Origin of the sequence: Streptococcus sp. 116-D4 (genome assembly GCF_009731465.1) — a bacterium.
Taxonomy (GTDB): domain Bacteria; phylum Bacillota; class Bacilli; order Lactobacillales; family Streptococcaceae; genus Streptococcus; species Streptococcus pseudopneumoniae_E.
Map to the genome: position 1 here is coordinate 410686 of NZ_AP021887.1, position 57671 is coordinate 468356.

Consider the following 57671-nt stretch of genomic DNA (forward strand, 5'->3'; position numbering starts at 1 on the left):
GCTGGACTAAGGAAGAAATTTCTAAGAAAACAGAAGAGCTTTTGGCAAAGGTTGGTTTACCAGTGGCTGAGTATGGACTTCGACTTCCTAGTGAATTATCTGGTGGAGAACAGCAACGGGTTGGTATTGTTCGTGCTATGATTGGTCAGCCTAAGATTCTCCTCATGGATGAACCTTTTTCAGCCTTGGATGCTATTTCTCGCAAGCAGTTGCAAATTCTGACTAAAGAGTTGCATAAAGAGTTTGGGATGACAACTATTTTTGTAACTCATGATACGGATGAAGCCTTGAAATTGGCGGACCGTATTGCTGTCTTGCAGGATGGAGAGATTCGTCAGGTAGCCAATCCCGAGACTATTTTAAAAGCTCCTGCCACAGAATTTGTAGCAGACTTGTTTGGAGGTAGTGTTCATGACTAATTTAATTGCAACTTTTCAGGATCGTTTTAGTGATTGGTTGACAGCTCTATCTCAACATTTGCAGTTGTCCCTTTTGACCTTGTTACTGGCCATCTTTATAGCGATTCCCTTGGCTGTTTATCTTCGCTATCATGAGAAGTTGGCGGATTGGGTTTTGCAGATTGCAGGGATTTTCCAGACCATCCCGTCTCTGGCCTTGCTGGGGCTCTTTATCCCCTTGATGGGGATTGGGACCTTACCAGCTTTGACAGCGCTAGTGATTTATGCGATTTTCCCGATCTTACAAAATACCATCACTGGACTCAAGGGAATTGATCCAAGTCTGCAAGAGGCTGGGATTGCCTTTGGGATGACTAGATGGGAGCGACTCAAGAAGTTTGAAATTCCACTTGCCATGCCTGTCATCATGTCTGGGATTCGGACGGCAGCGGTCTTGATTATCGGTACGGCAACCTTGGCGGCCTTGATTGGTGCAGGTGGACTAGGTTCCTTTATCCTTTTGGGAATTGACCGCAATAATGCCAGTCTGATTTTGATTGGGGCCCTTTCTTCTGCAGTGCTGGCCATTGCCTTTAACTTCCTACTAAAAGTGATGGAAAAAGCAAAATTGCGGACGATTTTCTCTGGTTTTGCCTTGGTGACCATATTGCTTGGTTTGTCTTATAGCCCAGCTCTGTTCGCTCAAAAAGAGAAAGAAAACTTGGTGATTGCTGGGAAATTGGGACCAGAACCAGAAATTTTGGCCAATATGTATAAGTTACTGATTGAAGAAAATACTAGTATGACTGCGACTGTTAAACCGAATTTTGGGAAAACAAGCTTTCTTTATGAAGCTTTGAAAAAAGGCGATATTGACATCTATCCTGAATTTACAGGAACGGTGACTGAAAGTTTACTTCAGCCATCACCGAAAGTGAGTCATGAGCCAGAGCAGGTTTATGATGTAGCGCGTGATGGCATTGCCAAACAGGATCATCTAGCCTATCTCAAACCCATGTCTTATCAAAATACCTATGCTGTAGCTGTTCCGAAAAAGATTGCTCAAGAATATGGCTTGAAGACCATTTCGGACTTGAAAAAAGTGGAAGGGCAGCTAAAGGCAGGCTTTACACTTGAGTTTAATGACCGTGAAGATGGAAATAAGGGCTTGCAGTCAATGTATGGTCTCAATCTCAATGTAGCGACCATGGAGCCAGCTCTTCGCTATCAGGCGATTCAGTCAGGTGATATTCAAATCACAGATGCCTATTCGACAGATGCGGAGTTGGCACGTTATGATTTACAGGTCTTGGAAGATGACAAACAACTCTTCCCACCTTATCAAGGGGCTCCACTAATGAAAGAAGCTCTTCTCAAGAAACATCCAGAGTTGGAAACAGTTCTCAATAAATTGGCTGGAAAAATTACTGAAAGCCAGATGAGCCAGCTTAACTATCAAGTCGGTGTCGAAGGCAAGTCAGCAGAGCAAGTAGCCAAGGAGTTTCTACAAGAAGAAGGTTTGTTGAAGAAATAGTTTGAAAATGTCAAACTCAACTTTGTTAAACGACCATATAGAAAACTGCTCAGACAATGTCGTCTGGGCTTTTTGATTATTGAAAAGATAAAAAACTCAGTAGCCTAGAAATAAGGCAACTGAGCTTTAATCTGTATTCAATTTTTAGGAATGAGAAGGTCTAGATAAAACTGGACAACTTCTTGGTCTGTCAAGTTTTGTCCTTTTTTGAGCCACCATGTCAATGTCTCGATAAAGTTGGACACGACTAAGTGTTGGAGGTAAGAAACAGGCAGACTTGGGTGTGCTTCTTTCAACTCATCAACCAGCATGGGATAGACGTGGTGCTCCAGCTCTCTCTGGAGTTGACGGAGGAAATAGTCATTCTTGGAGAATAGTAAACTGGTGATATGGTCTTGGTTTTTCTGAAAATGGAGAAAGAGGTGGGCGAGGTAGTCCTCAGTTGAAATGGGTTGCTCTCTTTCAAAGAGATGATGGAAGAGGTGGCGGCAAAGCGCGTCCAGAAGTAGTTCCTTACTCTCATAGTGACAGTAAAAGGTGGATCGTCCCACATCTGCGAGATCAATGATATCCTGAACTGTAGTGGCTTCGTAACCCTTATCGTTTAAAAGTTGTAGAAAAGCTTGATAGATGGCTTTTTTTGTTTTGCTGATACGGCGGTCAATGGTAGTCATATGGACACTTGAGGCAAATTGTTCAGAACTGAATAAAGCTGACGTTTTGCTTCTATCCTTTCTTTGAGTTTTAGTGGATAATGATAATGAACAAGGTATTCATAAATCTATTATAACAAAGGAATGAGAAAGATGAAGACAAAATATACTGTTTGGGTAGCTTTTTTCTTAAATTTAAGCTATGCTATTGTTGAGTTTATCGCAGGAGGAATATTTGGTTCGAGTGCCGTTCTCGCTGATTCTGTTCATGACTTGGGAGATGCTATAGCCATTGGCATATCGGCCTTTTTGGAAACAATCTCAAATCGAGAAGAAGATAGGCAGTACACCTTGGGTTACAAGCGATTTAGTCTTTTAGGGGCCCTGGTGACTGCTGTGATTCTTATCACAGGATCCATCCTAGTGATTTTGGAAAATATAACTAAACTTTTTAATCCACAGCCTGTTAATGATGAAGGTATCCTCTGGCTAGGAGTCATTGCAGTAAGTATCAATGTGCTAGCTAGTCTAGTAGTTCGTAAGGGAAAGACAAAAAATGAGTCAATTCTTAGCCTGCATTTTTTGGAAGATACTCTTGGTTGGTTGGCTGTCATTCTAATGGCGATTATCCTCAGATTTACAGATTGGTATATCCTTGATCCGCTCTTATCGCTTGTCATTTCTATCTTCATTCTAACAAAAGCTATTCCTCGCTTTTGGAGCGCGTTAAAGATTTTCTTGGATGCTGTACCAGAAGGAGTAGAGACGGGTGATTTGAAGAAGGATTTGGAGGCTTTGATCAATGTCAAAAGTGTCAATCAACTTAGCATTTGGTCCATGGATGGTCTGGAAAATAATGCCATTATTCATCTCTGTTTAGAGGATTGGGAGCAGATGATAGCAACAAAGAATCAAGTGCGTCAGCTCTTAGAAGAAAGAGGAATTCAGAATATTACCATCGAAGTGGATGCCAGCGAAAGCAATCATGTGCAACATAAACGGAGGGTAACAACCTTAGAGCAACCCAATGGGCATCAACACTAGAAAAAGCGACCTTTTGTTGAGGTCTTTTTGATATTTGATTTGAAAGATGTTTTCACCATACTATTTGACTAATGAAAAGGCATGCTAATAAGAGAACTGATAATGCTAAAATTTTTCGATTAGGTGCAAAATGCTTGACTTGGAGTCAACTCAAAGTTATATAATAAGATAAGTGAATTAAAATAGCGTAAACTCACTGAATGAAATGAGAGGGAGGTTAGCGTGTGAATATTAAATCTGCCAGTGATTTGTTGGGAATTTCAGCGGATACGATTCGGTATTATGAACGGGTTGGTCTTGTGCCACCGATTACTCGTACTGCTACTGGGATTCGTGATTTTCAAGATCAGGATATCGAAGCGCTGGAATTTATTAAGTGTTTTCGTTCGGCGGGTGTCTCTATAGATAGTTTAGTTGACTATATGTCGCTCTACCAAAAGGGGGATGAAACGAGAGAGGAGAGGCTTGGTATTTTAGAAGAAGAAAAGCAAAAATTAGAGGAACGCTTGTCTCAGTTACAGGTAGCTTTAAATCGTTTAAATCTCAAAATTAAACTTTACAAGGAAGGAAAATTTTAAATGAAATCAGCAGTATATACAAAGGCAGGCCAGGTTGGTCTTGCCAGCATTGAACGTCCGCAAATTATAGACGCAGATGATGTGATTATTCGTGTAGTTCGCGCGTGCGTTTGTGGTTCGGATTTATGGAGGTACCGTAATCCAGAAACGAAAGCTGGACACAAGAATAGTGGACACGAAGCGATTGGAATCGTTGAAGAAACTGGAGAAGCCATTACAACAGTAAAATCAGGTGATTTTGTGATTGTCCCTTTTACACATGGATGTGGGAAGTGTGATGCTTGTCTTGCTGGATTTGACGGCTCTTGCGACAATCATATTGGTAACAACTTGGGAGGCGATTTTCAAGCAGAATACATTCGATTCCACTATGCAAACTGGGCATTGATTAAAATTCCTGGACAACCTTCTGATTACACAGAAGGCATGCTCAAGTCCCTCTTGACTCTTGCTGATGTCATGCCAACAGGCTATCATGCGGCGCGTGTTGCAAATGTTCAAAAAGGGGATAAGGTTGTGGTCATTGGTGATGGGGCTGTCGGTCAATGTGCTGTCATCGCGGCCAAGATGCGTGGTGCGTCGCAAATTATTCTTATGAGCCGTCATGAAGACCGTCAAAAGATGGCTCTGGAGTCAGGAGCGACAGCTGTTGTAGCTGAGCGAGGTCAAGAAGGTATTGCCAAGGTACGTGAAATCCTCGGAGGAGGAGCAGATGCAGCACTTGAGTGCGTCGGTACGGAGGCTGCTGTGGAACAGGCGCTTGGTGTTCTTCATAATGGAGGACGCATGGGATTTGTTGGTGTGCCTCACTATAATAACCGTGCTCTTGGTTCGACCTTTATGCAAAATATCTCTGTGGCAGGTGGAGCAGCTTCTACGACAACCTACGATAAGCAATTTTTACTAAAAGCTGTCCTTGATGGTGATATCAATCCAGGTCGCGTCTTTACTTCAAGTTATAGACTGGAAGATATCGACCAAGCCTACAAAGACATGGATGAACGTAAAACTATTAAGTCTATGATTGTGATGGATTAAAAAAGAAAATCCTAATGGAGATTTGAGACTCTCTATTAGGATTTTTTGTTATATTTATACTCAATGAAGATCAAAGAGCAAACTAGGAAACTAGCTGCAGGCTATACTTGAGTACGGCAAGGAGACGTTGACGCGGTTTGAAGAGATTTTCGAAGAGTATTAATTTGTGAAGTTATGGCAGAGTACTCTCTCTTAGAGTCAGTCTGGTTCCCAGCATAGTCAGGCTAGGGATTTTGCGACCGTGGAGTACTTCCTTGTTAAGAATATCCATACCTGCTCGGCCCATTTCCTCAGTATAAACCGTGATGCTGGAAAGGGGAGGATAAACCTGCTTGGTCAGGCTGGTGTCGTTGAAAGAAATGAGGCTGACGCGGTCTGGTAGACTGATTCCAGCTTCTTGGAGGGCACGGAGGGCACCAATGGCTAAACTATCGCTAGCAGCAAAAAATGCTGGTGGCAGTTGGTCTCCCAAGCTCTGAATGGCATGTTTCATTAAGTCATAGCCAGACTGGGCAGTAAAGCTTCCTTGAAAGACCAGTTCATCATGGTAGATTCCCTTTGCTTGACTGTAGTTTCTGAAATTTTCAAGCCGCTTATCCTCAATGATTTCTTCCTGGTCAGTTGTTTCCTCAAGGCCTGTTAGAATCCCGATACGGTCCATTCCTTGGCTGAGGAAATAATCGACAACCTGCTTCATGGCAGTGTAAAAGTCTGTGATAATGCAGGTATGTCCCAGGGAAAGTGTATCGCTGTCTAGAAAGACTAGAGGCTTTTGGTATTCTTCAAAGGTAGAAATCTGAGCTCGGCTAAACTTTCCGATGCAGAGAATCCCAATCACTTCCTCGCTTAAGGTAAAAGGATGGTCATTAAAATAGCGCAAGATATCATAGTCCAACTCTTGGGCTCGTTTTTCTATTCCTAGGCGAATCTGGTAGTAGTAGAGGTCATCTAGCTCCCCTTGTTCGCTGATCCATTGGATAATGGCAATCTTTTGCTTGGGCTTGTGGGACTCGCCTGTCTTGAGGTGCTTGGTGTAGCCCAGCTCTTCAGCAACGGTTAAAATACGGTGTCTGGTTTCTTCTGTAACAGATAGGCTCTGGTCGCGATTGAGGACGCGGGATACGGTCGCGATAGAGACAGAGGCTAGCTGTGCAATGTCTTTTAAGGTAGCCATAAATCCTCCTTGATGAGGTTAGTATATCATATTTTTCTGCTTTTTACCTATATTTTAGTAAAAGTTTAGTAAAAAGGATTGACCTTGGGAAATCCCTTGGATACAATAGAAGAAAACGATTACACGTTAAGGTGACTTAACGGACAGTCAAAGGAGAAATCATATGACACAACATCTTACTGCTGAAGCCCTTCGCAAAGAATTTCTTGCCGTTTTTGGTCAAGAAGCAGACCAAACTTTCTTTTCACCAGGACGCATCAATTTAATTGGTGAACACACGGATTACAATGGTGGACACGTTTTTCCCGCGGCTATTTCCTTGGGAACTTATGGAGCGGCTCGCAAGCGTGACGATCAAGTTTTGCGTTTCTACTCAGCTAACTTTGAGGACAAGGGCATTATTGAAGTTCCTCTTGCTGACCTCAAATTTGAAAAAGAGCACAACTGGACCAACTATCCAAAAGGGGTTCTCCATTTCTTGCAAGAAGCTGGCCATGTCATTGACAAAGGTTTTGATTTTTATGTCTTTGGAAATATCCCAAATGGTGCAGGCTTGTCATCATCTGCATCCTTGGAACTCTTGACAGGGGTCGTGGCAGAGCATCTCTTTGATTTAAAACTAGACCGTTTGGATTTGGTTAAAATCGGAAAACAAACAGAAAACAACTTTATCGGAGTCAACTCTGGTATTATGGACCAGTTTGCCATCGGTATGGGGGCTGACCAACGTGCTATTTACCTAGATACCAACACTCTAGAATACGACTTGGTGCCACTTGATTTAAAAGACAATGTCGTTGTTATCATGAACACTAACAAACGCCGTGAATTGGCCGACTCTAAATACAATGAACGTCGTGCTGAGTGTGAAAAAGCAGTGGAAGAGTTGCAAGTTGCCTTGGATATTCAGACCTTGGGTGAATTGGATGAGTGGGTCTTTGACCAATATAGCTACCTGATTAAAGATGAAAATCGTTTGAAACGTGCTCGTCATGCTGTGCTTGAAAACCAACGTACGCTTAAAGCTCAAGCAGCCCTCCAAGCAGGAGATTTGGAAACATTTGGTCGCTTGATGAATGCTTCTCACGTTTCTCTTGAGCATGATTATGAAGTAACTGGTTTGGAATTGGATACCCTTGTTCACACAGCTTGGGCACAAGAAGGCGTTCTTGGTGCTCGTATGACAGGGGCAGGTTTTGGTGGCTGTGCCATTGCCTTGGTGCAAAAAGATACTGTTGAGGCCTTTAAGGAAGCTGTAGGCAAACACTACGAGGAAGTAGTTGGATACGCTCCAAGCTTCTATATCGCTGAAGTTGCAGGTGGGACTCGCGTCCTTCACTAGTCAAAAGGAGGTTGTCTAGTGACCCTAGTAGATAAATTTGTAACACAGATCATTTCTGAAAGTTCATTTGAGGAAATGGATCGAATCTACCTGACCAATCGTGTCTTGGCACGAGTGGGAGAGGGTGTTTTGGAAATTGAGACCAATTTGGATAAATTGATTGACCTCAAGGACCAGCTGGTTGAGGAAGCGGTTCGATTAGAGAGGATTGAGGATAGTCAGACTGCGCGTGAAATCCTTGGTGCTGAACTGATGGACTTGGTGACCCCTTGTCCCAGTCAGGTCAATCGTGACTTCTGGGAAACCTACGCCCAATCTCCTGAGCAGGCAATAGGAGATTTTTACCAACTTAGCCAGAAAAATGACTACATCAAACTCAAGGCCATTGCTAAGAATATTGCTTATCGTGTTCCATCTGACTATGGAGAACTTGAGATTACCATCAACCTCTCTAAGCCTGAAAAGGATCCAAAGGAGATTGCGGCAGCCAAGTCGGTGCAAGCTAGTAATTATCCACAGTGTCAGCTTTGTCTAGAGAACGAGGGCTACCATGGTCGGGTTAATCATCCAGCTCGCAGCAACCACCGCATTATCCGTTTTGAAATGGCTGGTCAGGAGTGGGGCTTCCAGTATTCGCCCTACGCTTATTTTAATGAGCACTGTATTTTCTTAGATGGCCAGCACCGCCCCATGGCTATCAGCCGTCTCAGCTTTGAACGTCTGTTGGCTATCGTAGAGCAGTTTCCAGGCTATTTTGCAGGTTCTAATGCCGACTTGCCGATTGTGGGGGGGTCTATTCTAACTCATGATCATTATCAGGGAGGCCGTCACGTATTTCCTATGGAATTGGCTCCCTTGCAAAAGACTTTCCGATTTGCTGGTTTTGAGCAGGTCAAGGCTGGAATTGTCAAGTGGCCTATGTCAGTGCTACGTTTGACTTCTGATTCCAAAGAAGATTTGATCAACTTAGCTGACAAGATTTTACAGGAGTGGCGTCAGTATTCAGATCCTGCAGTGCAGATTTTGGCAGAAACAGACGGGATACCGCATCATACCATTACACCCATTGCTCGTAAACGCGATGGACAGTTTGAGTTGGACTTAGTCTTGCGGGACAATCAGACTTCAGCAGAGCATCCTGATGGCATCTATCATCCCCACAAGGATGTTCAGCATATCAAGAAGGAAAATATCGGCTTGATTGAAGTCATGGGCTTGGCAATCTTACCACCTCGTTTGAAGGCAGAAGTGGAGCAAGTAGCTAGCTATCTTATAGGAGAAGCTGATACAGTTGCCGATTATCATCAGGAATGGGCAGACCAACTCAGAGAACACCATCCAGACCTAACAGATAAAGAAAAAGCCCTTGAAATCGTCAAGGACTCTGTGGGTGCTATCTTTGCACGTGTGCTTGAGGATGCAGGAGTCTACAAGCAGACAGAGCAGGGACAGGCAGCCTTTATGCGCTTTGTAGAGCAGGTTGGAATTTTGTCAGACTAGGAACTTTCTTCTTGCACAGTTCTATAAAAAGTAGTATCATAGTGTCGTTTGAAATATCAGGAGGAAACGATGAAAGACTTTCATTTTGACGCTATATCTGCCTTTGAAAATTACGAAATTGAACAAATGAGAGATGGTCACGTTGTAGTGACGACAAAAGTAGTGGACTCGTCTCTCAACTACTATGGCAATGCCCATGGTGGCTATCTATTCACACTCTGTGACCAAATCAGTGGTTTGGTGGTTATCTCGCTAGGACTAGACGGAGTGACGCTCCAATCCTCTATCAACTACCTCAAAGCAGGAAAACTCGACGATGTGCTGACTATTAAAGGAGAATGTGTCCATCAAGGTCGCACAACCTGTGTGGTGGATGTGGATATCACCAATCAAGAAGGCAGAAATGTCTGCAAAGCAACCTTTACCATGTTTGTCATAGGCCAACGGTCAGAAGACAGACAGGTAAGGATATAACATAAAAAAGAGGCTCGTACCTCTTTTTCTTATTTCTTTTTATGATTTAATACGGCATTGAGGACAATGGCGAGGAGACTGGCTACGACGATTCCGTTTGAGAAGAACATTTGGAAGGCTGTCGGCATGCTGACAAAGAGATTACTGTTGTTGAGTCCGACACCTGCAGCGATGGAAACAGCTGCGATAAGGAAGTTATGTTCGTTGTTAGCAAAGTCAACGCGGGCGAGGATTTGCATCCCTTGAATCGATACAAAACCAAACATTACCAGCATAGCACCACCGAGGACAGGGCTCGGAATGATTTGAGCAAGGGCACCAAACTTAGGAAGGAGTCCAAGGAGAACGAGGAAACCAGCTGCGTAGTAGATTGGCAGGCGAGTCTTGATACCTGACAATTTAACCAAACCAACGTTTTGTGAAAATCCTGTGTAAGGGAAGGTGTTGAAGATTCCTCCAAGAAGTACGGCCAAACCTTCTGCGCGGTAACCGTTGCGAAGGCGCGTGCTGTCGATTGGATCTTTTGTGATATCAGACAAGGCTAGGTAAACACCAGTTGATTCAACCATAGACACTGTTGCGATGATACACATCATGACAATAGATGAGATCTCAAAGGTTGGCATCCCAAAGTAGAGTGGAGTTGGGACATGGACAAGTGGTGCTGTTGCAACAGGAGAGAAGTCAACCAAGCCCATGGTAGCAGCAATGGCAGTTCCGACAACTAGACCAATCAAAATGGAGATAGACTTGATAAATCCTTTAGTAAAGATGTTAATCAAGAGGATGATCAAAATAGTGATGGCCGCAAGCAAGAGACTTTGACCAGTTGGCTCTGGAACGTTATTTCCCATATTTCCAATAGCGACAGGGATCAAGGTTAAACCAATAGTGGTAATAACAGATCCTGTTACGATAGATGGGAAGAGATTGGCCACTTTTGAGAAGACGCCTGAAATAAGAACCACGTAAATCCCTGATGCGATAAGGGCACCAAACATAGCGCCACTACCATGGCTTTGCCCAATCATAATCAAGGGAGCAACGGATTGGAAGGCTACTCCGAGAACGACTGGGAGTCCAATCCCAAAGTATTTGTTGAGTTGGAGTTGGAGGAAGGTTGCCACCCCACACATGAAGATATCTGTGGAAATCAAGTAGGTCAACTGCTCAGCCGAGTAGCCAAGGGCTGTCGCAATCATAATAGGAACCAGGATGGATCCCGAGTACATAGCTAGTAAGTGCTGCAAGCCAAGAACGGCTGCTTGCGAGTGTTTTTCTTGTTGTTGCATTAGAGATCTGCCTCCTTAAATACGACTTGACCATTTTCAAAACGATCCAAACGAGCGAGTGATAGAACAGGATAGCCTGCTTTTTCAAGCAAATCACGACCATCTTGGAAAGATTTTTCAATCACAATACCGATAGCTTCGACTGTGGCACCGGCCTCTTCGATGATTTGAATCAAGCCTTTAGCAGCTTGGCCGTTAGCAAGGAAATCATCAATGATCAAGACCTTGTCCTCTGGTGAGAGGAATTTTCCAGCGATAGAAACGGTGCTGGTTACTTGCTTGGTAAAGGAGTAGACTTGGGCAGTTAAGATGCCTTCGTTCATAGTGATGTTTTTAGCTTTTTTGGCGAAAATCATGGGAACGTTTAAGGCTTCAGCTGTAAAAACGGCTGGGGCAATGCCTGACGCTTCAATGGTTACGACCTTGGTAATGCCAGCAGCAGCGAATTTTTCCGCAAAAACCTTACCAATCTCTCGCATCAAGCTAAAGTCAACTTGGTGAGTTAAAAAGGAATCTACTTTGAGGATGTTATCACCCAATATCTGCCCATCCTTGAGGATGCGCTCTTCTAATAATTTCATAAGACCTCCTAAAGTCTAAAAGGTAATCCATTTGCTTGTTTCAAATTTCTATCAAGTAAAACTAATAGAAAAAGGACCTACTTAATCTCTAAGTAAGTCCCTCAAAATAGGCATGGCGAAAAAAACCATACCCAAAGCTAACTTACTTATTGTTAGGTGTTCTGGCACCTTGTAGAAACGTCGTGCCAATTCCCGACATAAACAAGTAAAACGATATTCAATTTTAATTAGGCTTGTGCCAATATTTTTATTTTACACTAAATAGCTTTAGAAATCAAATGTTTTGTTAGTGTTTTGACTAAAAAAACGAACATATATAATAAAAATGGGCAAAAATTAACTTATTAGCTAACATTTAGAAGGTTTTTTCCATCATAAAAGGCATATTATCAAGATTTTCCCAGTCTCTATTTTTCTACTCGCTAAATCTTAAAAAATAACCATCTGGGTCCAAAACTGCAAACTCGTGAGGATAGATATAGTGATTCCCGACACGAAATGTTCTCTTGGTTAAAGGACGGTAAATAGGGTAGTTGGCCTCCGTCACTTTTTGATAGAGTTTTGGAACATCCTTTATACCAAAAGAGAGATTGACTCCACGGCCAAATGGGTAGGTAAGGTTAGCCAATTCCTCGGGGGTTCCTTCCTCTAGCATTAGCTGGCACTCTTCAAGAGAAAGGAAGAGAAAGTTTTCTTCCGGACGCTCATATTCAATCCTAAAACCGAGTAAATCACAGTAGAAGGAACGGGACTGTTCGATATTCGATACCATAAACTCAGGAATAACTGCATTGAAGTTCATCGTGAAAATCCTTACAGTTCAATTTCCAAGACAATTGGTGTGTGGTCTTGGCGAGCTCCTGAGTCAATCATGTCTGACTTGGTCACCTTATCAGCGACGCGGTTACTTGTTAGCCAGTAGTCGATCCTCCAGCCTGTATTGTTAATTTTTGAAGTCTTGCTGCGTTGTGCCCACCAAGTGTAGCGTTCTGGAACATCGCCGTGAATGTGGCGGAAGGTGTCGGTAAATCCAGTTGCCAAAAGTTTGGTAAATCCAGCACGTTCCTCGTCGGTAAATCCTGGTGAACGGCGGTTGCTGGCAGGATTTGCAAGGTCGATTTCATTGTGGGCTACGTTGTAGTCACCAGTTGCAAGGACTGGTTTTTCTTTGTCTAGTTCTGCCAAGTACTCAGCATATTTGACATCCCAGACTTGACGTTCTTCCAAACGTTTGAGGCCATCGCCAGCATTTGGTGTGTAAACTTGAGTCACGAAAAATGCATCAAATTCTAGAGTGATGATACGGCCTTCCAAGTCCATGGTAGAAGGAGCACCAATTTCTGGGAAGCTGATAGTGGGCGTAAGTTCTTTCTTATAAAGGAACATGGTTCCAGCATAGCCTTTACGGGCAGGCTCTTGGGAAGAGCGCCACGTGTTCTCGTAGCCTGGGAAGAGTTCTGCTAAAATTTCCAAGTGTTTCTTTGTAGGACCCTTGGCAGAAAGCTTGGTTTCTTGGATAGCAATGATATCAGCGTTTTCAGCGACCAAGGTTTGTAGGACTTCTTGGGACAATTTGGCGCGTGCTGAGTCACTCGTTAGGGCTGCATTGAGGGAATCAATATTCCATGAGATCAATTTCATAAAGTTACCTTTTTCATTCAGATTATAGATTTTATTATACCAAAAAAAGGTCTATTTCCCCAACGTATGGTTTGAAAAATCACCTTCTTTCGTTTATAATTAAGAATGATTTTATGAAAGGGAGTGAAAATAAATGAAATTTTACTCATATGACTATGTACTTAGCCAAATCAGTCAGCAAAATGGCATCATGATTGGCTTTGGAATTGTTCTCCTAGCTATCACAGGATTTTTTGCTTTTAAAGCCTATCGAGATAAAAAGGGGACTAAGTTTCGGGAATTGGTCATGATTTTGGCCTTGACCTTGGTGGCCATGCTTTTGGTGACAATCTCAAAATACCAGACCAATCAAGCCTCTAACAACCAATTTCAAACCTCCCTTCATTTCATAGAGGTTGTTTCCAAAGACTTGGGAGTGGATAAATCAGAAGTTTATGTCAATACTTCTGCAGCCACTGATGGAGCGCTTGTCAAGGTAGGTCCAAATTTCTACCGCGCCATGAACGGGAGCCAACCAGACAAGTATCTTTTAGAGAAATTAGAATTGCATCAAACAGACGCTATTGAATTGGTGGAGGTAAACAAATGACACTCAATTATATGGAAATTTTAATCAAACTGGCCTTGGGGCTCTTCTCGCTTGTTTTTGTTATCAATGTGACAGGAAAGGGGAACCTAGCACCTAACTCTGCGACAGACCAAATTCAGAACTATGTTCTTGGTGGTATCATCGGTGGGGTGATTTACAATAGTTCTATCAGCATTCTCCAGTATGCAGTGATTTTGATGATGTGGACGATTTTGGTCTTGACCCTCAAGTGGCTCAATAACAATGTTCGTTTTGTCAAACGCTTGATTGATGGAAAACCAACTCTCCTTATCAAAAATGGGCAGATTGACCCAGAAGCCTGTCGTTCAGTTGGTTTGTCTGCAGCAGAAGTTGCTCTCAAACTTCGTAGCCAAGGGATTTTCCAGATGAAACAGGTCAAATGCGCTGTGCAGGAGCAAAATGGCCAACTCATCGTGGTCCAAATGGGGGATGAAAATCCTAAGTATCCAGTTGTGACTGACGGTGTGATCCAAGTCGATGTTTTGGAATCGATTGGCCGTAGCGAAGAGTGGCTGCTTGATAATCTAAGCAAACAAGGACATGACAATGTGGCCAATATCTTTATCGCTGAGTATGACAAGGGTGCCGTCACAGTTGTAACCTATGAATAAGAAAAACCTGGGGTCTTGGCCTCAGGTTTCCATTTGCAATCAGAAAGGGATTTTATGTCCATTATTCAAAAACTTTGGTGGTTTTTCAAGTTAGAAAAACGCCGTTATCTAGTCGGAATCGTGGCCCTGATCTTGGTTTCCGTACTCAATCTCATTCCACCTATGGTTATGGGGCGGGTTATTGATGCTATTACATCGGGGCAATTAACCCAGCAGGACCTCCTTCTTGACCTATTTTACTTGCTTCTTGCAGCCTTTGGGATGTACTATCTGCGCTATGTTTGGCGTATGTATATCCTTGGGACTTCTTATCGTCTGGGACAGATTATGCGGTCTCGCTTGTTTGAGCATTTCACAAAAATGCCTCCAGCCTTTTATCAGACCTATCGTACAGGGGACCTGATGGCACACGCTACAAATGATATCAATGCCTTGACGCGTCTCGCAGGGGGTGGTGTTATGTCTGCGGTGGATGCCTCGATCACGGCTTTGGTGACTTTGCTGACCATGCTTTTTAGTATTTCATGGCAAATGACCCTAGTTGCCATTTTACCCTTACCTTTCATGGCTTATGCGACCAGTCGTCTAGGGAGAAAGACCCACAAGGCCTTTGGCGAATCCCAAGCTGCCTTTTCCGAACTCAATAACAAGGTACAGGAGTCTGTATCAGGTATTAAAGTGACCAAGTCTTTCGGTTACCAGGCGGACGAGTTGAAGTCCTTTCAGGCAGTCAATGAATTGACCTTCCAGAAGAACCTGCAAACCATGAAATACGATAGTCTCTTTGACCCTATGGTTCTCTTATTTGTTGGTTCATCCTATGTGTTAACCCTCTTGGTCGGCTCCTTGATGGTTCAGGAGGGACAGATTACAGTTGGTAATCTAGTTACCTTTATCAGCTACTTGGATATGCTAGTTTGGCCTCTTATGGCCATCGGCTTCCTCTTTAATATTACCCAGCGAGGGAAGGTTTCTTACCAGCGAATTGAGGAACTTTTGTCTCAGGAATCACCTGTACAAGACCCTGAGTTTCCTTTGGATGGCATTGAAAACGGTCGCTTGCAGTACGATATTGATAGCTTTGCCTTTGAAAACGAGGAAACACTGACGGATATTCACTTTAGTTTGGAAAAAGGGCAAACTCTGGGCTTGGTTGGGCAGACAGGCTCTGGAAAAACGTCCTTGATCAAGCTCCTCTTGCGTGAATTCGATGTGGACAAGGGAGCCATTTATCTAAATGGTCACGATATTCGCGATTATCGTTTGACAGACCTTCGCAGTCTTATGGGCTATGTTCCTCAGGACCAGTTCCTCTTTGCGACCTCTATCTTAGACAATATCCGCTTTGGGAATCCTGATTTACCACTTTCAGTGGTCGAGGAAGCGACCAAGCTAGCCCAAGTTTACCAAGACATTGTAGCCATGCCTCAGGGATTTGATACGTTGATTGGTGAAAAGGGAGTCAGTCTTTCTGGTGGTCAAAAGCAGCGTCTGGCTATGAGTCGAGCTATGATTTTAGATCCAGATATTTTGATTTTAGATGATTCCTTGTCAGCTGTGGATGCCAAGACGGAGTATGCGATTATTGATAATCTAAAGGAAACGCGTAAGGACAAAACAACCATCATCACAGCCCATCGCCTCAGTGCAGTTGTCCATGCAGATTTGATTTTAGTACTGCAAAATGGACAGATTATCGAACGCGGGACACACGAAGACCTGCTAGCTTTGAATGGCTGGTACGCCCAAACCTACCAGTCTCAACAGTTGGAAATGAAAGGAGAAGAAGATGCAGAATAAACAAGAACAATGGGCTGTATTGAAGCGCTTGGTGTCTTATCTTAAACCTTATGGTCTTCTAACCTTTTTGGCACTCAGCTTTCTCCTAGTGACTACGGTCATCAAAAGTGTCATTCCCCTTGTGGCCTCCCATTTTATTGACCAGTACCTCAGTAATCTCAACCAGCTTGCCGTGACCGTTTTGCTGGTCTACTATGGCCTTTATATCCTACAAACTCTGGTTCAGTATGTCGGCAATCTTCTCTTTGCTCGAGTATCCTACAGTATTGTTAGGGATATTCGTCGCGATGCCTTTGCCAATATGGAAAAACTAGGCATGTCTTATTTTGACAAGACGCCAGCAGGCTCTATCGTCTCTCGTTTGACCAATGATACCGAGACTATCAGTGATATGTTTTCAGGGATTTTATCCAGCTTTATCTCAGCAGTTTTCATCTTTCTGACAACCCTTTATACCATGTTGGTGTTGGATTTTCGTTTGACGGCTTTAGTCCTGCTCTTTCTCCCCTTGATTTTCCTTTTGGTCAATCTCTATCGGAAAAAGTCTGTCAAGATTATCGAGAAAACCAGAAGTCTCTTGTCTGATATCAATAGCAAGCTAGCTGAAAACATCGAGGGAATCAGGATTATTCAGACCTTTAATCAAGAGAAGCGTCTGCAAGCAGAATTTGATGAAATTAACCAAGAACACTTGGTCTATGCTAACCGTTCTGTAGCCTTAGATGCCCTCTTTTTGCGCCCTGCCATGAGTTTGCTGAAACTTCTAGGCTATGCTGTCTTGATGGCCTACTTTGGCTATCGCGGACTTTATCTGGGAATAACGGCAGGAACTATGTATGCCTTTATCCAGTATATCAATCGTCTCTTTGACCCCTTGATTGAGGTGACGCAAAACTTTTCAACTCTTCAAACGTCCATGGTTTCTGCTGGCCGTGTCTTTGCCTTGATTGATGAGAAGACCTATGAGCCTCTCCAAAAAAATGGCCAGGCTAAAGTCAAAGAAGGCAATATTCGGTTTGAACATGTGTGTTTCTCATATGATGGCAAACATCCGATTTTGGATGATATTTCCTTTTCGGTTAACAAAGGTGAAACCATTGCTTTTGTGGGTCATACAGGTTCAGGGAAATCTTCGATTATCAATGTTCTCATGCGTTTTTATGAATTCCAGTCAGGGCGAGTTCTCTTAGATGGTGTGGATATTAGGGACTACAGTCAGGAAGAGCTGAGAAAAAATATCGGTCTGGTCTTGCAGGAGCCCTTCCTCTATCATGGGACCATTAAGTCCAATATCGCCATGTACCAAGACATTAGTGATGATCAGGTCCAGGCTGCGGCAGCCTTCGTGGACGCAGATTCCTTTACTCAAGAACTTCCGCAGGGTTATGACTCCCCTGTTTCCGAGCGTGGTTCGAGCTTCTCTACTGGGCAGCGCCAGCTTCTTGCTTTTGCTAGAACAGTAGCCAGTCAGCCTAAAATTCTGATTTTGGATGAAGCGACAGCCAATATTGACTCTGAAACAGAAAGTTTGGTTCAAGCTTCTCTAGCTAAGATGAGACAGGGACGGACAACCATTGCCATCGCTCATCGCCTTTCTACCATCCAAGACGCCAACTGTATCTACGTTCTGGATAAGGGGCGCATCATCGAGAGTGGAACCCATGAAGAACTCTTGGCCTTGGGAGGAACCTATCACAAGATGTACAGCTTGCAGGCAGGGGCCATGGCCTGATACTTTTTGACAATCTCTTTAAACCAGGTCAACTTTATACACAGCCTCAAAGCTGTACTTTGGGCAGCCTGCGACCAGTTTCCTAGATTAATAAGAAGGAAATCCTTCAAATTACAGCTTTCTTTCACCGCCTTTTCCATTTTGTGGTATAATGAAAAATGTTGACAAATAGTATAATAAAAACAAAGGAGAAACAGCATGCTGAAATGGGAAGCCTTGCCCGTGGAAATGAAATCAAGCGAGGTTGAGTCTTACTACCAGCTTGTCTCTAAAAGGAAGGGTTCGCTGATTTTCAAGCGTTGCTTGGATTGGATTCTGGCTTTGATCTTGCTGATTTTGACTTCCCCAGTCTTTCTCATCTTGAGCATATGGATCAAGTTGGATAGCAAGGGGCCAGTGATTTACAAGCAAGAGCGCGTGACCCAGTATAACCGTCGGTTCAAGATTTGGAAGTTCCGTACCATGGTGACGGATGCGGATAAAAAAGGAAGTCTGGTGACTTCTGCTAATGATAGCCGCATCACCAAGGTTGGCAATTTCATCCGCCGTGTCCGTTTGGACGAACTACCTCAGTTGGTCAATGTTCTTAAAGGTGAGATGTCTTTTGTAGGTACACGACCTGAAGTGCCACGCTACACAGAGCAGTATAGCCCTGAAATGATGGCGACCTTGCTCTTGCCAGCAGGGATTACCTCTCCAGCCAGCATTCACTACAAGGATGAGGACACTATCATCAGTCAAATGACGGAGAAAGGTCTGTCGGTTGACCAAGCCTATGTCGAACACGTCCTTCCTGAAAAGATGCGCTATAACCTCGCCTATCTCCGAGAGTTTAGTTTCCTTGGAGACATCAAAATCATGTTTCAAACCGTGTTTGAAGTGCTAAAATAAAGTAGTCATGAGGAAATGAGTACAGATAAAAGGAGCAAATCAATGCCAAATTACAATATTCCATTTTCACCACCCGATATTACAGAAGCAGAAATTGCTGAAGTAGCAGATACCCTACGTTCTGGTTGGATCACAACAGGTCCTAAGACAAAAGAACTAGAGCGTCGCTTGTCTCTTTACACACAGACACCTAAGACTGTCTGTCTCAACTCTGCGACTGCCGCTCTGGAGTTGATTTTACGCGCTTTGGAAGTGGGACCTGGGGATGAAGTCATCGTTCCAGCCATGACCTATACAGCTTCATGTAGTGTCATCACTCACGTAGGGGCGACCCCTGTCATGGTGGATATCCAAGCAGATACGTTTGAGATGGACTATGACTTGCTTGAGCAAGCCATTACAGAAAAGACCAAGGTGATCATCCCGGTAGAGCTTGCAGGGATTATCTGCGACTATGATCGTTTGTTCCAAGTAGTGGAAAAGAAACGTGACCTCTTTACTGCTTCAAGCAAGTGGCAAAAAGCCTTTAACCGTATCGTGATTGTCTCTGATAGTGCCCATGCTTTGGGATCTACTTACAAGGGTCAACCGGCTGGTTCTATCGCTGACTTTACTTCCTTCTCATTCCATGCCGTTAAGAACTTTACAACAGCTGAGGGAGGAAGTGCTACTTGGAAAGCCAATCCAGCGATTGACGACGAAGAGATGTACAAGGAATTCCAAATCCTTTCCCTTCACGGACAAACTAAAGATGCTCTTGCCAAGATGCAACTAGGCTCATGGGAATACGATATCGTAACTCCTGCCTACAAGTGCAATATGACAGATATCATGGCTTCACTTGGTTTGGTACAATTGGACCGCTATCCAAATTTGTTGCAACGTCGTAAGGACATTGTGAACCGCTATGATCGTGGTTTTGCAGGTTCTCGTATCCATCCATTGGCACACAAGACTAATACTGTCGAATCTTCACGCCATCTCTACATCACCCATGTAGAAGGAGCGAGCTTAGAAGAACGCAACCTCATCATCCAAGAATTAGCCAAAGCAGGAATTGCAAGTAACGTCCACTACAAACCACTTCCGCTCTTGACAGCCTATAAGAATCTTGGCTTTGATATGGCCAATTATCCTAAGGCCTATGCCTTCTTTGAAAATGAAATTACGCTTCCTCTTCACACTAAATTAAGCGATGAAGAAGTTGATTACATCGTTAAGACTTTGGTGAGAATTTCCGAAGAAATTCTTGGTTCTGAAAAAAATCATAAAAAAATCTTGACAAAAAGCGGACAATAGCATATAATATTCTCAATAAATCAGAAAAGTAACTATATTTGATCTTCAGGGAGCCTGTGGAGATTGTGAACAGGTGGTTGAAAGTAGTGAAAGTGGGCTGATTTTAAAAATGAATTTGAAACAATGAAAATTCGGTGCGCACACCTTACAGTGCAACTTGTTGTTAGACAAGGTAGAGATGTAAAGGGGGATAGTCCCTTTATAATTGAGGTGGCACCGCGTTACCAACGCCCTCACATGGAATTTAATTCTGTGTGTGGGCTTTTTTCTATCCCTCATTTTGTTTATCTTTTATTAGGGCCTTAAGTCGCTTTGATGAACTTGAGTTCTATCTACAGCTCCTTGGCTACTATTAAAAGCAAACAAAAGGTCAAATGAATACAGAAAGAGGAAATTTTTATGACAACTAAAGGTTATTTTGGACAATTTGGTGGTAGTTTTGTACCGGAGCCGATTCAGGCTTTGTTGGATGAGTTGGAAGTGACATTTGAAAAGTACAAGGATGATCCAGAATTTTTGGCAGAATTTCGCCATTACTTAAAGGACTATTCAGGTCGCGAAACACCGCTCTATTTTGCAGAAAGTTTGACAAAGCACCTAGGTGGAGCTAAGATTTATCTCAAACGTGAAGACCTTAACCACCTTGGTTCTCACAAGCTCAACAACGTTTTAGGGCAAATCCTTCTTGCCAAACGTATGGGCAAAAAACGAGTGATTGCGGAAACAGGAGCTGGTCAGCACGGTGTTGCGACAGCAGCGGCTGCAGCCAAGTTTGGTATGGCCTGTGATGTCTACATGGGAGCAGAGGATGTGGAACGTCAACGTCTCAATGTTTTCCGTATGGAGATGATGGGAGCAACTGTTCATGCAGTTGAAACGGGAACACGTACTCTGAAGGATGCGGTTGATGCAGCCTTTGGAGCATGGATGAATGACCTTGAAGCCTTCTACGTTTTAGGATCTGCTGTAGGTCCTCACCCATATCCAACCATTGTTCATGAGTTCCAAAAAGTGATTAGTGAAGAATCTCGTCGTCAAATTTTAGAAAAAGAAGGACGTCTGCCAGACTACGTTATTGCTTGTGTAGGTGGTGGTTCCAATGCCATCGGTGCTTTTTCTCAGTATGTAGCTGATGAAGAAGTCAAATTGGTTGGGGTTGAAGCTGCTGGTCATGGACTTGACACAGACAAGCACGCAGCTACTATGACAAAAGGTAGTATCGGAATTGTTGATGGCATGAAGACTTATGCAGTCTTTAGGGAAGATGGAGAACTGGCTCCAGTTTACTCTATCTCAGCTGGATTGGACTATCCAGGGGTTGGCCCAGAACACGCCTACTTCAAAGATTCAGGTCGCGTGGAATATGTGGCAGCAACTGATGAAGAGGCTGTCCAAGCTTTGCTTCTACTTAGCAAAACTGAAGGAATTATCCCAGCAATTGAAAGTTCGCATGCTATCGCTGAAGCAGTCAAACGCGCACCAAAACTAAGTAAAGATGAGATTATCATCATCAATGTCTCTGGTCGTGGAGACAAGGACGTAGCTGCGATTGCAGACTATCTAGAAGCTAAAAAATAATAGATGGAAAAATTACAGTCTTTTCTCTCACAGAGAGCTTGTGATTGCTGGAAACAAGCAGAGAAAGCTGTAAGGTTGGGTCCATCTGAAACAAGAGAAGAAAACATAATTCTCAAGGGAGTGCCCTTTATCGCACAGCCTGTTACAGAATCTTTCTAAGACAGGAATGAGAGATAGGAGAAATCCTATAATTGAGGTGGCACCGCGAATTTCGTCCTCACGCAAGTTATTTTGCGTGGGGATTTTTCATACAGTTGCCACGGACTAGAAGTAGAACTGAAAGGGAAATTACAATGGAACGAATCATTCATGGAGATGTCTTATCACCAATCTTGGCTTATATGCGTCTAAAGGGGCAACACAAGGTTATTCTAGAAAGTATTCCGAGAGACAAGGAAACAGCTCGTTTTTCTATCCTAGCTTATAATCCAATTTTTGAGATTCAGTATGAAAATGGAGTCCTTTATCAAAATGGTCAAGTGATTGACCGGGATCCCTTGGATTTTCTTTATGAAGTGACTCATAAGAGCCAGCACCATTCAGACCTCCCTTTTGGTGGGGGAGCCATTGGTTTTGTTGGTTACGATATGATTTCGCTTTATGAAGAAATTGGTCAAATTCCTGAAGATACTATTGGAACGCCAGACATGCATTTCTTTGTCTATGAGAGCTATATGGTCTTTGACCACAAGAAGGAAAAAATCCATGTCATCGAGGATGCTCTCTATAGCGATCGCGGTCAAGAAAACTTGGAAGAAGCCTTGAACCAAGTGCTTGAAGAATTACGTATTCCTGCTCCAAATGAATTTGAAGACTTGGATCTATCTCCGTTAGACTTCAAACCCCATATCGTTCCTCAGAAGTTTGAGGAAATGGTGGAAATAGCTCGTGACTTGATTCGAAATGGTGATATGTTCCAATGCGTGCTCAGTCAGCGCTTCTCAGCAGAAGTTACTGGAAATCCATTTGACTTCTACAGAAATCTCCGCGTGACCAATCCTTCTAATTACCTTTATTTCTATGATTTTGGGGATTATCAAATCATCGGTGCCAGTCCAGAAAGTTTGGTTTCTGTCAAAAATGGCATCGTGACAACCAATCCGATTGCAGGGACGCGACCAAGAGGAGCTACAGATGAAGAGGACAAGGCTTTGGCGACAGACCTGCTTTCGGATGAGAAGGAAACAGCAGAGCATCGGATGTTAGTAGACTTGGGACGAAATGATATTGGCCGTATCTCTGAAACGGCAAGTGTTCATGTCACCAAGTATATGGAAGTGGAGCTTTTCCGTTATGTCATGCATTTGACCAGCGTGGTCAAGGGGCGTTTACTTCCAGAACTCACTGCTATGGATGCCTTGAAAGCTACACTTCCAGCTGGAACAGTTTCAGGAGCACCAAAGATTCGGGCCATGAGACGCATCTATGAACTGGAAAGAGAAAAACGGGGCGTATACGCTGGAGCAATAGGCTATCTGTCTGCTACGGGTGATATGGATTTCGCCATTGCCATCCGAACGATGATTCTTAAAAATCAAACAGCCTATGTGCAGGCTGGGGCAGGGATTGTCTACGACTCCATCGCCCAAAATGAATACCAAGAAACCATTAACAAGGCTAAATCTATGACTAGAATTGGAGAACTAAGACTATGATTTTATTGATTGACAACTATGATTCTTTTACCTATAACTTGGCCCAATACATTGGGAATTTTGCAGAAGTTCAGGTCTTGAGAAATGATGATCCCAAGCTGTATGAAGAAGCTGAAAAAGCAGATGGTCTGGTCTTTTCGCCAGGCCCGGGTTGGCCAGTTGATGCTGGAAAGATGGAAGACATGATTCGTGACTTTGCTGGCAAGAAGCCGATTCTTGGGATTTGTTTGGGCCACCAAGCCATCGCAGAAGTTTTTGGTGGTAAATTAGGTTTGGCTCCAAAAGTCATGCATGGGAAACAGAGCAATATCAGCTTTGAAGCGCCATCTGTTTTGTATCAAGACATCGAGGATGGCCGTGCGGTCATGCGTTACCACAGTATTTTGATTGAGGAAATGCCAGAAGACTTTGAAGTAACAGCTCGTTCGACTGATGACCAAGCTATCATGGGTATTCAACATAAAAACCTACCGATTTATGGCTTTCAGTACCATCCAGAGAGCATCGGAACGCCAGATGGCTTGTCTTCTATTCGGAATTTTATCGAGAAGGTTGTAAAGTGAGGAAACTAGGATGAAAGAGATTATTGAAAAACTAGCAAAATTTGAAAATTTATCAGGTGTGGAAATGACGGATGTCATTGAGCGTATCGTAACTGGCCGTGTAACGGAGGCGCAGATCGCTTCTCTCCTCTTAGCTCTTAAGATGAAGGGGGAAACACCTGAAGAACGCACAGCCATTGCCCAAGTTATGAGAGGACATGCCCAACATATTCCAACTGAGATTCATGATGCCATGGACAATTGTGGTACAGGTGGAGATAAGTCATTTAGCTTTAACATCTCAACAACCGCAGCCTTTGTCTTGGCTGGTGGCGGTGTTCATATGGCAAAACACGGAAATCGCTCCATCTCTTCTAAATCTGGTTCTGCAGATGTCCTCGAAGTTTTGGGCATCAACCTAGACCTCAAACCAGCTGAACTAGGTAAGGTCTTTGATAAAACTGGCATCGTCTTTCTCTTTGCCAAAAACATGCATCCAGCCATGAAATACATCATGCCAGCTCGTTTGGAATTGGGAATTCCAACGATTATGAACTTGACTGGTCCCCTGATTCATCCAATGGCTTTGGAAACACAGTTGCTTGGCATTAGTCGTCCAGAACTGCTAGAAAGTACAGCTCAGGTTTTGAAAAATATGGGTCGCAAACGTGCCATTGTAGTAGCTGGTCCAGAAGGATTGGATGAAGCTGGTTTGAATGGAACAACTAGCATTGCCCTTCTTGAAAATGGAGAAATCACTTTGTCAAGCTTCACTCCAGAAGATCTGGGGATGGAAGACTACGCTATCGACGATATTCGTGGAGGCAACGCTCAGAAAAATGCAGAAATTTTGCTCAGTGTTCTCAATAACGAACCAAGTCCATTCTTGGAAACGACAGTTTTAAATGCTGGTCTTGGTTTCTATGCTAATGGTAAGGTTCATAGCATCAAGGAAGGAGTTGCCTTGGCCCGTCAAGTGATTGCTAGTGGCAAGGCCCTTGAAAAACTCAGACTATTACAGGAGTATCAAAGATGAGTCAGGAATTTTTAGCCCGAATTTTGGAGCAGAAGGCGCGTGAGGTGGAGCAGATGGAGCTGGAGGAAATCCAGCCTCTGCGCCAGACCTATCGCTTGGCAGAATTTTTGAAGAATCACCATGACAGATTACAGGTAATCGCTGAGGTCAAGAAAGCTAGCCCTAGTCTGGGAGATATTAATCTCGATGTGGATATTGTGCAACAAGCCCAGACTTATGAAGCAAACGGTGCAGTGATGATTTCAGTTTTGACAGATGAGATTTTCTTTAAAGGGCATTTGGATTATCTACGGGAGATTTCCAGTCAGGTAGAGATTCCGACGCTTAACAAGGACTTTATCATCGATGAAAAGCAAATCATCCGCGCTCGCAATGCAGGTGCAACAGTCATCTTGCTCATTGTGGCAGCTTTGTCAGAAAAACGCCTCAAGGAACTGTACGACTACGCGACAGATCTTGGTCTGGAAGTCTTGGTGGAAACTCACAATCTAGCTGAACTAGAAGTGGCCCACAGGCTTGGTGCTGAGATTATTGGGGTTAATAACCGCAACTTGACCACCTTTGATGTTGATTTACAGACTAGCGTAGACTTGGCACAATACTTCAAGGACGATTGCTTCTACATTTCTGAATCTGCTATTTTTACAGGGCAGGATGCGAAACGAGTAGCACCATACTTTAACGGAATTTTAGTTGGGACAGCTCTGATGCAGGCAGAAGATGTGGCCCAGAGAATCAAGGAGTTGCAGATTGACAAAGGTTAAAATTTGCGGATTATCGACCACAGAAGCGGTAGAGACAGCCGTTTCAGCAGGAGCGGACTACATCGGTTTTGTCTTTGCACCTAGTAAAAGACAGGTGACCTTGGATCAGGCTGCAGAGCTGGCTGAGATCATTCCTGCAGATGTCAAAAAGGTTGGTGTATTTGTTTCACCAAGTCGGGTAGAACTGCTAGAAGTCATTGAAAAAGTTGGCTTGGACTTGGTTCAAGTTCACGGTCAAGTGGCAGATGATTTATTTGAGAATTTGCCTTGTGCCAGCATTCAGGCTGTGCAGGTGGATGGAGAGGGGCATGTCCCCAATTCTCAGGCAGATTATCTACTCTTTGATGCCCCTGTGGCAGGGAGTGGCCAGACCTTTGATTGGGGCGAACTGAATACAACACGACTAGCCCAGCCTTTCTTCATCGCAGGTGGGCTTAATGAAGACAATGTAGTAAAAGCAATTCAACACTTTACTCCCTATGCAGTAGATGTATCAAGCGGAGTGGAGACAGACGGACAAAAAGATCATGAAAAGATTAGAAGATTTATAGAGAGGGTTAAGCATGGCATATCAAGAACCAAATAAAGATGGATTTTACGGGAAATTCGGTGGACGTTTTGTCCCAGAAACATTGATGACAGCAGTTTTGGAGTTAGAAGAGGCTTATCGTGAAAGTCAGGCAGATCCAAGTTTTCAAGAGGAGTTAAACCAACTTTTGCGCCAGTATGTAGGTCGTGAAACTCCTCTTTACTACGCAAAAAACTTGACCCAGCATATCGGCGGAGCCAAGATTTATCTCAAACGGGAAGACCTCAACCATACAGGGGCTCACAAGATTAACAATGCCTTGGGACAAGTTTTGCTGGCTAAACGCATGGGCAAGAAGAAAATTATTGCTGAAACCGGTGCCGGTCAGCACGGTGTGGCAACTGCAACAGCTGCGGCTCTCTTTAACATGGAATGCACTATCTACATGGGTGAGGAAGATGTTAAACGCCAAGCCCTCAATGTCTTTCGTATGGAGCTTTTGGGAGCTAAGGTTGAGGCAGTGACAGACGGTTCGCGCGTGCTCAAGGATGCGGTCAATGCAGCCCTTCGTTCTTGGGTGGCTAATATCGATGATACCCACTATATCCTTGGTTCTGCCTTGGGACCTCATCCTTTCCCAGAAATCGTTCGTGACTTCCAAAGTGTCATCGGTAGAGAAGCTAAGCAACAGTATCGCGATATGACAGGTGAAAATCTGCCAGATGCCCTAGTAGCCTGTGTTGGTGGTGGGTCGAATGCCATCGGACTTTTCCATCCATTTGTGGAAGATGAGTCAGTAGCCATGTATGGGGCTGAAGCAGCTGGACTTGGTGTAGACACAGAGCACCACGCAGCTACCTTGACCAAGGGGCGTCCGGGTGTCCTTCATGGTTCCCTCATGGATGTGCTCCAAGATGCCCATGGTCAAATTCTTGAAGCCTTCTCTATCTCAGCAGGTTTGGACTATCCTGGTATCGGTCCAGAGCATTCTCACTACCACGATATCAAACGTGCCAGCTATGTTCCTGTGACAGACGAAGAAGCCTTGGAAGGATTCCAACTCTTGTCTCGTGTGGAAGGGATTATCCCAGCCTTGGAATCTAGCCATGCTATCGCCTTTGCGGTGAAATTAGCTAAAGAACTTGGACCAGATAAGTCTATGATTGTCTGTCTATCAGGTCGTGGAGACAAGGATGTGGTTCAAGTTAAAGACCGCTTGGAAGCAGATGCAGCAAAGAAGGGAGAAGCTCATGCCTAAGAAACTAACAGAAAAATTAAATGCTATTAAAGCGACTGGAAAAGGAATTTTCGTTCCCTATATCATGGCTGGTGACCACGAAAAGGGTTTGGATGGACTCGGAGAAACAATACACTTTTTAGAAGACTTGGGTGTCTCTGCCATTGAAGTGGGCATTCCCTTTTCAGACCCTGTTGCAGATGGACCTGTTATCGAAGAGGCTGGCTTGCGCAGTCTAGCCCACGGGACCTCTACACATGCTTTGGTTGAAACCTTGAAAACCATTGAAACAGAGATTCCAGTGGTCATTATGACCTACTTCAACCCCCTCTTTCAGTACGGTGTGGAGAACTTTGTCAAAGATTTGGCAAATACAGCGGTTAAGGGTTTGATTATTCCAGACCTGCCTCATGAGCATGCCAACTTTGTAGAACCATTTTTGGCAGATACAGACATTGCTTTGATTCCTTTAGTTAGCTTGACCACAGGAATTGAACGCCAGAAAGAGTTGATTGATGGGGCAGAAGGATTTGTCTATGCCGTTGCTATCAACGGGGTAACAGGGAAATCTGGCAATTACCGTGCAGACTTAGACAAGCACTTAGCACAATTGCACCAAGTGGCCGATATCCCAGTCTTGACAGGTTTTGGCGTATCTAGTCAAGCCGATGTAGAACGCTTCAATGCGGTATCAGATGGTGTTATCGTCGGTTCAAAAATCGTAAAAGCTCTCCACCAAGGAGAGCCGATTCAGGACTTTATCAAACAAGCAGTAGCTTACCAAAAATAATCACACAAGCAGCGAGTAAGAGGAAAGGCACGAAAGGAAGTCTTTCCTTTTTCTTTTGCAGGAGAAAGGCTAGAATTCCCATCACAGAAGCAAACTGAATCAAGATGAGCAACTCCGTTACGCTAAAGACGAGAGCACAAGAAGCCAGAAAAAGAAAATCCCCTGCGCCCATGCGAATATCGATAACATGAGCCAACATTCCAAGGACAAGGAAGAAAACCATGACCAGATTCCAACCACAGAAAGCCATGAGGATTAGGTGGAAAGTCATCCATACCAGTAAGGGATATTCTTGATTGCGAAAGTCGTAGATGCCCAAGGTCAAACCCGCAGTGATTAGGATGACTTGATCCAAAGAGAGCCAGCCCAATGACCAAGCCAGAAAGAGAAGACCCAAGCCTAGTTCAAAGAAAGCATACCAGACTGGATAAGGAGCCTTGCAGTAGCGACAGCGAAAGCGATTGAAGACCTGCGAGAGAATCGGAATCAAATCTAAGGGACGCAAGCGAGTCTGACAGGAATCGCAGTGACTAGCAGGTCGGATAATGGAATGTTCTGGAAAACGGTCAATGACCAAACCAAGAAAGGAAGCGAGAATGCTCCCGACAAGAAAAAAATAAAAATCAATCATACTTATTTATTCGTAAAAAATAGGAGAAGTAGTATAATGGAGAAACATAGATAAGGTGGTGAGGTCAAGATGACAATTCGTTTTGAAGAAAAAGTAAGCCCAAAAAATGCTCAGATCGTATGCCAATGGTCCAACTCCCTTGGCAAATCCTTTCAAGAACAATGGATGGGAACAATGATTCCTTTTCCCTTGACAATTCAAGTCTTGCAAGATTTGGAAGGAATCTTTTCAATCTTTGAAGGACAAGAGTTTGTCGGGCTTATCCAGAAAATCAGGCAAGAAGACAGTAATCTTCATATTGGAAGATTTTTTATCATCCCCCAGAAACAGGGGCAAGGCTTAGGTAGCCAGGCTTTAAGGAAATTTGTTAGTTTGGCCTTTGAAAATGGAGATATAGATAGTATTTCTCTAAATGTCTTCGAGGCAAATCAAAGAGCTCAGAATCTTTACCAAAAAGAAGGATTTGAGATCGTGGAAATCATTGAAGCACCAGATCGGAAATACATTATGAGAAAGTTTAGATAGAATGCAAAAAGTTTTGATTCCAAAGATATTCTGAATAACCATTACTTTTGATATAGTTTCATATTTTGCTAGGTTTTTATAAACAAAAAAGAGAACGTCAGTTACACTAACGTTCTCTTTTTTTGTTCTAAAATGATAGATAAAGTCTAAACCTTATTTTTCTTCTTTATGAAGCATATTTTTGACACCTTCGATAGCGCCTTCTACAGCGTCTTTGGCATCTTCAGCAACTTCTTTTACTTTAGAAACAACTTTTTCAGTTGTTCCTTCTTTTTCCACTTTTTCATCACCGATGGCTTTTCCAACACCTTCTTTAATAGAACCTTTAGCTTGATTTAATTTTTCTTCTACTGACATGATTAATTCTCCTTTTAATTAGATTATTTTACGCGAGAGTTTTCTTGAGCTACTGTTCCAGTTGCTGCATTTTTAACGTTTTCGAAACCTTCACCAACTTTTTCTTGAACAGTAGATACACCGCTACCAAGACCAGATTTTACTTTTTCAAATTGTTCTGAAGCGAATTCTCCAGTTGATTCAGCAACATCAGATACGCGGTCTTGAAGGCTTACTGAGTCCGCTTCGTATTGTTCTTTAGTTTTGATATCGATAACGTTTACGTTTACTTCAACAACTTCCAATTCAGTCATCTTGCTAACTTCAGCAACAACAACATCTTTGATTTGTTTGTATAGATCAGGAACATTCTTTTGGTATTCAACTACAACGTTAAGGTCAACAGCAACTTGTGACTTCCCAACTTCAACGTTAACTCCATTAGTTACATTATCAGAATTAACAAGTTTGTCTTTTAAGTTAGAGAAGAAGCCACCGTCGATTTCCAAAAGACCTGAAATATTTTCTAGAGATAGACCGATGATTTTTTGAATTACTTTATCTTCATAAGTAAGTTCACCTTTAACATCTTGAGATACAACAGTAGAATTTTTCTTTTCTACATTAACATTAGTGTTTTTTTCGTTTGACATAGGAAACTCCTTTATTAAATTATTTATTATTTACTTATTTATTTTCTATATAGATAGTTATTTGTCTATATAGTTGTTTTGGATATACAATCCAGCTGCTACTCCCAGTACTCCTAAAATTAATACAAATATTGTTTTGAAGAAGCCAAAGGAGACAATCAAACAAGCGAGAAATACGCCTATTAGACCTGCTATAATTGGATATCGATACTGTTTAATCCATTCCATTTCTTACTTCCTTACTTTACTCGACTAGCAGTTTTTTTCTTTTGAGGTTTTGGTTTAGGCTGGTAGTCTTTTACTATAACTTCTAGTTTAACCTGACGCTCAATACCAAAGAATTGCTTCAATCCATTAGCTATTTCATTTTGAATTAGCTGGCATCTGTTAGCGATATTATCTGAAGGAATAACTTTACCTTCTACTTTAACGAAACATTTATTTCTTCGTAAATTTACATGGACAGTTGGATTTTTGATTAATTCATGATCGCTGACCAAACTTCTAACAAAACCTTCGATTGCTGAATTCTTTAATTTCAATGTATCGTTTTTAGTTTCAAGTTGAATTTCCAAATGACGTTTAGGATAAAACAACACAACTAACATCGATAACAAAACTAAAGTTGATAGAACCACAATCCCCCAGAATACATATCTAGAGAGATAGAATTCAACGAAATGATTCTGTCTCCAGCTAAATAGCTGAATGCCTAGATCACTAACTTGATGATAATCTATCAAAACAGGAAGGAAAATTGTCAAGATTAAAATACAGAAAATAATTAAAAATATTTTCTTTGTTTTTGACATATACAATCCTTTCGATTTAACATTAAACTATTTTTACCTATCTAATCTATTTAAAAATAGTTTATCCTACAAGTAATTATTTTTTACCTGTAAAGAATGATACTATAGTAACAACAATTGCTGCTCCTGCAATAGATGGAATCAAAGCCATTCCAGCTATTGATGGGCCCCAACTACCTAAGAGGGATTGTCCTACAGATGATCCGATTAAACCAGCGAATACATTTGCGACGATTCCCATAGAACTATCTTTCTTAGTGATTTTACCTGCCAAGAGCCCAATAAGACCTCCAGCAATAATTGACCACAACATTGCCTACCCTCCTTTATTATTTTAATTTCAAAAAATCAATTTTTTGATTACTGCTATTATATAATTTTAATATCAAAAAATCAACTTCTTTGATTATTACTATTATATAATTTTAATATTAAAAAATCAATTATTTTGGTCATTGCTATTATATAATTTTAAAAACTAAAAATATAGTCTTTCGACTTGAATTTGATTCTGTATTCACGCCCTCAATAGACGGTAAAATAAAAAAATTGTTTATATATTTCCTGTTTCGTGTTATTATACGAAATAAAGGATCTTAATAAAAGTCGTTATAGTATGCTATAGCTAGTCTTTATGGTATAATTGCAAGAGGTAAAATTTGATAATTTATAAAGAGAGAAAGATATTCATGAGAGATTTATTATCTAAAAAAAGTCATAGGCAATTAGAATTATTAGAATTATTATTTGAACATAAACGATGGTTTCATCGTTCTGAATTAGCAGAGCTACTAAATTGTACAGAACGAGCAGTCAAAGATGATCTATCCCATGTTAAATCTGCTTTTCCTGACTTGATTTTTCATTCTTCTACTAATGGTATACGCATTATTAATACCGATGATAGTGATATTGAAATGGTTTACCATCATTTCTTTAAGCATTCAACTCATTTTTCGATTTTAGAATTTATCTTCTTTAATGAAGGTTGTCAAGCTGAGAGTATTTGTAAAGAATTTTATATCAGTTCATCTACGCTCTATCGTATTATTAGCCAAATCAATAAAGTGATTAGAAAGCAATTTCAATTTGAAATCAGTCTGACTCCTGTTCAAATTGTTGGAAATGAGAGAGACATTCGTTACTTTTTTGCACAATATTTTTCAGAAAAATATTATTTTCTAGAATGGCCATTTGAAAATTTTTCATCAGAGCCCCTATCTCAATTGTTAGAATTGGTTTATAAGGAAACAAGCTTTCCAATGAATTTGTCAACGCATAGAATGCTAAAGTTGCTCCTAGTTACGAACCTATATAGAATAAAGTTTGGTCATTTCATGGAAGTAGATAAAGACTCTTTTAACGATCAAAGTTTGGATTTTTTAATGCAGGCAGAAGGAATAGAAGATGTTGCTCAGAGTTTTGAATCAGAATACAATATCTCTTTAGATGAAGAAGTTGTTTGCCAATTATTTGTGTCTTACTTTCAAAAAATGTTTTTCATAGATGAAAGTCTCTTTTTGAAATGCGTAAAAAAGGATAGCTATGTTGAAAAATCTTACCATCTATTGAGTGATTTTATTGATCAGATTTCAGTCAAGTATCAGATTGAGATTGAGAATAAGGATAATCTGATTTGGCATCTGCATAATACTGCACATCTGTATCGTCAGGAGTTGTCCACTGAGTTTATTTTATTTGATCAAAAAGGGAATACAATCAGGAATTTTCAAAATATTTTCCCTAAATTTGTTTCAGATGTAAAAAAAGAGCTTTCTCATTATTTAGAGACTCTTGAAGTTTGTTCTAGTTCAATGATGGTAAATCATCTATCTTATACCTTCATCACTCATACCAAACATTTGGTGCTTAATCTACTACAAAATCAGCCAAAGCTGAAGGTTCTGGTTATGAGTAATTTTGATCAGTATCATGCAAAATCCGTTGCAGAGACACTTTCTTATTATTGCAGCAACAATTTTGAACTTGAAGTTTGGACTGAATTAGAATTATCAAAGGAATCTTTAGAAGAATCGCCTTATGATATCATCATTTCTAATTTTATTATTCCTCCGATTGAAAATAAGAGACTGATCTATTCAAATAATATAAACACGGTCTCACTCATATCTTTGTTAAATGCCATGATGTTTATTCGATTAGATGAGTAATCAAAAATAACAAAAAAACGCTATTTCGCGTTTGAACTCTACCTCAAAAGTTAGACAGAAAAAATCTAATTTTTGGGGTGTTTTTGTTAAGAAAAGACCTTCAATCATTTAATCAAAATGTACATCTAGATTCACAGTCCTCTAAAACTCTTGCTTTTTTTGTAGAAGATACGAAAAAAAGCCTTGCATCCAAGTTTTTCCCTGTTGTTTTCATGAATATTGAAAGGGAGGATGAAAGCCGATTGGAGTAATTTTATTCATGATAGGAAAAAGTATGTGGCCAAAAATGATTGAGAAATAGTTGCTAAAAAAGCGGTTGCATGATACTATATATTGAAAGGAGGTGAGAATATGGTAGAACAAAGAAAATCAATTACCATGAAAGATGTTGCTTTAGAAGCAGGAGTTAGTGTTGGAACAGTTTCACGTGTGATTAATAAAGAAAAAGGTATTAAAGAAGTAACTTTAAGGAAAGTTCAAAGGGCTATAAAAACATTGGACTATATCCCTGATAATTATGCTCGAGGTATGAAAAAGAATAGAACAGAGACTATCGCATTGATTATTCCGAGCATATGGCATCCATTTTTCTCGGAGTTTGCCTATCATGTTGAGAAAGAGTTATTAAAATATAATTATAAATTATTTATTTGTAACGCTGATAGCGATTCACAAAATGAAATCGAATATATCGAAATGTTGAAACAAAATAAAGTGGATGGAATTATTGGTATCACATATTCTGATATTGACAAATATATTTTATCTGATTTACCGTTTGTAAGTATAGACAGACATTTTTCGGAAAATGTATGCTATGTTACTTCAACAAATTACAAAGGAGGACAAACTGCAGCAGAGGAACTGGTTAGAAGGAATAATAAGCACCTTGCTTTTATTGGTTCAATTAATATGTATGAGAATGAGACTATACTCAGAAGTAAAGGATTTAGAGAAAAAGCTAAGGAATTAGGGGTAGATGTCTATAATTTTGAAATGAAAGAACCTTTAATAAATCCTGAAGATCAGATAAGAATTTTTTTGCAATCTCATAAAGAAATTGATGGTATATTTACAATAAATGATATGATGGCTCTGAGAGTTATTAGTGTTATGAAAGAACTGGGGAAAATAGCACCTGATGATTACCAGATAATTGGTTTTGATGGTTTAAAAACTTCTGTCGATCAATCTTACCTAGTATCTACAATAGTTCAAGATATTGGTATGATGGCAAAAGAATCTGTTGCAATGATACTGAAAATGATTAAGCAAGAAGAGATTCTAGAAAAACGAATCGTAATTCCCACATATTTTTGGGGAGATAAAACAACAAAAAAAATTTAAACAGCACTTGACAAATAATGAAAGCGCTGTTATAATATAAACTATAAATGAAACGTTTCAAAAACAAGTTGAAAAAACTTGTTTAAAAAATAAATAAAAAATGAAACGTTTCAAAAAGGAGGAAAATGATGCGTAAAGGTACAATGTTATCTGTTGTTGCGGGGCTATCGTTAGCTATACTTGCAGGTTGTAGTGGAGGGACTAACTCAAAACAAGCGAGTTCTTCAAATGATATTAAAGTTTGGGTACAATTCTCTGACGAAACAAATGAAGGAAAAGCTTGGCAAAAAGTTGTTGATAACTTTAATCAATCAGGAAAAAGTAAGTACAAGGTTGTAACTGAGTATATTCCTCGTAGTGGTAGCGGTGGAGGATATGAAGATAAGGTTAATGCTGCCATCACGACTAATAGTCTTCCAGATGTTATTACCCTTGATGGACCAAATACGGCAGCTTATGCAAAATCTAAAGTGATTACTCCGCTAGATGATTATCTAAAAGATAATAATATGGATGATGTTTTGGACAGTATTAAACAACAAGGAACTTATGATGGCAAATTCTATGCATTTGGATTTTCTGAATCGAATGTTGGTGTTTATTACAACAAAAAAATGTTCAAAGAGGCCGGAATTGCGGAATCAGAGCTTCCAACGCTAGAAAAGCCATGGACATGGGATGAATTTAATACGATTGCTAAAAAATTGAAAGATCATTATAACAAACCGGCAATTGATTTTCGTATTAATTCAAACGATGAAATGTTACCATATGCTTATATGCCGTTGATTTGGTCAAATAATGGTTCTGTCGTAAACGAAGATGGAACAAAGGCAGAAGGATACTTCAACTCAAAAGAGAGTGTAGAAGCAGTTCAATTCATTCAAAATCTTGTAAAAGAAGGTTATACAACTGTTAGTCCAGTCGAAAAAGGTTTTGAAACAGGAGAGTATCCAATGCTTTTGAGTGGTTCTTGGACGATTGCTGACATGAATACAAACTACAAAGATATTGATTTTGGTATCCTTCCTTACCCAGTATCTAGTAAGACGAAAAAATTAGTATCCCCTTCAGGTAGTTGGCAATTAGCTGTTACGACAAAATCTGATAAAAAAGAGGCAGCATCTGAATTTGTTAAATTTGCTACAAATTCAGAATCAAGTGAAATTATTAGCTTGGGGAATTCGGTCCTTCCGATTCGTAAATCTACAATTGAAAATATCAAAGATAAAGTGTCCGAACCAATGCGTTTCTTGATGGAACAAAATTCAAAAACAGCTCATGCTCGCCCAGTTGTCGTAGCATATCCTCAGGTTTCTAGAGCTTTTCAACAAGCGATGCAAGATATCAGCTATTATGAAGAAAATCCAAATGTGCAAAAAGTCTTGGATACTCGTACAAAAGAAATGCAAACTGCTATTGATCAGTCACTCAAATAATCTGTAAAAAAGAAGGTGGAAGGAAAATGTTTGGAACTACCTTCCCCTTTCTTGTTAATAGCCTAGTTTGATATATATGATTAAAGGAGATGGATATGAGTAAAGAAACTGTTGTGGATACAAAAAGACGTGAAAAAATAAAGGATAACATACTAGGTTATAGTTTTTTAGCTCCAGCTTTAATTTTATTAGGTATCTTTTTAGTAATTCCAGTTGGAATGGTCATTTATTATGCTTTTACAGATTATTATTTGTTGACACCAGATGAAAGAAAATTTGTTGGACTTGAAAATTTTATTCGATTAACAAAAGATCCGATTTTCTTAAAGAGCTTCTTGAATACTTTGAAATTTGTTGTTTGGATTATTCCAGTTCAATTGGGAGCGGCCTTAGGAATGGCTTTGATTGTTAATAAAAAGCGCAAAGGGAATATGTTTTTTAAAGTGGCTTTTTTTGCTCCAGTTGTCATGTCCTTGGTAGTTATTTCTATTCTTTGGCTTTATCTTTTAAATCCAAATAGTGGCTTATTAAATGCTATTTTAAATAAGGTAGGTATTGCTTCTCAACCTTTCTTGACTAGTCCTAAACAAGCTATGTATGCAATTGTTTTTGTTTCTGCTTGGCAGGGTGCAGGTTATCAGATGCTTTTATTTTTAGGAGGAATGCAGAATATTCCACAAGATGTCTATGAAGCTGCTGAATTAGATGGATTCTCAAAATGGGCTCAGTTTCGTTATATCACGATGCCCCTACTAAAACCAACAGCCCTGTTTGTATTGTTAACAACTTTAATTTCTGCTTTTAAGCTGATTGTACAACCAATGGTTATGACGCAAGGTGGGCCATTAAACTCAACAATTACTATGGTGTACTATATTTATCAACAAGGTTTTACTGATCGTCTTGTAGGATATTCTAGCTCAATCGCTTTAGTATTTACAACGTTAATTGGTATGATTAGCTTAGTACAACGTCGCGTTCTGAAGGAGGATGACTAAGATGAAACGATTTAAACCAACAACAATCTTAGAATATATTCTGTTAACCCTATTGGCAGGACTCTTCCTTTTTCCTATGGTTTGGATGGTAGTTTCAGCTATGAAGCCAGAAGCAGATGTTTATAAAAATTTGACTAGTTGGCAAGCCTTCTTACCAAGTTTAAATCCCGCTGATTGGTTTAAACCTTATCAGGAAGTATTTGAGCGCTTTAGTATTTTTACATATCTAGGGAACAGCATTTTTTATGCTGGAACGTTTGCTATTGGTTCTATTATTGTCAATGCACTGGCCGGTTTCGCTTTTGCAAAAGTCAATTTTTCAGGTAAGAAAATTTTATTTGGTTTCTTACTTGCTTTACTTATTATTCCAGTAGAAACTGTATTAATTCCACAATTTACCATTATCAATTCCTTAGGTTTGGTCAATAATCGTCTTGCAGTTATTATTCCAGGATTGGCGAGTGTATTTAATATTTACTTATTTAGGAATTTCTTTATTGCAATTCCAGAAGAGATTCTTGAGTCTGCAAAGATGGATGGAGCAAGTATCGTTAGAATTTTCTTTAGAATTATGCTTCCAATGTCTAAACCTGCAGTTGCTACAGTTGGTGTTTTATCATTTATTTCAAGCTGGAATGATTATATTTGGCCATTGATGGTTTTGACAGATTCTTCTAAATTTTCAATGCAGGTTGCAATTACAACTATTAATACAACTCAACCAGTTTATATCAATCAGGTAATGGCTGTATTAACTATTTCAACGATTCCGTTGATTTTGGTCTATGTAGTCGCTCAGAAATATATTGTTCAAGGTCTGGGTGGTTCCGGAACTGGAATAAAATAGGATATACTTATGATAAATAAAACATTTACAGTAGAAAAAGCCAATCATTTTATAGCAGAAAATAAGCATCTGGTTAATACTCAATATAAACCTGAGAACCACTTCTCTGCTGAGATTGGCTGGATTAATGATCCAAATGGATTCGTCTATTTTCGTGGAGAATACCATCTCTTTTATCAGTTTTATCCTTATGATAGCGTTTGGGGGCCAATGCACTGGGGCCATGCTAAAAGTAAGAACTTGGTGACTTGGGAGCACTTGCCAGTGGCACTTGCTCCTGACCAAGACTACGACCGCAATGGTTGCTTCTCAGGTTCAGCGATCGTCAAAGACGATCGCCTCTGGCTCATGTATACTGGACATATCGAAGAAGAAACCGGTGTCCGTCAAGTGCAAAATATGGCATTTTCAGACGACGGGATTCATTTTGAAAAGATTTCCCAAAATCCAGTTGCGACAGGTGCAGACTTGCCAGAAGAGCTAATTGCCGCTGATTTCCGCGATCCAAAACTCTTTGAAAGAGATGGCCGCTATTATTCGGTAGTTGCTGCCAAACACAAAGATAATGTGGGCTGTGTCGTTCTACTAGAGTCCGATAACCTAGTAGAGTGGCAGTTTGAATCCATCTTTTTAAAAGGGGTAGAACACCAAGGCTTTATGTGGGAATGTCCAGACTACTTTGAGTTAGATGGAAAAGACTGCATCATTATGTCACCAATGCGTTATCAACGTGAGGGAGATTCTTATCATAACATCAACTCATCGGTTTTGTTCACGGGGAAGGTAGACTGGGAAGCTAAACAGTTCATTCCTGAAACAGTAGAAGAAATCGACCATGGCCAAGACTTCTATGCGCCTCAAACATTGCTGGACGATCAAAATCGTCGTATCCTGATTGCTTGGATGCAGACATGGGGGCGTACCCTTCCAACCCATGACCAAGATCATAAGTGGGCTGGTGTCATGACCTTACCTCGTGTACTTCGATTGAAGGGTGGGAAGTTATTCCAAACTCCTATCAAGCAAGGGAGCCATCATATTCAAATTGATGGTGATCAGCGTTACCGTTTGGGAAACGATACAGATTATCTAGAGTTTGGTTATGACAGCACAGCCAAGCAAGTCTATATTGATCGTAGTCATTTGGCTCAGAAAATCCTCGGTGAAGAAGAACAAGATACGAGCCGCCGCTATGTAGATGTAGGAGCTAAAGAATTGGAAGTTATTCTAGATAAAAATTCCATCGAGATTTTTGTTAATCAAGGTGAAGCAAGCTTGACTGCAACTTTTTACTTAACAGCGCCAGCTGAGCTAACCCAAATCGATTAAAAAATAAGTTATTTCTCCTAAAGAAAAAGTTCTCTTTCTAGCAAAATGGAAAGAGAACTTTTTTCTAATTAAGCAGAGCAGATTTCTGTTTAAACAACTTAATTTTATCATTACAGTAATTGATTAAATCTCGAGCTTTCTCAAAAGTATAGCCTTTTTCAGATACAGACTTTACTTTCTTTTCATCAAAATAGTAGCCTGTCAAGCCCCTGACTTCCTCTGATAAGATGAGATAATAGCCTGTTTCAATCCCCTCGTCTAGATTTTTGGAAAATGACTTCATCAAGCATCCAAAGAGAGACTTTTTCGTCTTTTCATCACTGGAATCATTCCCTAAGTTGGTTGAAATCAAACCCGGATGATAGGCATTGATGGTGATGCTTGAACCTCTTAAAAAGAAGTCTCTGGCTAGATAGCGTGTCATCCAAATAGTGTAAAGTTTGGAATTGTTGTAGGCCAAACCTGGATGATAGTTTTTCTCAAATCCAAAGTCCAAATCCTTGACCTTGGCAAAATGATGCATATAGGAAGAGGTATTAATGACACGACCCTCAGCCGCTTTTTCTAACAAGGGGCTTAGCTCAGTTGTTATCAGATAGGGAACCAGAACGGATAACATAAAAGACAACTCGACATTTTCAGCACTTGCTTTGCGTTCTTTTCCTGCATACAGGCCTGCATTGTTAAATAAGACATCGATTCTTTGAAAGTCGCGCTTGATTTCCTCTACAAATCGATAAACATCATCTAATTTTGAAAAATCTGCTAAGTAGCTTGAAACTCTGCCTCTCAGGGAAACGGCCCGAACCTCTTGAAGTGCCAGCTCAAGTTTTTGAGGATTTCGACCATGAAGAATGATCTGATGACCTGCACTAGCCAGTTTCTTTGCCAAATACTTATCAATATCGTCAGTAGCGCCTGTTATTAGAATAGTTTTGACCATATTAGTCCTCCAAGAAAGCTATTAGTTCTTTTGAAAACTCCTCTGCATATTGGAAGATCGAACCGTGCCCTGCATTTGGATAGATAATCAGCTTACTATTTTCGATTTTATCATGCATATCATAAGAATTTTCCGTTGGAACCTGCATATCGTTGTCCCCGTTGACGATTAAGGTTGGTTGGGTGATAAATCTTAGGTCGTCTTGAGAATCTTTCCCCCAACCTTTAATAGCTTTGAGTTGCGTCAAGAAACCAGACACACTTATGTCTTTATCCGCAAATTCCTTGGTTCGCATATCCATTCGTCCAAGAACATTCAGAGCTTCGATTTTCCCTTGTTCATCATGGTTATAGAAGATATAGCGTTTAGGATCGATGCGCTCGAGTCCAGCTTTAACCATATAGTTAAAGGTTTTCCCTGTAACCTTATCGACCTCTTTTCCACCTCGAGGTCCTGTTCCTGCTAAGATGAGACGGTTGACCATATTAGGCTTGATTCGGACCATTTCTTGGGCGATCATGCCCCCCCATAAAAAGGCCAAGAAGATTGATTTTATCGTAACCAAGGGCATTTACAAAGTCAATTGTCTGCTCAGCTATTCCAGGAATGGTTGGCGCTACTTTTCCTTGACTGGCTCCAACACCAGGAAGATCAACTACAATGACATGGTGCTTTTCAGCAATCAAGTCCAAGAGTTTTGGGTCCCAGTTGTCGAGGGTTGCTGCCAAATGGACTAGCATCAGAAGAGGTAGTTTTGATTTGCCTTTACTAAGTTCGCGATAGGCAATTTTGTTCCCGTCGACTGTGATGTCTTGATTTTTTTGTAGTAAGATATGACATTGTCTTTTCCTTTTTATTTCTTAAAGCTGAGGACTGTTTTTCCACGTGAGCGACCATTAGCGACCTTGTCTAAGGCGCTATTTACCTGTTCAAATGGATAAACTGTATAGATAGAGGGTTTGATTTCTAATTTGCTAAAGAGGTCAGCTACCTCTTGTAATTGAGCGCCATTGCTTTCTACAAAGATAAAATGATAGTGAACACCGTATTTGTCAGCCATCTTATCAAATGTACGACCGGCTAAGCCAAGAATCATCTGTTTCCATTTTGGTAGATTCATGCGTTTGGCAAAGTCACCATTTGGCATAGCACGGAGGGAAACAAGCTGACCACCTTTTTTCATGATAGACATTTGTTTTTCAGTCTCAGCTCCACCGAGAGTATCGAGGACATAATCCACTTGCCTAACAGTCTTTGTATAATCCTCTGTTTTGTAATCAATAAAGCGGTCTGCTCCTAGCTTCAAAACACGCTCAGCGCTATCTCCAGAACCGTTGGTAATGACCGTCAAACCTTTAGCTTTGGCAATCGGAATAGCCATTCCACCGACACCACCTGTACCACCAGAAATAAAGATCTTTTTGCCAGCTTGAGCATCTATGAGTTCCAAGGCTTGCATGATAGTTAAGGCAGTAAGCGGAACAGCAGCGGCTTCCTCGTCTGATAGATAGTTTGGAACCTTGGCTAAGGCTTGGCTATCGACAGCTACGTATTCTGCAAAGGCGCCGATATGATAAAGTGGCAGACGGCCAAAGACACGATCTCCTACCTGAATGTTATTAACTTTCTTGCCAATGCTTTCAACGATTCCAACCACTTCATTACCTGCAGTTTGAGGGAGTTTGTAAGGGACGATCATCTTGACTTCTCCTCGGGAAATCATGTTATCGAGAGGATTAACCCCGGCTGCGGTGACTTTGACCAAGACTTGTTTGTCTGTAATACTTGGTGTAGCGATTTCTGTGATGTTTAGTGTGATATTATTTTTGTTATAAGTAGTGTGTTGTGCGACTTTCATATGTTTTCTCTTTTCTTTTTTAATACGACTGATTATACTTGTATCTAATACAAGTATATGTTGTTTCAGGTAAAACTGACTTGACTTATTATCAAATCAGTTTCGGACCTGTTTGGCTTGTTTATATAGATTGTCAATGACATCCTCTAAAGTTTGATTTGTTAATTCCTTCTCTAATTGAGATTCGGCGCTAGCGAAAAGTGGTGAAACTGCTCCTTGAATATGTTTTCCAACGGGACAATCGGGATTACTATTTTGATGAACAGGAAATAAACTAATGTGATTGATTTCTTGAGTAGCATAGTAGATCTCTAGTAAAGTCATTTTCTTTGGAGACTTACTGAGTTGATAGCCTGTTTTTCCTTGATGTGAAGTAATCAGGTCTGCATTTTTTAATAAGGCAATCACTTTTCGAATGTAACTAGCGTTAGTTCCAACACTAATAGCTAGTGCTTGAGAACTTAATGTTTCCTTGCTTTCACTAATCATTGTTAAGATATGCAAAGCAACTGAGAATTTTGTATCCATCTGAACTCCTTTTTATAAACATGTATCAGATACAAGAACAAGTATACCACAAATACAAAGAAAAACAAGACTTTTGTTTTTAATTCTTTAAAATTTTGAGTGAAATCAGATTAGAGCTGTCTGGAAAGGTTGTTTACAAAATTATATCTTTAGTATCCATTGGTAGAACAAAAGTAGAACAGATACACAAAAAAGCCTTGATTTCAAGGCTTTTTCCTGTTGATTTAGATGCCCCCTACAGGGATTTGGAAAGGACTTTCATATTGAGAGCAATTAAAAATATTGAAATATAAGTGATTTTAGGTATTTTCAATGTCATGATTTAAAGATGGGACAAAAGTGGGGCAAAAACCATACAGATTCTAAACTGTATTGTTCTTTTTTATCTAACCAAGAAAGGTTAAAACTTATTAAAACAAATGCAATCAACTGTTGAAAACTTTTTAGTCTGTGTAATATAAAAACAAGTAAAATGTTGAACTATAGTGAATATTGTGTCATAATAGGTAATAGATGAATAATTAATAGATTGGAAATAATGCTTTCTTACCTTAACAAGTTGAATTGGTTATACATTTTTTCGTCGCAATTGTGTCTATCTCTCGAGTTTAGCTAGTTTTTATAAGCTCTGGTTTCTAATCAATATAACAAATTTTAGAAGTGCATAAGACAAGATGGTGACATTACTACAGTCATTTCTAGTCACCATATGTTGCTGGCACAGGCTGTTTGTAGTGTTGGCTATTTACTAGTCAGTTTAATCGGAGTGTTTAATTTTTATTGTTGAAAGGTTTTTATATGGCGAAAATTCTATCTTTAGGTCTGACAGGTAAGAAATTACTTGCTCAGGGGTTCTTGTTTGTTCTGCTAGGTCTCATCTTGATGGTCACGGGGACTTGGTTGCCAGTAAAGGTTATTCGACTGGTTCTGTTTTTAGCTTGGATAGCAACGGTCTTAGATTTAGTATTACGTATTTTCAAAAAAAGTCAGTCAACGGACACCTTGGGAGTTGCACTGGTTAAATTGTTAGTGCTGGGATATTTGCTAGGCTCCAATCTTGCGACGGATGTGCCGATTTATATTTTGGCTCTTGTGATTGGAGTTTATCAGATTTTTCATGCTAGTATTAACCTTGTCACCTATGTTCTCTACCGCAAAAACAAAATTCGACCTCGTTTTCGTCTCTTACTAGATGGACTCGTACTAGTTTTTCTTGGTGGGACTAGTCTTTTGTCCTCTACAGGAAATTCTGTCTTTCAACTCTTTGTATTAGGGGCTTATTTTTTCCTTTATGGTCTGTCCAATATCCGTGACGGTTTCTTATTTGAAGGGGAAATTGGGAAAAACCATCTCAAACGTCGTATTAGAATTAGCTTACCTATTGTCCTAGCCGCTCTCATCCCTGCAAGAACTTTAGCAAAAGTTAACAAATTCATGCAGGAAAATGCTGATGAGAGAGAGGATATCCATCTTGGAATGGTGAAGTCTGGTAAGACAGCGGAGCTTGAAATTTTTGTTCATACAGCTGAGACCTCTCTGTTTTCGGCAATTGGTCATGTGGATATCTGCTATCAAGGCCGTGTTATTTCTTATGGCAACTATGATCCGTCTTCTGAGACCTTATTTGGCATGGTAGGAGATGGTGTCTTATATTTCTGTGATCGTGACAAGTACATTGACCTATGTAAACGTGAGAGTCAAAAAACGCTTTTTGGTTATGGGATAGATTTGACGCCTGAAATGGAAAAAGCAGTTCAGAAAAAGTTGGCTGAATTGAAACAACTGACGATTCCATGGGAGCCAAGTGCAGATAAAATCATGACAGGTGATGGTAAGGAAGACTACACCTACGCTTATAAAATCAGACATGAGACAGATGGGGAACTTTATAAATTTATCAAATCTAAGTTTAAATCCTACTTTGTCTTATCTACAAACTGTGTGCTCTTGGCTGATACCATAGTCGGTCAGGCTGGCACCGATATCCTCTCACCCAAAGGATTTATCGCTCCAGGAACTTACCAAGCCTACCTTAATCGAGAGTTTGAAAAACCAAATAGTATAGTCGTATCTAAACATGTTTATTAAGGAGAATTTATGAACTTAGTAAAAAAATACACCCCGTTAATACTTTTTATAGGGCTGGTTACTCTTGTAATTCTGAATGCATCAAGCTTTATATCAGGGGCAGTATCTCTCTTTGAAGTAACTTCTACCTTGATTTATGGTGCTGTCATTGCTTTTGTGCTTAATGTTCCTATGAAAAAAATTGAAGAATTCCTAGTTAAAATGAAGGTAAAGGCAGGGTTGCACCGTCCGATTGCCATGGTACTTGTTTTCCTAGCTCTTATCTTAATCGTGATTGCTCTTTTGGTTTTGGTGCTGCCAACCCTAGCCCAGACTATTAGTCAGCTGGGAACAGTCCTTTCAACAGTCCTTACTCAACTTGGGAAATTGCTAGGCAGCTCGGAATTTGTAACCAAAGACATGTTGTCAACTATCGTATCAGGCATACAGGGACAATCTAGTTCTATTAGCCAAGCTTTGATAGGTTTTTTATCAGGTCTGACTAGTAATATCGGCAATATTTTTTCAAGTTTGATGAATGCCTTTTTGATTATAGTCTTCACCTTTTTATTTTTATCCAGTAAGGAACATTTGGCAGCGATGACGAGTCGACTTCTAAAAGTTTTTCTTCCAGAGAAGGTGGTGATAAAGTTGACTTACATTGGACAAGTAGCACTAGAGACTTATGACCAATTTTTGATGAGTCAGCTGATTGAAGCAGTTATCATAGGAGTTATGATAGCGGTTGGTTACAGCGTGTTTGGGATACCCTATGGAGTAATGACAGGTATCTTTGCAGGAGTGCTATCGTTCATTCCTTATGTAGGGCCTATGATTGCTTGTGTTGTGGGAGCGATTTTTATCTTCACAGTGAGTCCTACTCAAGCCTTACTTTCTCTTCTTCTATATCAAGTTATACAGCTGATTGAAGGAAACCTTATTTATCCTAGAGTTGTAGGTCAGTCTATTGGTTTGCCAGCTATTTTCACGCTTGCGGCTGCTAGTATTGGAGGCAATCTCTTTGGCTTACTTGGGATGATATTCTTTACACCGATATTTGCTGTTATCTATCGATTGGTTAAGGAATTTGTCGTTGCAAAGGAAAATCAGCTAGATTAAGAAAAACTAAATTTAATAAGATATACTGAGAAGAGAGTGAGAGATTCTCTTCTCTTTTATTTTTAAATACTTTTCTACAAAAAGCTATTGGACGTCAAAAAAGTCTTGGTTTCAAGGCTTATTCCTGTTGATTTAGATGCCCCCTGCAGGGCTCGAACCTGCGCCCCATAGATTAAGAGTCTACTGCTCTACCAACTGAGCTAAGGAGGCAACAGAAAAAGCTGAGAATGTAACTTCCCAGCTATTTTGTTGTAGAAAAAAAGTCCCATATGAGCTATAATGAAAAGCGTTCAAACAACTCATTAGAAAGATTCATATGGAACAATTACATTTTATCACAAAACTGCTCGATATCAAAGACCCTAATATCCAATTTATGGATATCATCAATAGGGTTACTCACAAAGAAATCATCGCTAAACTGGACTACGATGCTCCATCTTGCCCTGAGTGCGGAAGTCAAATGAAGAAATATGATTTTCAAAAACCATCGAAAATTCCTTACCTTGAAACGACTGGTATGCCTACTAGAATTCTCCTTAGAAAGCGTCGATTCAAGTGCTATCAGTGCTCGAAAATGATGGTCGCTGAGAGCTCTCTCGTCAAGAAAAATCACCAAATTCCTCGTATTATCAACCAAAAAATTGCGCAAAAGTTGATTGAAAAGACTTCTATGACCGATATTGCCCATCAGCTTTCCATTTCAACTTCAACTGTCATTCGAAAACTCAATGACTTCCACTTTGAGTGTAACTTTAGACATCTGCCTGAGATTATGTCTTGGGATGAGTATGCCTTCACTAAGGGCAAAATGAGTTTCATTGCGCAAGATTTTGATAAGCTCAATATCATCACTGTTCTTGAAGGCAGAACACAAGCTATCATTCGAAATCACTTTCTTAAATATGATAGAGTCGTTCGATGTCGAGTGAAAATCATTACGATGGATATGTTTAGTCCTTACTATGACTTGGCTAAACAGCTTTTTCCAAACGCTAAAATCGTTCTCGACCGCTTTCACATTGTCCAACATCTCAGCCGTGCTATGAGTCGTGTCCGTGTTCAAATCATGAATCAATTTGAGCAAAAATCCCATGAATACAAAGCCATCAAACGTTACTGGAAGCTCATTCAACAGGATAGTCGTAAACTGAGTGATAAACGGTTTTATCGTCCTACTTTTCGCATGCACTTAACGAATAAAGAGATTCTAGACAAGCTTTTGAGCTATTCAGAAGACTTGAAACACCACTATAATCTTTATCAACTCTTGCTTTTTCACTTTCAGAACAAGGAACCTGACAAATTTTTTGGACTCATTGAGGACAATCTAAAGCAGGTTCATCCTCTTTTTCAGACTGTCTTTAAAACCTTTCTAAAGGATAAAGAGAAGATTGTCAACGCTCTTCAATTACCCTATTCCAACGCCAAATTAGAAGCGACTAATAATCTCGTTAAACTTATCAAACGAAATGCATTTGGGTTTCGGAACTTTGAAAACTTCAAAAAACGGATTTTTATCGCTCTCAATATCAAAAAAGAAAGGACGAAATCCGTCCTTTCTAGATCTTAGCTTTTCTTCAACCCACTACAGTTGACAAAGAGCCTTTTAATATGCCCAAAATGGCAACTAGATTATTTACGAAAGGCCTCAATAATGTAGGTGAAGCCAGTAACTAAAAATGAAAAGGCAATGACATAAACGACAAAGACACCTGTAGCCACTGGATTGAACAGAATCACTAGACCTAGTAAAAATACAAGCAAGGCTACCCACATGATATGGTTGCCAATAATAGGGAAAATCAATCCCAGACGATTGCCTTTAAAGAAAACTATAATGGCTTCTACAATTAACCAAATTCCTAAAATAGTTGGAATGACGACCGGCAGGGTCACAAAGCCATAAGCAACGAGGTAAAGAGCTAAGAGAAGACTAACAAACCCTTGGAAAAGATAAACAGGTGAGCGAAGCTCTTTTGGTGCAGAGAAATAGCCTAAAAGAGCTGCTATAGAAGAAACCAGTAAATCAAATGCAATCCACCAGCTGTAAGCAACAAGATTAGCTACTGGGTGTGTAAATAGGAAAAGTCCAAAAAGGGCAAAAACAACTCCTGCAAGGAATAGCAGTAAACGATTAGAAAATTTCATTTCAATACCCCCCTATATAGTATAGTCTGATAATAAAACTATTATACTTATTTTTATAGAAAATGTCAATAAAATAAATAAACAATTTGGAAGTTTCAGTTTTTATCATTTTGAAAATAAAAAGAGAAGATAAAATTTGTCTTCTCTACATGAAAATATTGTATGGCATCAAAGCAAAAGTAACTGGCTTTACACTATTTGTTAAGATGTAATTTGATTCAAAAAGAAAAGATAGATTTAAAAGTGGGGCAAATGATGGAGCAAATCAGTTATAGACAAGCAAAAAAGCCTTGAAATTAAGGCTTTTTCCTGTTGTATTTAGATGCCCCCTACAGGGATCGAACCTGTGACCCACGGATTAAGAGTCCGCTGCTCTGCCAGCTGAGCTAAGGAGGCAAAGAAAAAGCTGTATTGGTGCCGAAACTTCACGGTTTGTATTGAACCCGCGCAATTAAGCAGGTGGGCAACTCGCTCTAACTGAAGCTGTTTCCGTGTGAGACGGCCTACATGCTGTTAGAAGACTTTTGTTTCCCTAATAATACAAAAAATAGTCGGTCAACACTTAAGTGTGAAGTCGTACACCACAGCGTTTCTATGTTTATATAATACCACTTTTTCAAAAAAAATCAAGAGGAAAGTGCAATTTTTTGAAAAGGATTTCAGATTTTTCGCAAACGGTCGATGGCTTCCTTTCTTTGAGCCAAAGCTCGTTCATATTTACCAGTATCTTCTGCTTGGAAATAGTGCTGATTACGAATTTTTTCTGGTAGATAGTCTTGCTTGACCCAATTTCCAGGATAGTTGTGTGGATAGAGATAGTCTTGGGAGTTGCCCAGTTCCTTGCTTCCACTGTAGTGACCATCACGCAGGTGTCGCGGAATAGGCAAGTGCCCTGATGTTTTGAGGTCGGAAAGTGCCTTGTCCATAGCCACATAGGCAGAGTTGGATTTTGGAGAAAGGGCCAAATCAATCACGACATTGGCAATGAGAATGCGGGCTTCTGGGAAACCAATCCTTTGTGCAGCATCTAGAGCTGTTACGGTGTGAATCTGGGCCTCGGGATTGGCCAAACCGATATCTTCATAAGCGATAACAGTCAAACGGCGAGCGAGACTTGGCAAATCACCAGCCTCGATCAAACGGGCAGCATAGTGAAGACTGGCATCAACATCTGAGCCACGGATAGACTTTTGCAGGGCAGATAGAACATCATAGTGACCGTCTCCATCCTTGTCCATAGTGATGTAGCTTCTCTGAAGACTATTTTCCATGATGTCTAGAGTGATATGACGGATGCCCTTATCATTCTCAGGAGTAGAGAGAACAGCCAAGTCCAGTGAGTTAAAGGCAGAGCGAAGGTCTCCGTTTGTAGAGGTCGCAATGAAATCCAGCGCATCCTCATCTAGTTTTACTGGAAAATCAAAACCACGCTCAGAGTCAGTCAGGGCTATTTGAATGGCTCCTTTGACATCCTGGTTAGACAAGGGTTCCAACTCAAAAATCTGAACACGGCTACGGATGGCTGGAGTGACAGAAAAGAAAGGATTTTCAGTCGTCGCCCCAATCATGATGACCAGTCCGCTTTCTAAGAGAGGCAAGAGGAAGTCTTGTTTAGTCTTATCAAGACGATGAATCTCGTCTAGTAGCAGTACAAGGCCACCTGAGAATTTAGCTTCTTCAGCGATTTCTTGCAGTCGTTTTTTACTATCAACTGTCGCATTGAAAGTTCGAAAGGCGTACTTGGTCGTCCCTGCGATGGCTGAGGCAATACTGGTTTTGCCGATTCCCGGAGGTCCATAGAGAATCATGGAGGACAGGCGGTTGGCTTCTACCATGCGGCGAATGATTTTTCCAGGTCCGACCAGATGTTCCTGACCGATGACCTGGTCGATAGTTTTAGGGCGCATGCGAAGCGCGAGATTGTCTGGCATAGCAGTCCTTTCTAACGTGGATTTTCTGGTGTATATGTGGTAAGATGGTAGTATCTATTTTAGCATATTTCCGAGCAATCGGGGCGATTTAAGAGTCGCATAGAAAGAGGACAAAATGGCAACATATGGATTTTTAGATGTTTTACAAGAAGAGTTGGACAAGAACTTTCCTTTTGATTATGAGATTAGTTGGGACAAGCGTAATCATGCGGTTGAAGTGAGTTTTCTATTAGAGGCACAAAATGCTGCTGGAGTGGAGATGGTGGATGAAGATGGAGAGGTTTCATCAGATGACATTCTCTTTGAAGAAGCAGTGCTTTTTTACAATCCTGCCAAATCAACAGTCAATGAGGAAGACTATTTGACGGTCATTCCTTACTTGCCTAAAAAAGGATTTTCTCGCGAATTTTTAGCTTATTTTGCTCTTTTCCTTAAAGATACTGCCGAGGTTGGACTAGATGCCCTCATGGACTTTTTGGAAGACCCAGAAGCAGAAGAATTTATCATGGAATGGAACCAAGAAGTCTTTGAAGAAGGAAAAGTAGGCTTGGAAGAGGGAGAGTTTTATCCTTATCCGAGATACTAGGAGTCTAATATGGAAATAGAGATTTCTGATTTCCAAGGTTGCAAGATTGCCTTGATTTGTGGGGATAAGGTCTTGACTATCTTACGTGATGATAAGGACGATATCCCTTGTCCCAACATGTGGGAGTTGCCAGGTGGTGGCCGTGAAGGGGATGAAAGTCCTTTTGAGTGCGTGGCTCGTGAAGTTTATGAAGAACTGGGAATTCATTTGACTGAGGATTGTCTGCTTTGGAGTAAGGTTTATCCAAGTATGCTCTATGAAGGTCGGCAGTCTGTCTTTATGGTTGGTCAGCTAAGACAAGAACAATTTGACAATATTACCTTTGGAGATGAAGGACAGGGCTATAAACTGATGCCTATTGAGGAGTTTTTGAAGTCTAAACAGGCAGTGCCTCAGCTACAGGGGAGATTGAGGGATTATTTGGAGGAAGTAAGGTAGATGCCAAATCGTAGTAAGAATATCAATATGTTTCTCATAGATGGAGAAGTTACTGGGATAATTAAATGTACCTTGTCAAATTGGACAGGAGTGATTTATAAAATTCCTCGAATTCAATTGGCAGATTTAAAATCTCGTGATGAAATGAATCAAAGCGGCATTTATTTCCTATTTGGTCGTGATGAGGATAAGCAAAAGGATGTTACCTACATTGGGCAGGCAACGAATCGCAAAAACGGTGAAGGTGTCCTTTTACGTATTCAGGAACATACTCGTGACAACCATGCAGATTATTTTAATGATGTCATTATTTTGACGACGCAGAATAACTCCTTTGGACCCACGGAAATTAGTTACTTGGAAAATAAATTTACACAGCTGGCAAAGGACGCGGGGCGCTTCATTGTAAAAAATGGGAATGAGCCCAATTCTGGGAATGTAACAGAAGAAAAGCAGTCAGAGTTAGATGAGGTTGTGGAAAACACTTTGATGATTGTAGGGACCTTAGGGTACCGAGTGTTTGTTCCTATGACCAAGAAAACAGGTCAGAATGTTTCTGATGATAATTTAACTTATCTCTATCTAAAGCGAAAAACCAAGAAATCAAATAGAACGATCGAAGCAATCTGTGAACATACTTCAGAAGGGTTTGTTGTTTTAGAAGGAAGTCAAGTGGATGTGGTTGATTCATCCGCGATACCAGCAAGCTTAAAGGAATTGCGTAAAGAGTTAATCAAAACAAATATGATTAAAGATGGTATTTTACAAGAAAAACAACTGTTCTCCAGTCCATCTTATGCAGCTGCTTTTGTATTAGGAATGAATACGAATGGACGAACTGACTGGAAGAACAAGGATGGTAAAACACTAAAAGAATTAGAAGAAATGGAGGGTTAAGGAGAATCATATGGAAACATGGCAAGAGTTAAAAGTGACAGTGAAGCGTGAGGGAGAGGAATTAGTTTCCAATCTCTTGATTGAGCTGGGTGCCCAAGGTGTTGCAATCGAAGACAGTATGGATTATGTGGGAAATGTGGATCGCTTTGGCGAGATTTTCCCAGAGGTCGAGCAGCAAGAAGAAATCGTTGTGACAGCCTACTACCCTGATACGGTTGATGTAGCAACGGTTGAGTCAGATTTGCAGGCTCGTCTCGCGGAACTAACTGATTTTATGGATTTGGGAGATGTCAAGATTGGGACGACTGCCTTGGCTGAGGAAGACTGGGCAGACAACTGGAAGAAATACTATGAACCCGCTCGCATCACTCATGACCTGACCATCGTACCGTCATGGACAGACTATGAGGCGACAGCGGGAGAAAAAATTATCAAGCTGGACCCTGGCATGGCCTTTGGAACGGGAACGCACCCAACAACCAAGATGAGTCTCTTTGCCTTGGAGCAAGTTCTTCGTGGTGGCGAAACAGTGATAGATGTAGGAACTGGTTCAGGGGTTCTATCTATTGCAAGCTCACTCCTAGGTGCCAAGGAGATTTTCGCCTATGACCTGGATGATGTGGCGGTTCGTGTCGCTCAGGAAAATATTGAGCTCAATCCTGGTATGGAAAATATCCATGTAGCTGCTGGAGATTTGCTTAAGGGTGTGGAGATTGAGGCAGATGTCATCGTGGCTAATATCTTGGCGGATATCCTCGTTCATCTGACGGAGGATGCCTATCGCTTGGTCAAGGATGAAGGCTACCTCATCATGAGTGGGATTATCAAGGACAAGTGGGATATGGTGCGCGAGTCGGCTGAGTCAGCTGGATTTTTCCTCGAAACTCACATGGTTCAAGGGGAATGGAATGCCTGTGTATTTAAGAAGACCAAGGATATTTCAGGTGTGATTGGAGGCTAGCATGCAGCAGTATTTTGTCAAAGGCAGTGCAATCTCTCCTGTCATTATCGAGGACAAGGAAACCAGTAAGCACATGTTTCAGGTTATGCGCTTGAAAGAAGATGATGAGGTTACTTTGGTCTTTGATGATGGAATTAAGCGCTTGGCGCGTGTGCTAGATGTGGAAGCTCGTCAGTTTGAATTGGTAGAAGAACTAGATGATAATGTGGAACTGCCAGTCCAGGTGACCATCTCCTCGGGCTTTCCCAAGGGGGACAAGCTGGAGTTTATCACTCAAAAAGTGACAGAACTAGGTGCCAATCAGATTTGGGCCTTCCCTGCTGATTGGTCGGTCGCCAAGTGGGATGGTAAGAAATTGGGCAAAAAGGTTGAGAAACTAGAAAAAATCGCCCTTGGAGCAGCAGAGCAAAGCAAGCGTAATATCGTTCCAGGTATCCAGCTTTTTGAGAAGAAAGTAGATTTTCTAGCTCAGTTTGACCAGTTTGACTCTATCATAGTGGCCTATGAAGAATCAGCCAAAGAGGGAGAAGCTGCTGCGCTCTTACAAGCGGTTTCTGGTCTTGAAAAAGGAGCCAAACTGCTCTTTATCTTTGGTCCAGAAGGTGGACTGTCACCTGCAGAAATTGAGAGTTTTGAAGCTAAGGGAGCAGTCTTGGCAGGACTTGGTCCTCGCATCTTGCGAGCAGAAACAGCACCGCTTTATGCCTTATCAGCCCTTAGTGTTTTATTAGAATTAGAGAAATAAGAGGAAGAAAATGGAACAAAAACGTCGTTCAGAATTTCCAGAAAAGGAACTTTGGGATTTAACCGCCCTATACCAAGACCGTGAGGATTTCTTGCGTGCAATCGAGAAGGCTCGAGAAGACATTAATCAATTTAGCCGTGATTACAAGGGCAATCTTCATACTTTTGAGGATTTTGAGAAGGCCTTTGCGGAATTGGAGCAAATTTACATTCAGATGAGCCATATTGGTAACTATGGCTTTATGCCTCAGACGACAGACTATAGCAATGAAGAATTTGCGAATATCGCCCAAGCTGGGATGGAATTCGAAACAGATGCCAGTGTAGCCTTGACCTTCTTTGACGATGCCTTGGTGGAAGCTGATGAGGAAGTATTGGACTGTTTGGGTAAATTGCCACATTTAACAGCTGCCATTCGTCAGGCAAAAATTAAAAAAGCCCACTATCTAGGGGCTGATGTGGAGAAGGCCTTGACCAATCTCGGTGAAGTTTTCTACAGTCCGCAGGATATCTATACGAAAATGCGAGCTGGAGACTTTGAAATGGCTGACTTTGAAGCTCATGGCAAGACCTACAAAAACAGTTTTGTGACCTATGAAAATTTCTACCAAAATCATGAGGACGCTGAGGTTCGTGAGAAATCTTTCCGTTCTTTCTCAGAAGGACTTCGTAAGCACCAAAATACGGCTGCAGCAGCCTATCTAGCCCAAGTCAAGTCTGAAAAACTATTGGCAGATATGAAGGGCTACGACTCAGTCTTTGATTATCTTCTGGCTGAACAAGAAGTGGACCGTGCTATGTTTGATCGTCAGATTGACCTTATCATGAAGGATTTTGCGCCCGTTGCTCAGAGATACCTCAAGCATGTTGCCAAGGTAAATGGTCTTGAAAAGATGACCTTTGCAGACTGGAAATTGGACTTGGACAGTGCCCTGAATCCTGAAGTGACTATTGACGATGCCTATGATTTGGTCATGAAGTCAGTAGAACCTTTGGGGAAAGAATATTGTCAGGAAGTTGCTCGCTATCAAGAAGAGCGCTGGGTGGACTTTGCTGCTAATAGTGGCAAGGATTCTGGTGGCTATGCAGCTGATCCATACCGTGTGCATCCCTATGTCCTCATGAGCTGGACAGGTCGTTTGAGCGATGTCTATACCTTGATTCATGAAATCGGGCATTCTGGTCAATTTATCTTTTCTGACAATCATCAGAGTTACTTTAATGCCCACATGTCTACTTATTATGTCGAAGCGCCTTCGACCTTCAATGAATTACTTCTCAGCGATTACTTGGAACAGCAGTCTGATGATCCACGTCAGAAACGTTTCGCCCTTGCTCACCGTTTGACAGACACCTACTTCCATAACTATATTACCCACCTCTTGGAAGCAGCCTTCCAGCGTAAGGTGTATACATTGATTGAAGAAGGGAAGACCTTTGGAGCAAGCAAGCTCAACAGCATTATGAAGGAAGTCTTGACGGATTTCTGGGGGGATGCCATTGAAATTGATGATGATGCAGCACTGACTTGGATGCGCCAAGCTCACTACTACATGGGCTTGTATAGTTACACTTACTCTGCAGGACTAGTCATCTCGACTGCGGGTTACCTTCATCTGAAACATTCAGAAACTGGAGCTGAAGATTGGCTCAATCTCCTCAAATCAGGTGGTAGCAAGACACCACTTGAGTCAGTCATGATTATCGGTGCTGATATTTCAACAGACAAACCACTCCGTGATACCATCCAATTCTTGTCTGACACAGTTGATCAGATCATCGCCTATAGTGTTGAGTTGGGAGAGTAGGGGAATTTAGGATAACGATATGAACAGAATTAAAAAATGGCTGGAGCAGGATTCACAAAGAATGCGTTTTATTAAAATAGGCCTAGTCTTGTTGGGAATCGTTTTATTAATTGCTCTTCCAACTCTCTATCTTGTTTTGAGCGCAGTTGGTATTTGGTATTTTGTAAAGAAAGTACCAGATATTCGAAAAAGAAATTTAATGATAGGACTTTTTGTTGTTAGTTTTGTTGTAGTTTCTCTTCAAACTCCAACAGTCACAAAGAAAATTTCATCTTCTCAATCAGAAACTAAGCAAACTGCGGCATCCACTACTAAAGTAGAGTCAAAAACCGATGCTTCATCTAGTACAGAAGAAACAAAACGAGTTGAAGAAGAGAAAAAAGCTAAAGAAAAAGCAGAAGAAGATAGAATTGCCAAAGAAAAAGTTGCAAATGAGTTGCAAGAAAAAGGTGAGATCTTAGTCAAACAATTGGAAGAAAGTCAAGATGCAAGTCAAGTGAAGTCTGCTAAAGAAACAGTTAATCAAATTGAAAATAATGATAAAAAGGCAGAATTACTTGGTAGGATAGATGCAGTTGAGTCTTTCATTTCTCAAAAAGAAGAAGAGAAAAGAATTGCACGTGAAGCTGAAACTAAAGCCCAACAGCAAGACAGAATTGTTTACGTCGCTAAGAATGGGCAAGCGAAAGTATATTGGTATAACAAGGATAGAATGCCTTCAAAAACTGATAAAGCCAACGTTGTCGAGATGACAGAGGCTGATGCAATTGCTGCGGGAAAAACTCCATCTAAAAAAGAATAAGATAGAAAGTTATCTTGGTCTGGCTTTTTGAACAGTTGCTAGAAATGTAGAGGTATTGACCATGTATCAAAAGTTACTTAGAAAAATAGCAGAAGAAAAACCAAATTATCATGAGGAAGAAATTCAGTGGTTGCTTGACCATTTGGGAGATCCTTCTCCAGAAATTCGCGATGACCTTGTTTTTACAAGCTTTGCTAGAGGGATTCAGGAAGAGCTATTTACACAGGAGCAATTAAATTTCATTGCTGAAGGGATTTCATCTGATGGAGGGTTAGATAAAGAGATTGATAAGGTAGGCCTGCCAACCCTTGAACGTTCTTTTAGGGCGCTTATTTATGCCAATCTCTTGTCTGCAGATGCCAACCAGCAATCGATTTTTTATCAGGAATTAAATGCAGAAATTCGTAATGTCCTTTTAAGTCAAGGTTTGTATTATCTTTCAAAAGAAAAGGATACAACAGGTTTTTCAAGTCAGTATGGTTGGGTTCATGCTTTTGCACATGGAGCCGATTTACTGACAGAGGTGGTCTGTCATCCAAACTTTCCTAAAAACAGAGTTCATGAAGTATTTGATATACTTGGCCAACTATTTAAAAGAATTTCGGTTCGCTTTACAGATGATGAGGATTGGCGTTTAGCAAGAGTGGTCTATGAACCTATTTTACAAGGGAAGTTGGAGCAAGAGCAAGTAGCTTCTTGGATAAAAGCTGTTGACTTTCCGATAGAAGTGACGGAAGATTTTTATAAATTTTCCAATTTTAGATCCTGTCTGTTGGAAGTCTATGTTCAACTTGACCAGAGAAATAGTTTACAAGATGACTTGAAAGAAGCTATCCAGTCTTTTCAATACTAGGGATTAGCTAATATTACTTATTGAAAGAGTTTCTATTCTATCCTCCTAACTAATAATGAAAACTAATAAAAGAGGTTGAATCATTTTCCAACCTCTTTTTGTGTATCTTAATGGAATTGCATACCACCATCAACGATAATGGTTTGACCTGTAATGTAGTTTGAATCTGGTCCAGCAAGGAAGCTAACCGCTGCAGCAACATCTTCTGGTTCAGATAAACGTTTCAAAGTAATATCTTTTGCGAATGTTTGCATACCCCACTCGTCGTCTTTTCCAGCATTTTTTCCAACTTCATGGGCGATATCATACATCATTGGTGTTTTAACGATACCTGGAGCATAGGCGTTGACAGTAATACCTGACTCTGCTAAATCACGCGCCAATGTTTGCGTAATTCCTCGAACAGCGAATTTTGTACCGCCGTATACAGTCAAGTTTGGATTTCCGACAACACCTGCTTGAGAGGTTGCGTTGATAATTTTACCACCGTGACCAAGTGCTTTAAATTGCGCTTGAGCAGCTTGTGCTCCCCAAATCACACCACCGACGTTAATAGCAAATGTGCGAGCGAATT

At 40.7% G+C, this 57671-nt stretch carries 58 protein-coding genes, 2 tRNA genes, 1 pseudogene, 1 riboswitch and 2 other annotated features (2 of these 64 only partly in view); of the genes and pseudogenes, 40 read left to right on the forward strand and 21 right to left on the reverse strand.

Going from position 1 to position 57671, the window contains the following annotated elements:
• Positions 1-419: the 3' portion of an ATP-binding cassette domain-containing protein gene (locus UKS_RS02190; RefSeq protein ID WP_156011645.1), read on the forward strand. It extends 310 nt beyond the left edge of the window; 419 of the gene's 729 nt are visible here — the last part of the coding sequence; its start codon lies off the left edge, out of view; the stop codon is at positions 417-419.
• Positions 412-1932 carry an ABC transporter permease/substrate-binding protein gene (locus UKS_RS02195; RefSeq protein ID WP_156011647.1) on the forward strand — a complete coding sequence of 507 codons (1521 nt, stop codon included), beginning with the start codon at positions 412-414 and terminating at the stop codon, positions 1930-1932. The genes UKS_RS02190 and UKS_RS02195 overlap by 8 nt, the downstream gene beginning before the upstream one ends.
• Positions 1933-2069: 137 nt before the next feature.
• Here the strand turns inward: UKS_RS02195 and UKS_RS02200 are convergent, their stop codons facing one another.
• On the reverse strand, positions 2070-2606 hold the full coding sequence (locus UKS_RS02200) for a TetR/AcrR family transcriptional regulator (protein ID WP_156011649.1): 537 nt from the start codon (positions 2604-2606) through the stop codon (positions 2070-2072).
• A gap of 132 nt (positions 2607-2738) precedes the next feature.
• On the opposite strand from UKS_RS02200, the gene UKS_RS02205 reads away from it, so the two are divergent.
• From UKS_RS02205 to UKS_RS02215, 3 genes are all read left to right on the forward strand, one after another.
• Complete coding sequence (locus tag UKS_RS02205) at positions 2739-3629, forward strand: cation diffusion facilitator family transporter (RefSeq protein ID WP_049497518.1); 891 nt, start codon at positions 2739-2741, stop codon at positions 3627-3629.
• A 224-nt stretch (positions 3630-3853) separates the two neighbouring features.
• The gene (gene nmlR, locus UKS_RS02210) at positions 3854-4207 is read left to right on the forward strand and encodes a stress response transcriptional regulator NmlR (protein WP_156011651.1); all 354 of its coding nucleotides are present in this window, start codon (positions 3854-3856) and stop codon (positions 4205-4207) included.
• Complete coding sequence (locus UKS_RS02215; RefSeq protein ID WP_156011653.1) at positions 4208-5245, forward strand: zinc-binding dehydrogenase; 1038 nt, start codon at positions 4208-4210, stop codon at positions 5243-5245.
• A gap of 172 nt (positions 5246-5417) precedes the next feature.
• Here the strand turns inward: UKS_RS02215 and galR are convergent, their stop codons facing one another.
• Positions 5418-6419: a DNA-binding transcriptional regulator GalR gene (gene galR / locus UKS_RS02220; RefSeq protein ID WP_156011655.1), complete on the reverse strand. Its 1002-nt coding sequence runs from the start codon at positions 6417-6419 to the stop codon at positions 5418-5420.
• A 163-nt stretch (positions 6420-6582) separates the two neighbouring features.
• Between galR and UKS_RS02225 the strand changes: the two genes are divergently transcribed.
• The 3 genes from UKS_RS02225 to UKS_RS02235 all read left to right on the forward strand — a co-directional run bounded on the left by UKS_RS02225 (position 6583) and on the right by UKS_RS02235 (position 9735).
• Positions 6583-7761 carry a galactokinase gene (locus UKS_RS02225; RefSeq protein ID WP_156011657.1) on the forward strand — a complete coding sequence of 393 codons (1179 nt, stop codon included), beginning with the start codon at positions 6583-6585 and terminating at the stop codon, positions 7759-7761.
• Positions 7762-7779: 18 nt separating this feature from the next.
• Positions 7780-9261 (forward strand): UDP-glucose--hexose-1-phosphate uridylyltransferase, encoded by a 1482-nt coding sequence (locus UKS_RS02230; RefSeq protein WP_156011659.1) that lies wholly within the window; start codon positions 7780-7782, stop codon positions 9259-9261.
• Positions 9262-9330: 69 nt separating this feature from the next.
• A complete protein-coding gene (locus UKS_RS02235) occupies positions 9331-9735 on the forward strand; it encodes a PaaI family thioesterase (protein ID WP_156011661.1) in 405 nt (134 codons plus the stop codon).
• Positions 9736-9764: 29 nt separating this feature from the next.
• On the opposite strand, the gene UKS_RS02240 is transcribed toward UKS_RS02235, so the two are convergent.
• From UKS_RS02240 to UKS_RS02255, 4 genes are all read right to left on the reverse strand, one after another.
• Positions 9765-11027, reverse strand: coding sequence for a nucleobase:cation symporter-2 family protein (locus tag UKS_RS02240; RefSeq protein WP_156011663.1), 1263 nt, complete (start codon positions 11025-11027; stop codon positions 9765-9767).
• Positions 11027-11608, reverse strand: coding sequence for a xanthine phosphoribosyltransferase (locus UKS_RS02245; RefSeq protein ID WP_156011665.1), 582 nt, complete (start codon positions 11606-11608; stop codon positions 11027-11029). Before UKS_RS02245 ends, UKS_RS02240 begins: the two co-directional genes overlap by 1 nt.
• Positions 11609-11737: 129 nt before the next feature.
• Positions 11738-11833: riboswitch (purine riboswitch) on the reverse strand.
• Positions 11834-12023: 190 nt separating this feature from the next.
• Positions 12024-12410, reverse strand: coding sequence for a bleomycin resistance protein (locus UKS_RS02250; protein WP_049497531.1), 387 nt, complete (start codon positions 12408-12410; stop codon positions 12024-12026).
• An 11-nt stretch (positions 12411-12421) separates the two neighbouring features.
• Positions 12422-13249: an exodeoxyribonuclease III gene (locus UKS_RS02255; RefSeq protein WP_156011666.1), complete on the reverse strand. Its 828-nt coding sequence runs from the start codon at positions 13247-13249 to the stop codon at positions 12422-12424.
• Between the two features lie 133 nt (positions 13250-13382).
• Here UKS_RS02255 and UKS_RS02260 point away from each other — a divergent pair, with 133 nt between their 5' ends.
• From UKS_RS02260 to trpA, 14 genes are all read left to right on the forward strand, one after another.
• Positions 13383-13838, forward strand: a complete 456-nt coding sequence (locus tag UKS_RS02260) for a DUF3290 family protein (RefSeq protein WP_000675331.1) — start codon at positions 13383-13385, stop codon at positions 13836-13838.
• Complete coding sequence (locus UKS_RS02265; RefSeq protein ID WP_000174451.1) at positions 13835-14470, forward strand: DUF421 domain-containing protein; 636 nt, start codon at positions 13835-13837, stop codon at positions 14468-14470. Before UKS_RS02260 ends, UKS_RS02265 begins: the two co-directional genes overlap by 4 nt.
• 54 nt (positions 14471-14524) lie before the next feature.
• Positions 14525-16270 carry an ABC transporter ATP-binding protein gene (locus UKS_RS02270; protein ID WP_156011667.1) on the forward strand — a complete coding sequence of 582 codons (1746 nt, stop codon included), beginning with the start codon at positions 14525-14527 and terminating at the stop codon, positions 16268-16270.
• Positions 16260-18002 carry an ABC transporter ATP-binding protein gene (locus UKS_RS02275; RefSeq protein WP_156011668.1) on the forward strand — a complete coding sequence of 581 codons (1743 nt, stop codon included), beginning with the start codon at positions 16260-16262 and terminating at the stop codon, positions 18000-18002. The genes UKS_RS02270 and UKS_RS02275 overlap by 11 nt, the downstream gene beginning before the upstream one ends.
• A gap of 198 nt (positions 18003-18200) precedes the next feature.
• Positions 18201-18893: a sugar transferase gene (locus UKS_RS02280; RefSeq protein WP_117305924.1), complete on the forward strand. Its 693-nt coding sequence runs from the start codon at positions 18201-18203 to the stop codon at positions 18891-18893.
• Positions 18894-18935: 42 nt separating this feature from the next.
• Entirely contained in the window at positions 18936-20192 is a 1257-nt protein-coding gene (locus UKS_RS02285; protein ID WP_173020435.1) for a DegT/DnrJ/EryC1/StrS family aminotransferase, read from the forward strand.
• Positions 20193-20198: 6 nt separating this feature from the next.
• Positions 20199-20430: a binding site (T-box leader), on the forward strand.
• A gap of 161 nt (positions 20431-20591) precedes the next feature.
• Positions 20592-21770, forward strand: a complete 1179-nt coding sequence (trpB, locus tag UKS_RS02290; RefSeq protein WP_156011670.1) for a tryptophan synthase subunit beta — start codon at positions 20592-20594, stop codon at positions 21768-21770.
• Positions 21767-21992: a binding site (T-box leader), on the forward strand. It overlaps the preceding gene by 4 nt.
• A gap of 71 nt (positions 21993-22063) precedes the next feature.
• Positions 22064-23425: an anthranilate synthase component I gene (trpE, locus tag UKS_RS02295; RefSeq protein ID WP_156011671.1), complete on the forward strand. Its 1362-nt coding sequence runs from the start codon at positions 22064-22066 to the stop codon at positions 23423-23425.
• The gene (locus tag UKS_RS02300) at positions 23422-23988 is read left to right on the forward strand and encodes an aminodeoxychorismate/anthranilate synthase component II (RefSeq protein WP_156011672.1); all 567 of its coding nucleotides are present in this window, start codon (positions 23422-23424) and stop codon (positions 23986-23988) included. The genes trpE and UKS_RS02300 overlap by 4 nt, the downstream gene beginning before the upstream one ends.
• Positions 23989-23998: 10 nt before the next feature.
• Positions 23999-25003, forward strand: coding sequence for an anthranilate phosphoribosyltransferase (trpD, locus tag UKS_RS02305; protein WP_156011673.1), 1005 nt, complete (start codon positions 23999-24001; stop codon positions 25001-25003).
• Positions 25000-25767 carry an indole-3-glycerol phosphate synthase TrpC gene (trpC, locus tag UKS_RS02310; protein WP_156011674.1) on the forward strand — a complete coding sequence of 256 codons (768 nt, stop codon included), beginning with the start codon at positions 25000-25002 and terminating at the stop codon, positions 25765-25767. Before trpD ends, trpC begins: the two co-directional genes overlap by 4 nt.
• Positions 25754-26353 carry a phosphoribosylanthranilate isomerase gene (locus UKS_RS02315; protein ID WP_173020436.1) on the forward strand — a complete coding sequence of 200 codons (600 nt, stop codon included), beginning with the start codon at positions 25754-25756 and terminating at the stop codon, positions 26351-26353. Before trpC ends, UKS_RS02315 begins: the two co-directional genes overlap by 14 nt.
• A complete protein-coding gene (gene trpB / locus UKS_RS02320) occupies positions 26331-27554 on the forward strand; it encodes a tryptophan synthase subunit beta (protein WP_156011676.1) in 1224 nt (407 codons plus the stop codon). Before UKS_RS02315 ends, trpB (UKS_RS02320) begins: the two co-directional genes overlap by 23 nt.
• Positions 27547-28323, forward strand: coding sequence for a tryptophan synthase subunit alpha (trpA, locus tag UKS_RS02325; RefSeq protein WP_156011677.1), 777 nt, complete (start codon positions 27547-27549; stop codon positions 28321-28323). The genes trpB (UKS_RS02320) and trpA overlap by 8 nt, the downstream gene beginning before the upstream one ends.
• Here trpA and UKS_RS02330 read toward each other — a convergent pair.
• The gene (locus UKS_RS02330) at positions 28295-28954 is read right to left on the reverse strand and encodes a prepilin peptidase (protein WP_156011678.1); all 660 of its coding nucleotides are present in this window, start codon (positions 28952-28954) and stop codon (positions 28295-28297) included. The genes trpA and UKS_RS02330 overlap by 29 nt on opposite strands.
• A gap of 69 nt (positions 28955-29023) precedes the next feature.
• On the opposite strand from UKS_RS02330, the gene UKS_RS02335 reads away from it, so the two are divergent.
• Positions 29024-29479 (forward strand): GNAT family N-acetyltransferase, encoded by a 456-nt coding sequence (locus UKS_RS02335; RefSeq protein ID WP_156011679.1) that lies wholly within the window; start codon positions 29024-29026, stop codon positions 29477-29479.
• A gap of 153 nt (positions 29480-29632) precedes the next feature.
• Here UKS_RS02335 and UKS_RS02340 read toward each other — a convergent pair whose 3' ends face one another.
• The 5 genes from UKS_RS02340 to UKS_RS02360 all read right to left on the reverse strand — a co-directional run bounded on the left by UKS_RS02340 (position 29633) and on the right by UKS_RS02360 (position 31593).
• On the reverse strand, positions 29633-29836 hold the full coding sequence (locus tag UKS_RS02340; protein ID WP_049497560.1) for a CsbD family protein: 204 nt from the start codon (positions 29834-29836) through the stop codon (positions 29633-29635).
• Positions 29837-29859: 23 nt separating this feature from the next.
• Positions 29860-30468 carry an Asp23/Gls24 family envelope stress response protein gene (locus UKS_RS02345; RefSeq protein WP_049497563.1) on the reverse strand — a complete coding sequence of 203 codons (609 nt, stop codon included), beginning with the start codon at positions 30466-30468 and terminating at the stop codon, positions 29860-29862.
• A 57-nt stretch (positions 30469-30525) separates the two neighbouring features.
• The gene (locus UKS_RS02350; RefSeq protein WP_049497564.1) at positions 30526-30696 is read right to left on the reverse strand and encodes a DUF2273 domain-containing protein; all 171 of its coding nucleotides are present in this window, start codon (positions 30694-30696) and stop codon (positions 30526-30528) included.
• 11 nt (positions 30697-30707) lie between these two features.
• Positions 30708-31280: an alkaline shock response membrane anchor protein AmaP gene (gene amaP / locus UKS_RS02355; RefSeq protein WP_156011680.1), complete on the reverse strand. Its 573-nt coding sequence runs from the start codon at positions 31278-31280 to the stop codon at positions 30708-30710.
• Positions 31281-31356: 76 nt separating this feature from the next.
• Positions 31357-31593 (reverse strand): GlsB/YeaQ/YmgE family stress response membrane protein, encoded by a 237-nt coding sequence (locus UKS_RS02360; protein ID WP_156011681.1) that lies wholly within the window; start codon positions 31591-31593, stop codon positions 31357-31359.
• Positions 31594-31969: 376 nt separating this feature from the next.
• On the opposite strand from UKS_RS02360, the gene mgaSpn reads away from it, so the two are divergent.
• From mgaSpn to UKS_RS02390, 6 genes are all read left to right on the forward strand, one after another.
• Positions 31970-33451, forward strand: coding sequence for a virulence factor transcriptional regulator MgaSpn (mgaSpn, locus tag UKS_RS02365; protein WP_156011682.1), 1482 nt, complete (start codon positions 31970-31972; stop codon positions 33449-33451).
• Positions 33452-33802: 351 nt separating this feature from the next.
• Complete coding sequence (locus UKS_RS02370; RefSeq protein WP_173020437.1) at positions 33803-34798, forward strand: LacI family DNA-binding transcriptional regulator; 996 nt, start codon at positions 33803-33805, stop codon at positions 34796-34798.
• A 128-nt stretch (positions 34799-34926) separates the two neighbouring features.
• Positions 34927-36237: an ABC transporter substrate-binding protein gene (locus tag UKS_RS02375; RefSeq protein ID WP_173020438.1), complete on the forward strand. Its 1311-nt coding sequence runs from the start codon at positions 34927-34929 to the stop codon at positions 36235-36237.
• A gap of 95 nt (positions 36238-36332) precedes the next feature.
• Positions 36333-37235 carry a carbohydrate ABC transporter permease gene (locus tag UKS_RS02380; RefSeq protein ID WP_000032532.1) on the forward strand — a complete coding sequence of 301 codons (903 nt, stop codon included), beginning with the start codon at positions 36333-36335 and terminating at the stop codon, positions 37233-37235.
• Between the two features lies 1 nt (position 37236).
• Positions 37237-38082 (forward strand): carbohydrate ABC transporter permease, encoded by an 846-nt coding sequence (locus UKS_RS02385; RefSeq protein WP_000819520.1) that lies wholly within the window; start codon positions 37237-37239, stop codon positions 38080-38082.
• Positions 38083-38091: 9 nt separating this feature from the next.
• Positions 38092-39411: a glycoside hydrolase family 32 protein gene (locus UKS_RS02390; protein WP_156011685.1), complete on the forward strand. Its 1320-nt coding sequence runs from the start codon at positions 38092-38094 to the stop codon at positions 39409-39411.
• A gap of 64 nt (positions 39412-39475) precedes the next feature.
• Here UKS_RS02390 and UKS_RS02395 read toward each other — a convergent pair whose 3' ends face one another.
• The 4 genes and pseudogenes from UKS_RS02395 to UKS_RS02410 form a co-directional block, all read right to left on the reverse strand.
• Complete coding sequence (locus UKS_RS02395) at positions 39476-40354, reverse strand: SDR family NAD(P)-dependent oxidoreductase (protein WP_156011686.1); 879 nt, start codon at positions 40352-40354, stop codon at positions 39476-39478.
• Between the two features lies 1 nt (position 40355).
• Positions 40356-41194 (reverse strand): annotated as a pseudogene (locus UKS_RS02400) (alpha/beta fold hydrolase).
• 13 nt (positions 41195-41207) lie between these two features.
• Positions 41208-42212, reverse strand: coding sequence for an NADP-dependent oxidoreductase (locus tag UKS_RS02405; protein WP_156011687.1), 1005 nt, complete (start codon positions 42210-42212; stop codon positions 41208-41210).
• A 96-nt stretch (positions 42213-42308) separates the two neighbouring features.
• The gene (locus tag UKS_RS02410; protein ID WP_156011688.1) at positions 42309-42740 is read right to left on the reverse strand and encodes an Rrf2 family transcriptional regulator; all 432 of its coding nucleotides are present in this window, start codon (positions 42738-42740) and stop codon (positions 42309-42311) included.
• A gap of 798 nt (positions 42741-43538) precedes the next feature.
• On the opposite strand from UKS_RS02410, the gene UKS_RS02415 reads away from it, so the two are divergent.
• Both UKS_RS02415 and UKS_RS02420 read left to right on the forward strand, forming a co-directional pair.
• Complete coding sequence (locus UKS_RS02415; RefSeq protein ID WP_156011689.1) at positions 43539-44828, forward strand: DUF308 domain-containing protein; 1290 nt, start codon at positions 43539-43541, stop codon at positions 44826-44828.
• A gap of 9 nt (positions 44829-44837) precedes the next feature.
• Positions 44838-45926, forward strand: a complete 1089-nt coding sequence (locus UKS_RS02420; RefSeq protein ID WP_173020439.1) for an AI-2E family transporter — start codon at positions 44838-44840, stop codon at positions 45924-45926.
• Between the two features lie 137 nt (positions 45927-46063).
• On the opposite strand, the gene UKS_RS02425 is transcribed toward UKS_RS02420, so the two are convergent.
• A tRNA-Lys gene (locus UKS_RS02425) sits at positions 46064-46136 on the reverse strand.
• 106 nt (positions 46137-46242) lie between these two features.
• Between UKS_RS02425 and UKS_RS02430 the strand changes: the two genes are divergently transcribed.
• Positions 46243-47499 (forward strand): ISL3 family transposase, encoded by a 1257-nt coding sequence (locus UKS_RS02430; protein WP_156011439.1) that lies wholly within the window; start codon positions 46243-46245, stop codon positions 47497-47499.
• Between the two features lie 62 nt (positions 47500-47561).
• On the opposite strand, the gene UKS_RS02435 is transcribed toward UKS_RS02430, so the two are convergent.
• The 3 genes from UKS_RS02435 to UKS_RS02445 all read right to left on the reverse strand — a co-directional run bounded on the left by UKS_RS02435 (position 47562) and on the right by UKS_RS02445 (position 50008).
• Positions 47562-48077, reverse strand: a complete 516-nt coding sequence (locus UKS_RS02435; protein WP_156011690.1) for a DUF308 domain-containing protein — start codon at positions 48075-48077, stop codon at positions 47562-47564.
• Between the two features lie 323 nt (positions 48078-48400).
• A tRNA-Lys gene (locus tag UKS_RS02440) sits at positions 48401-48473 on the reverse strand.
• A gap of 263 nt (positions 48474-48736) precedes the next feature.
• Positions 48737-50008: a replication-associated recombination protein A gene (locus UKS_RS02445; protein WP_156011691.1), complete on the reverse strand. Its 1272-nt coding sequence runs from the start codon at positions 50006-50008 to the stop codon at positions 48737-48739.
• 115 nt (positions 50009-50123) lie between these two features.
• On the opposite strand from UKS_RS02445, the gene UKS_RS02450 reads away from it, so the two are divergent.
• The 8 genes from UKS_RS02450 to UKS_RS02485 all read left to right on the forward strand — a co-directional run bounded on the left by UKS_RS02450 (position 50124) and on the right by UKS_RS02485 (position 57097).
• Positions 50124-50594 carry a DUF3013 family protein gene (locus UKS_RS02450; protein WP_156011692.1) on the forward strand — a complete coding sequence of 157 codons (471 nt, stop codon included), beginning with the start codon at positions 50124-50126 and terminating at the stop codon, positions 50592-50594.
• A 9-nt stretch (positions 50595-50603) separates the two neighbouring features.
• Positions 50604-51032: an NUDIX hydrolase gene (locus UKS_RS02455; protein WP_156011693.1), complete on the forward strand. Its 429-nt coding sequence runs from the start codon at positions 50604-50606 to the stop codon at positions 51030-51032.
• A complete protein-coding gene (locus UKS_RS02460; protein ID WP_156011694.1) occupies positions 51033-51929 on the forward strand; it encodes a GIY-YIG nuclease family protein in 897 nt (298 codons plus the stop codon).
• 10 nt (positions 51930-51939) lie between these two features.
• Positions 51940-52890 carry a 50S ribosomal protein L11 methyltransferase gene (prmA, locus tag UKS_RS02465; RefSeq protein WP_156011695.1) on the forward strand — a complete coding sequence of 317 codons (951 nt, stop codon included), beginning with the start codon at positions 51940-51942 and terminating at the stop codon, positions 52888-52890.
• A gap of 1 nt (position 52891) precedes the next feature.
• Positions 52892-53635 (forward strand): 16S rRNA (uracil(1498)-N(3))-methyltransferase, encoded by a 744-nt coding sequence (locus UKS_RS02470; RefSeq protein ID WP_156011696.1) that lies wholly within the window; start codon positions 52892-52894, stop codon positions 53633-53635.
• 10 nt (positions 53636-53645) lie between these two features.
• Entirely contained in the window at positions 53646-55442 is a 1797-nt protein-coding gene (gene pepF / locus UKS_RS02475) for an oligoendopeptidase F (RefSeq protein ID WP_156011697.1), read from the forward strand.
• 19 nt (positions 55443-55461) lie between these two features.
• Positions 55462-56244, forward strand: a complete 783-nt coding sequence (locus UKS_RS02480) for a deoxyribonuclease (RefSeq protein ID WP_156011698.1) — start codon at positions 55462-55464, stop codon at positions 56242-56244.
• A 61-nt stretch (positions 56245-56305) separates the two neighbouring features.
• Positions 56306-57097, forward strand: a complete 792-nt coding sequence (locus UKS_RS02485; protein WP_156011699.1) for a DUF2785 domain-containing protein — start codon at positions 56306-56308, stop codon at positions 57095-57097.
• Positions 57098-57204: 107 nt separating this feature from the next.
• On the opposite strand, the gene UKS_RS02490 is transcribed toward UKS_RS02485, so the two are convergent.
• Positions 57205-57671: the 3' portion of a (S)-acetoin forming diacetyl reductase gene (locus UKS_RS02490; RefSeq protein WP_156011700.1), read on the reverse strand. It continues 298 nt past the right edge of the window; 467 of the gene's 765 nt are visible here — the last part of the coding sequence; the start codon falls outside the window, past its right edge; the stop codon is at positions 57205-57207.

Coding starts and splice junctions, on each gene's coding strand:
- UKS_RS02195 (WP_156011647.1), top strand. CDS start 412: ATGACTAATTTAATTGCAACTTTTCAGGATCGTTTTAGTGATTGGTTG.
- UKS_RS02200 (WP_156011649.1), bottom strand. CDS start 2,606: ATGACTACCATTGACCGCCGTATCAGCAAAACAAAAAAAGCCATCTAT.
- UKS_RS02205 (WP_049497518.1), top strand. CDS start 2,739: ATGAAGACAAAATATACTGTTTGGGTAGCTTTTTTCTTAAATTTAAGC.
- UKS_RS02215 (WP_156011653.1), top strand. CDS start 4,208: ATGAAATCAGCAGTATATACAAAGGCAGGCCAGGTTGGTCTTGCCAGC.
- galR (WP_156011655.1), bottom strand. CDS start 6,419: ATGGCTACCTTAAAAGACATTGCACAGCTAGCCTCTGTCTCTATCGCG.
- UKS_RS02225 (WP_156011657.1), top strand. CDS start 6,583: ATGACACAACATCTTACTGCTGAAGCCCTTCGCAAAGAATTTCTTGCC.
- UKS_RS02235 (WP_156011661.1), top strand. CDS start 9,331: ATGAAAGACTTTCATTTTGACGCTATATCTGCCTTTGAAAATTACGAA.
- UKS_RS02240 (WP_156011663.1), bottom strand. CDS start 11,027: ATGCAACAACAAGAAAAACACTCGCAAGCAGCCGTTCTTGGCTTGCAG.
- UKS_RS02245 (WP_156011665.1), bottom strand. CDS start 11,608: ATGAAATTATTAGAAGAGCGCATCCTCAAGGATGGGCAGATATTGGGT.
- UKS_RS02250 (WP_049497531.1), bottom strand. CDS start 12,410: ATGAACTTCAATGCAGTTATTCCTGAGTTTATGGTATCGAATATCGAA.
- UKS_RS02255 (WP_156011666.1), bottom strand. CDS start 13,249: ATGAAATTGATCTCATGGAATATTGATTCCCTCAATGCAGCCCTAACG.
- UKS_RS02260 (WP_000675331.1), top strand. CDS start 13,383: ATGAAATTTTACTCATATGACTATGTACTTAGCCAAATCAGTCAGCAA.
- UKS_RS02265 (WP_000174451.1), top strand. CDS start 13,835: ATGACACTCAATTATATGGAAATTTTAATCAAACTGGCCTTGGGGCTC.
- UKS_RS02270 (WP_156011667.1), top strand. CDS start 14,525: ATGTCCATTATTCAAAAACTTTGGTGGTTTTTCAAGTTAGAAAAACGC.
- UKS_RS02275 (WP_156011668.1), top strand. CDS start 16,260: ATGCAGAATAAACAAGAACAATGGGCTGTATTGAAGCGCTTGGTGTCT.
- UKS_RS02280 (WP_117305924.1), top strand. CDS start 18,201: ATGCTGAAATGGGAAGCCTTGCCCGTGGAAATGAAATCAAGCGAGGTT.
- UKS_RS02285 (WP_173020435.1), top strand. CDS start 18,936: ATGCCAAATTACAATATTCCATTTTCACCACCCGATATTACAGAAGCA.
- trpB (WP_156011670.1), top strand. CDS start 20,592: ATGACAACTAAAGGTTATTTTGGACAATTTGGTGGTAGTTTTGTACCG.
- trpE (WP_156011671.1), top strand. CDS start 22,064: ATGGAACGAATCATTCATGGAGATGTCTTATCACCAATCTTGGCTTAT.
- UKS_RS02300 (WP_156011672.1), top strand. CDS start 23,422: ATGATTTTATTGATTGACAACTATGATTCTTTTACCTATAACTTGGCC.
- trpD (WP_156011673.1), top strand. CDS start 23,999: ATGAAAGAGATTATTGAAAAACTAGCAAAATTTGAAAATTTATCAGGT.
- trpC (WP_156011674.1), top strand. CDS start 25,000: ATGAGTCAGGAATTTTTAGCCCGAATTTTGGAGCAGAAGGCGCGTGAG.
- trpB (WP_156011676.1), top strand. CDS start 26,331: ATGGCATATCAAGAACCAAATAAAGATGGATTTTACGGGAAATTCGGT.
- trpA (WP_156011677.1), top strand. CDS start 27,547: ATGCCTAAGAAACTAACAGAAAAATTAAATGCTATTAAAGCGACTGGA.
- UKS_RS02330 (WP_156011678.1), bottom strand. CDS start 28,954: ATGATTGATTTTTATTTTTTTCTTGTCGGGAGCATTCTCGCTTCCTTT.
- UKS_RS02335 (WP_156011679.1), top strand. CDS start 29,024: ATGACAATTCGTTTTGAAGAAAAAGTAAGCCCAAAAAATGCTCAGATC.
- UKS_RS02340 (WP_049497560.1), bottom strand. CDS start 29,836: ATGTCAGTAGAAGAAAAATTAAATCAAGCTAAAGGTTCTATTAAAGAA.
- UKS_RS02345 (WP_049497563.1), bottom strand. CDS start 30,468: ATGTCAAACGAAAAAAACACTAATGTTAATGTAGAAAAGAAAAATTCT.
- UKS_RS02350 (WP_049497564.1), bottom strand. CDS start 30,696: ATGGAATGGATTAAACAGTATCGATATCCAATTATAGCAGGTCTAATA.
- amaP (WP_156011680.1), bottom strand. CDS start 31,280: ATGTCAAAAACAAAGAAAATATTTTTAATTATTTTCTGTATTTTAATC.
- UKS_RS02360 (WP_156011681.1), bottom strand. CDS start 31,593: ATGTTGTGGTCAATTATTGCTGGAGGTCTTATTGGGCTCTTGGCAGGT.
- mgaSpn (WP_156011682.1), top strand. CDS start 31,970: ATGAGAGATTTATTATCTAAAAAAAGTCATAGGCAATTAGAATTATTA.
- UKS_RS02370 (WP_173020437.1), top strand. CDS start 33,803: ATGGTAGAACAAAGAAAATCAATTACCATGAAAGATGTTGCTTTAGAA.
- UKS_RS02375 (WP_173020438.1), top strand. CDS start 34,927: ATGCGTAAAGGTACAATGTTATCTGTTGTTGCGGGGCTATCGTTAGCT.
- UKS_RS02380 (WP_000032532.1), top strand. CDS start 36,333: ATGAGTAAAGAAACTGTTGTGGATACAAAAAGACGTGAAAAAATAAAG.
- UKS_RS02385 (WP_000819520.1), top strand. CDS start 37,237: ATGAAACGATTTAAACCAACAACAATCTTAGAATATATTCTGTTAACC.
- UKS_RS02390 (WP_156011685.1), top strand. CDS start 38,092: ATGATAAATAAAACATTTACAGTAGAAAAAGCCAATCATTTTATAGCA.
- UKS_RS02395 (WP_156011686.1), bottom strand. CDS start 40,354: ATGGTCAAAACTATTCTAATAACAGGCGCTACTGACGATATTGATAAG.
- UKS_RS02405 (WP_156011687.1), bottom strand. CDS start 42,212: ATGAAAGTCGCACAACACACTACTTATAACAAAAATAATATCACACTA.
- UKS_RS02410 (WP_156011688.1), bottom strand. CDS start 42,740: ATGGATACAAAATTCTCAGTTGCTTTGCATATCTTAACAATGATTAGT.
- UKS_RS02415 (WP_156011689.1), top strand. CDS start 43,539: ATGGCGAAAATTCTATCTTTAGGTCTGACAGGTAAGAAATTACTTGCT.
- UKS_RS02420 (WP_173020439.1), top strand. CDS start 44,838: ATGAACTTAGTAAAAAAATACACCCCGTTAATACTTTTTATAGGGCTG.
- UKS_RS02430 (WP_156011439.1), top strand. CDS start 46,243: ATGGAACAATTACATTTTATCACAAAACTGCTCGATATCAAAGACCCT.
- UKS_RS02435 (WP_156011690.1), bottom strand. CDS start 48,077: ATGAAATTTTCTAATCGTTTACTGCTATTCCTTGCAGGAGTTGTTTTT.
- UKS_RS02445 (WP_156011691.1), bottom strand. CDS start 50,008: ATGCCAGACAATCTCGCGCTTCGCATGCGCCCTAAAACTATCGACCAG.
- UKS_RS02450 (WP_156011692.1), top strand. CDS start 50,124: ATGGCAACATATGGATTTTTAGATGTTTTACAAGAAGAGTTGGACAAG.
- UKS_RS02455 (WP_156011693.1), top strand. CDS start 50,604: ATGGAAATAGAGATTTCTGATTTCCAAGGTTGCAAGATTGCCTTGATT.
- UKS_RS02460 (WP_156011694.1), top strand. CDS start 51,033: ATGCCAAATCGTAGTAAGAATATCAATATGTTTCTCATAGATGGAGAA.
- prmA (WP_156011695.1), top strand. CDS start 51,940: ATGGAAACATGGCAAGAGTTAAAAGTGACAGTGAAGCGTGAGGGAGAG.
- UKS_RS02470 (WP_156011696.1), top strand. CDS start 52,892: ATGCAGCAGTATTTTGTCAAAGGCAGTGCAATCTCTCCTGTCATTATC.
- pepF (WP_156011697.1), top strand. CDS start 53,646: ATGGAACAAAAACGTCGTTCAGAATTTCCAGAAAAGGAACTTTGGGAT.
- UKS_RS02480 (WP_156011698.1), top strand. CDS start 55,462: ATGAACAGAATTAAAAAATGGCTGGAGCAGGATTCACAAAGAATGCGT.
- UKS_RS02485 (WP_156011699.1), top strand. CDS start 56,306: ATGTATCAAAAGTTACTTAGAAAAATAGCAGAAGAAAAACCAAATTAT.